Raw genomic sequence first — 57,357 nt, 5'->3', positions numbered from 1 at the left:
TGACCTGCTGCTGATCACGGTGCTCAAGGGCGCGGTGCTGTTCGTCACGGACCTCGCCCGGGCGATTCCGCTGCCCACCCAGTTCGAGTTCATGGCGGTCAGCTCCTACGGTTCGTCGACCTCGTCGTCGGGGGTGGTGCGCATCCTCAAGGACCTCGACCGCGACATCAGTGACCGCGACGTGTTGATCGTCGAGGACGTCGTCGACTCCGGTCTGACGCTGTCGTGGCTGCTGCGCAACCTGGCCACCCGGCGGCCCCGGTCCCTGCGGGTGTGCACCCTGCTGCGCAAACCCGACGCGCTGGGCGCCGGCGTCGACATCTCCTACGTGGGCTTCGACATCCCGAACGACTTCGTGGTCGGCTACGGCCTGGACTACGTGGAGCGTTACCGCGACCTGCCCTACATCGGCACCCTGGACCCGCGGGTCTATCAGAGCTGAGCCCCGCGGGGAGTGGCCAGCCAGGTCTAGTGGGCGACCTGGGCGCGTCGGCCGCGTGACAGGAACCGCGCCAGCCCGGCGATGCGCTTCACCGGACCTCCGGGAATCGCGGCATCCGCAGGGGTGCGGAGCCGTTCGTCCCGCAGCTCGGCATGGTAGCCGGCATCTTCGATGGCCGCGCACAGGTCGGCGACGGCCACGGTGGGGTCGGCGTCGATCGTGGCGGTCGCAGTCGGAAAGTCCACCGATGCTTGCACCCCAGTGATCGTGTTCAGTTTCAGGGCGATATGCGCCTCGCACATCCGGCACGTCATGCCGGTCACGTCGAGTTGGATCCGTCGAATGTCAGACAAGGCTTCTCCTTCTTCAGGTCCTCTGTGAGTGGTCGTCAGAAAGGGTCGTCCGGTTCCACTCCGCAACCGTGAGCCACCAGCTCGGCCAGCCGCGAAGAAGGGGCGGTCACTTCGGTGACCGCATCGACCTGCAGGTCGAAACTGGCGTGGCCGGCGAGGTATTGCGCGTAGGACCGCTCGCCCAGGCGCAACCCCAAGGTGAGCCAGGCGTCGATAACCGCCCACCGGCGTGGGTTGCGTCTGGCCCAGTCGCTGGCGTCCAAGTGCTGCTTCCACTGTTGGACTTCGTACTCGCGGGAACCGAAGTGAGCCAGAAATTTCGAGTACTCGACGGGTGTTCCGCGCAGCGCGGTCACGGTGCGTCCCAGCGGCGCCGACAACATGCCCAGAATCGCCGCCGCTGCCGACCGGTTGCTGGTGACCTCCTCGGTCAGGTGTACGGCGGGATAAGCGCGCAGCGCTGTGCAGGCATCGGCGAGTGCGACCAAAATATCGGCCGACGTCCGCAGCTGGTGGGGCTCGCCCAGCACCCGGGGTAGCCGTACTAGCGAGAAGGCGAGGTGACCTGCGCTGCGCGCGACTATCAGCTCGGCCAGCGCCTTGGACGCCGCGTAGGGGTAGGGCGCGGCACGCGGATCGACAACCTGCGGTGTTGCCGGTTGCGGGCTCACCACCGACGTCGACAAATGCACCAGCCGGGCGCCATGTGCGGTGCAGGCCGCAACGATGGCCGCTACCGCTTCCACATTGGCCGGCCGCAGCTCGCGATATGGCACCACCACATTGGTATTGCCGATGGCGTTGACCACGGTTCCAGCGTGAGTGCCGCGGATCAGTTCAGGGATCCGTTGCGGGGAAATGTGTTCTACCCGAACACCGTCGACCCCGGGCAGCTCTCGCCAGGGACCAACGTCGGGCAGTGTCGAGGTGGTGGCCAAGACCAGCTCCGAGTCGAATCCGTGGGTGCGCAGCTCGGCCGCCGCTCGGGCAAAGCCGGTGCCCAGGATTCCCGACGCGCCAAACACCACAACGGTGCCGGCGCGCTCGGAGCTCGGGCTTGGTGCTGGGTAGGGCAGCGACGGGGCCAGGTTGGCGAGATCGTCGTCGATCTCGGCGGCGGCGCCTTCGTGCATCCCCATCCCGTCGGAGCTTTCGATCAGCCGGCTGGCGCTGTCGGCGCTGATCACATCTAGCAACGACAGCTGTCGGCCGAGGTAGCGGCGGGTGGCAGGCAGGATGCGGATCAGGTCCAGCGAGCCGACACCCTCGGCCAGCAGCGACGAGTCCGGGCGCAGGTCACGGTCCAGATGCCGACTCCATAACTGAGCCAGGCCGTTTGCTTGGGCCGGCGCTGTGCCGGTGCCGTCGTGTTGAGCCTTGGGCAGACGATCGGAATCGACCTTGCCGCTGGGCTTACGCGGGATCTCCGAGACCGCCGAGATCGCAAATCCGGTGACCCGGGCGGCCCTCAGGACTGCGCGAATTCGTTCTTCGGCCGCGGGGTCGGCGGCTCCATCACGGGTGAGCAGGCTGGTGAACCAAACTTCAAGTCGGGTGTCGTCGGGCTCCATGGCAACATCGCAGATCGCGGGATCCTCGGCGATCAGCCGGATGATTTCGGCAGTGTCGACGCGCCTGCCGGCAAGCTTCACAACGGCGTCCTTGCGACCCGCAAGTACCGGGAAGCCCGCGCTGTCAAAGCTCACGCGGTCGGCGGTGGCAAACGCGTGCAGTGGCGAACCGTCGACGGCGAGTACGGTGCCAAAGTTGGGGCTGGCGATACCCACGTAGCCCGCAGACACCTGGTCGCCGAGCAAAACCACCTCACCGAATGCGATGAAAACGGTGTTTGGAGCCAGGGGTTTCCCTAGTCGCCGTTGGCAACTGGGCTCGGCCACAGTCTCCTCGTTCAGCGGCAGGTGCGTTACCACCACCGTCGCCTCGGTGGGGCCGTAGCTTGAAATCAGCGCGACGTCTGAAACACCGCTGAACGCATGCCACCGCTCGACGGCGCGAGGGCGAACTGCCTCTCCGCCGATCACGATTTGGCGCACGCGCGATGCTGCCAAGGCGGCAAGCATGTCGGGTTGGTCGCAGCACAGATTCCAGATGGCCGTAGGCAGGTCAAGGACCGTAGCTCGGTGGCGCGTCAGGTCTGCCCCCAGTTGCGTGAGATCTCCGGTCCGCGTTGCCGCCGAGCGAACCAGCGCGGCACCTGTTTGCGCGGCGCCGAAAATCTCCTCGACACTGATATCTGATGTCAGAGGCGCACATTGCAGGACCGTGTCGTGCTGCCCCCAGCCGTAGGCCTGGTGCGCTCCCCGGCAGAAGACCGCCAGTGCGCCGTGGGTGATCGGAACCAGCTTAGGGCTGCCGGTGGACCCAGAGGTCGGCATGATGTAGGCGATCCGTTCCGCCAAGTGATCGTCTTCGCGGACCTGTTGAAGGCGGTCCCGCACGCGCAGGGGTTGTCCCGGCAGGTCGGTATTGCCGATGTCGACCAATCGTGCTGACAGCCCGCATTCCGATTCGATGGCCGCTTTACGGCTTTCGATTTCGCCGTCGTGCTCGCAGACGCTGTAGCCGCAACCGGCCAGATGGCAGGCGACCAAGAGGTCGATGGTCTTATCGGTCTGATCGTCAGTGAATACCAACACCTCGCCGGGCTCGACGCCCGAACTCGCCAGCCAATCGATCCAAGGGTCGACATACCGACGGCGTTGTCGCCAGGCTTCGATGTCGGTGTTCGGGTCCAGAAACCATGCCGATGCGGTCGGCCCTGTCGGGCTGGGTGCGATGTCGGTGGCATGGCAGGTGCCGTCGGAGTGAACCTCGAACCACTGGCCCACAAGCATCGCGACCGGTTGATTCCACTGAGCCGGCATCTTCAGCAACACCCGGGCAGTCAGGGCTGCGACACCCGAGGGTTGGGGTCGGTCTCTTCGGTGATCGGCATCCCAAATCGACAGCGTCAGGGTGCGGTTCGGATCGTCTTGAATGGCCGCCACGGTCAGGCCTTCGACCGGCCCGATATCGGTGGTAGTCGGCATGCCGTCCAGGAACGGACGCAGCTCGGGTGCACAGGGGTCGGGAAGAAAGTTGAGCGCCAATGCGTCAGTTTGGGGAGTCCGGTTGATCGTCAGATGGATGCGGCGATACAACTCCTCTCGAAACCAGCGCCGCCGCACGGCTTTGACGTATCCGCGGTCCACATTGGCCACGAGATCTCGCACTGATGCGAATGCCGGGAAGCGAACGGACTGGGCAACCGAGTTGACGATGCAGGTGGCCACATCCAGAGCGGGCTCACCGAACCGATTGTCGATGGCGTGCACCACCAGGGCATCGGTACTGCTTCGACGTCCTGCATCGACAGCGACAGAGGCCGCCGTCACCAACACATGCAACGGTACTTGTGCCCGAGCAGCCAGCGTCGTGATCGCTTCGTAGTCGGGTCCGGTGATCTGGACTGACTCGTGCAGAACCCCGCGGTGAGCACTACCTGACGTCGGTGGCGATTGTGGATAGCCGCCGGTGCTTGCCTCACCTGCCACCTCCCGCTGCACTGATTCGGTCAACCGCTGCTGTGCGGCGTCAACGTGTTCGGCTTCCCGGCGGTGGGCTTCGGCCAGGCGCGCGAGGCCGGCGGCCATGTCGGGCGACTCGGAGCTTGAGGCCGACAGGTTGCGACCAAGGTCGGCTTCGATCAGACCGGTCGCACCACCGTCGAGCAGCAGATGATGTGCGTACATATCCAGACCCACGACGTCGCCGCTCGAATCAACATGCACGGTATAGCGCACCAACGGGCGGTATAGGATGCCCGAATCCCATTCCCGCACCAGTGGTTCAGCACAGTCGCCGGAGACTCCCACCAGGTCGTCCTCCCGCAGTCGCGGCACCAGGTGCGGATACCGCGCTTCGGTTCGTTCGAGAACACACAATTGCACCGGGTTGCGTTGTATGGCGGCTTTCAGCGCGCTCCGGAACCGGGGAAGCGATATGGGGAACAAGCGATATCGGCGGCCGATCAGATACAGCGAAGGATCGACATCCTGCAGCACGCCCCGGTAGATGTTCTGTTGGGAGATGGAAAGCGGGATGGTCACCGGGGGATGCGAATCAGGCATGTGAACCGGGATCTCCCAGTTCTGCAGCCCAGCCTGCGATCGACAGGTCACGCGCCAAGCGTGCCGGCAGTTCAGACTCGCGGTCCACTCCGAGGCGCTTCATCAACAAGACGAATCGAACCGAGTCCAGACCCAGATCGCGAAGGTCGGTGTCGTCGCCGTCGAAGAGGTCGTCTTCGTCGATGTACAGCACATCGCAGACCACAGCGAGGATCCGCTGCCGAACGCTCTCAACCATGTGCGCGAGCGCCGATCGCCGCGGCCAGCGACGTGCGCATGACCTTTCCGGACTGCGTTCGGGGAATGCTGCCGACTAAGACGATCCGCGACGGGCGGGCGGCGGATTCCACTTCGCTGCGGTAGCGGGCGGCGATAGCCTGCTTGAGGCGTCGCCCAGCGGCCTCGTTCAACTCGTCCGACGCGATCACCGCCAGGCCGACGAGAGCTCCGAACTCTGGGTCTGGGATCTCGTAGCACGCTGCCTCGCGGACCCCCGGGACGGATTCTGCGACGCGGTCAACCTCGTCGGGGGCGACATTGACTCCGCCGCAGATGATCATCTCCGAGGCCCGCCCCCGGATGTAGAAGTAGCCGTCGCTGCCTTCGTCGAGCAGGTCACCGGTGTTCACCCACCCGTCGCGCAGCACTTCGTGGGTCCGGTCTGGATTGCTCCAGTACCCCAGCATGTTTGCCGGCGATTTGATCCACAGAGTGCCCGATGCGGCCGGCGGACCGGCCGGCCCGCTACCGTCGCCGTCGAGGTGAACTTGCACCCCTGGATAGGGTCGTCCGACCGCCCCTGCCTCGATGGCGGCGATCGAGCCCGGCGCGGTGGGAAGACACATTGCGGTGCAACCAGTTTCGCTCAACCCATAGACCTGGGCGGTCCGTATACCCGCGGTCTCGACGAACTGCACGTCGGATGCGATAGCCCGCGATCCGCCGTAGCCGAGAAAACGCAGCGAAGGCGGCACCGGTGTGCCGGTCGCTTTCAGCTCGGCGACCAGACGTGAGAGCAGTGTCGGGACCAGGCAGACCGTAGCGACCTTGTTGGTCGTGAGTATCTCCAGCAGCGACGCTCCGTCTTCGCCGCCGGTAACGCACGTACCACCTTGCATCAGGCAGTTCAGAATCCACCACAGGCCACCGATGTGCGTGGCCGGCAACGGCGAGTACGCGACTTCGCCTTTCACCCAATCGATCCACGTCAAGCCCGTCGCCCGCAGAATGTCGGCGACGGCATAGAAGGTTCGATTGGCCAGCAGCACAGCCTTCGGTTCGCCGGTCGTACCGCTGGTGAAGATCATCGCCAGCGGGTGATCGGCAACGTCGTTCGGCCTGGGGTGCGCACCGACAGCGGCCAACGTGGGGCTGCGTTCGGCAACCGACATCGTCGGTACCGCGGCGAGGGACTCCGGCGGGTCCGACAGGGACAGTCGAGCACCCTCGGTACTCAGAATTGCGGCGGGTTGGGTGAGTTCGGCGAACCGTTCGACGGTGGCCATGGGCAGATTGCCGTCCGCCAGAACAGCAATGGCGCCCAGTCGGGCGCAGGCAAGCACCGCCAGGTATGTCTGTGGCCCGTTGTCGGAAATGATAAGTACGCGAGAACCCAGCGATACCCCACTAGCCTGGAGTACTGAAGCCAGGCGCTCCCACTCGGCAGCCAATTCGCCGTAGCGAAACAGACTGCCTCCATCGCAACGGCGTAACGCGATGGCATCGGGGCGCTGGCGCACATGTTCCAGAATGCGATCCAGTACGGACGTGGGGGCCGGTCCCGTCATATCTGCGTGCCTCTTCTGGGTTGTCAACCGGGGATGTTCAGAGCGGCGAGTTCGAACTCGCCGAACGCCGAGCCGCCGTGTTCGTCCCAGAACTCGATGGCGCAGGGCACGCGCAGATACCGCACCGTGCGTTGCACGATCTCGAAGTTTCGACATTCCAGCCGGGCACTGAACTTGTTGGCATCGATCGGCCTTTTGAACCGCGAAGACGATCTTCTGATGAACATGCTGGAGAGCTGGTGCTTGCAATAGTCCTCGAGCCCCCAGCCGCGGAAGGCCGGGATGATGCCATCGTCGATGGCCGGCGCAAAAGCGCTGTAAGCGAGCTGATTGAAGCACAGCACCAACTCGACCGCGTTGAAATGCCCAGTACTACGAATATAGGCAGATTCAGCGATCGCAAAGTTGCCTTGAGCCAGAACAGAATCAGTGCCCGCTTGCGACACCGCATCGACCAGATATCGGCAACCCTTGTAGGTATACGGCTCCAGTACGGTGGCTAGCACGTCCTCGTCGATCGGTGTTGCATCACTTAGCGCTGGAGGAGGTGAAGCGATGGCGCTCATGCTGCGTATCCCGGGGTCTCGTGGCCGTCGAGCATGGTCAGTCGATACGTGGTCAGCGTTCCTTCAGAGCTGCCGTGCTTGGCGCGATGCATCAGAACTCGGTTGTCCCACAAGATGATATCTCCGACCTCGTAGTGCTGGGTGTGGATAAAGGGATGCGTGAAATCCGGATCAAGTTGCCCGGTCGACTCCATGAGCTGTTGCAGGATCTGTGGGGCGAGCTCCCGACCATCCTGGCCTTCGATTCGAGTGGTCCCCGACGCGCAGATATACAGAATCTCCTCCCCGGTCTTCGGATGCCGGATCACGGTCGGCCATTTGATGGGCGGTGTGGTCCGGGTGATTTCGTCCCACACTTCCCCGATCGGCCGGTATATGTCATCGGGGCGGATCTTGATGTGCCGCCGGGGATCATGAGTGCTCAACGTCCCTCGGGCGGCGTCCTGTAGCGCGGCGGGCACCGAGGCCCAGGCCTGGTTGAGGTCGATGAAGTAGGTTCCCCGGTCAGGCCCGGGAACGGTCAGGGGTAACACCATCGAGAACGCGAACGGCTCGGGCATGAACATGTAATCGATGTGCCAGAACGCGCCGGTTCGCGGAACGCCTTGGTGTTCCTCCGTGGACGATACGAAGATCTCCGGAAACTCGTGATGGTGGTACATGGATTCGTAATACGGCACGATGTCGCCGACGATCCTGCCCAGCTGCAGGTACTGTTCCGGCGAGGGGTGGACGCCCTTGAGGATGACGAGCTTGTTGGCGTAAACGATCTCGCGAATCTCTTCCCGGGTGATGGTGCTCAGATCCTTGGGGTCGATCCCGGTGATCTGCGCTCCAAGTCCGGTGCCGGTGACGGTTAGCGTCATCCGATGTTGCTTTCCGTGCTCATTTATCTTTTCCTTCATTCATCGGTTGGGTCAATTGCTCTACCTGTTCGGAGGCGCGCCAACTGGCGGGCAACATCGGTACTCGCCGGATTTCGTCGGCATGGCCCGCGAGTCCAGCGGCGCGGGTGGAGGCGACCACTGCTGCGATGGCCCCGGGTCCTTCGGCGGGGACGACATCGGAGTCCGCGGCCATGACAGCGTCGTTGCCCGTGTGGAGGAACTCATAACGGTTGCCGTGCATGCGAACCCGGCCTCGGCTACGTCGGCTGCGTTGTCTGCGGGCATCGGCGGCGAAGACCCGCTGCGAGGTCGCGCGGTCCGAAGCCGCAGCGCTGTTGGACGCAGCCATGTTGTCTTTCGGGCCGGCCTCGACGCCGGGTGGTCCCCAGCCGGAGACGAGATAGGGGATCAGCGCGGCAACTCCATCAGCGCTCGGTGTGACCACGGGTGTGCTCGGTCCCGGCGCACCGGCGCTGCCGCCCAGGCCGGCGGAGGAGCCGGCCGCAGCGGGCGGTGCCACAATCGCCGCAGCGGGAACGTCCACGCTTCCGTGACCGGCTGACGGAGCGGCGATGTCCGGGCCTTGATCAGCCGGGATCTGTTGGCCGTTCAGCAGCGGTAGCAACCTCAAGGCGCTCAGCGCGCTGAGGGCGGGAGCGAAGAACGGCAACAGCAACAGGGCGTATGAGGCGTAGTAGGGGTACCACAATATGTCGTAGGCGATCAATGCGACCACCGCCAGGAAGGCAGCGACCGCCGGGTTGAAACCGAGGCCCTGGAAGAACTCATCGAAGATGCGCGACAGTTCTTCGACATTTCCGGCGTTATTGAGAAGTTCCGTGATGAGGCGTGTCAGTTCCGGTAGCCAGTTGCCGTCTCCAACGCTTTCTGGGGAGGTGGCCTCGGCGGGGTAGACGATGGGCGGCGCAGGGAGGAGCTGCGGGGTCGCGGCGACTGCCGCAGTGGCGGTGCCCTGGTATACGGACATGGTCTCGGCGGCCTGCACCCACATCCGCGTGTAGTCGGCCTCGTTGGCGGCAATCGGGACGGCGTTCACTCCGAAGAAGTTCGTGGCGAGCAGCACCGCGTGGACCGCGTGGTTGGCGGCCAGTTCTTCGAGACTGGGCATCGAGGCCACTGCGGCGCCATATGCGGAGGCAGCCGTCTGGTGCTGTGCGGCAGTCGCGGCAGCGTTGGCGGCCGCTTGTTCCAACCAGTTCAGGTATGGCGTGTGCGCGGACAGATAGGCCGTGGCGCTGGGGCCTTGCCAGTGGCCGGTTTGCACGGCGGCCAGCACCTGGGTCAGTTCAGCGGCGGTATCGTCGTAGATGCCGCTGAGCTGCTGCCATTGCGCAGCGGCTGCCAACATAGGGCCCGGCCCTGGGCCAGTTGCGAGCATGGCGGAGTGCGTCTCGGGAGGCATTGCCATCCAGATCGGGGCGGTCAGGATGGCACCTCCTCTGATGTCGTGGATTGCGCGGAACGCAAGGCGCGGGCCAGTTCCCGTCAACGAGGTGGTCGGAGATGGGAATCAAAAAGTTCCGGTCGATCGCGGTTAGATTTCTCGCAGCGACTCGCGGGGGCCCGGCGGGTACGGTCTGAAGGCGTGCCAGTCATTGACGCGCGTCATCTCGATGGGATATCCGAGACCGCGTTGCTCACGTTGTATCAGCGGGCTGCCGAGGCGAAGCGGCCCGACGGGCTGATCGTTGACCCGATGGCGATCGAGTTGCTCAACAGCCTTGATTACGATTACGCCGACTTCGGCAGGAGACACCAGGCCACCGCTATGCGGGCGTTAGCGTTCGACCAGGCCACGCGGGAGTACTTGGCGGTGCATCCGCGCGCGACGGTGGTCGCCCTTGCAGAGGGATTGCAAACCAGCTTCTGGCGGGTCGATAACGGCGAGTTGAGTTGGCTTTCGGTGGATTTGGAACCCATCGTTCGACTGCGTCAGCGGCTACTGCCGGTATCAGATCGGCTGCGGTACTGTGCCCAGTCGGCGCTTGACTACTCGTGGATGGATGAGGTCGGCGGTTGCGCTGAGGTGTTGATCACAGCAGAAGGGCTATTGCAGTACTTGGACCGCGAGGCGGTGTTCGAGCTGTTCGCCGCCTGCGCCGGGAGGTTTCCCGGCGGGCGGATGATCTTCGACAGTGTCCCGCGGTTGTTGAGTGCCTACTCGCGCTCGCGCCGTGGCTTCAAGCTCAGTGACAACTACACGGCGCCACCAATGCCGTTCTGGTTCACTGCGCACGACTACGACGAACTGCGTGCGGTGCCCGGGGTCAGGGCCGTCTCTGAACTCGGCATGCCGCGTGGACGAGGCAAGGTGCTTGGAGCGGTGGTCCCGCTGATCTACGGTATGCGTGGTCTGGCGAGGTTTCGTGCACCAACCACCCTGGTCGAGTTTGGCTGACGAGAAGTCAGACCTGACAGCAAGATTGAAAAAAATTCAGAATCTCTTCTCCGCTCAGGAACTTATCCTGCCTCCGGCTCGACAAACTAGGCATGAAATCGTCTCATCACGCTCACGACCTCGCATCGCAACTCGGCATCGGTGGCCTCATGGCCGGGGGGACCGCACTGGCCCTTACCGGAATAATCGCAGTAAGCCCGGTGGCGCCGGCGCTCGGTGGGGCCGTGCCGCCGTCTGTGCAACTGACCGCGTCACTCGACCTGTTCGGGCCATGGGCCGACGTTTTCAACACCACGCTGGCCAACGCCACCGACGTCTTCGACGCAATCAAGGAAGCTGACTTCGGTTTCCCCGGCTCGCTGCAAGAGGCTTTGGCCGCAATAACGTTCATCGGCGTCGACGTGGCAACGCCCGAGGGCTCGGACTTGGCGGCTCAAACTCTGGACTGGAGTCATCTCTGGGGCCTGCAGTATCTGGCCGGGATGGACATGGGTATGGGTGTCGTGCCGGTAGACGCTGCCGAGCCCGCGGCCACAATTCTGACGCTCTTGTCGTCACCGTTGAGCGGCGTCCTGATGGGGCTGATCGGCCCGCTGGTGAGTCCCGGGGTAGAGCTGATCAACAGCATCGGGTCGATCGTCGACAGTATCGGCGATGGCGACTTTGAGGCTGCGCTGCAAGGGCTTCTGGCCGCTCCGGCCAACGTTGTCGGTGCGTTCTTCAACGGCGCCACCTTGAACCTTGATGCGTTGGTTCCGTTACTGAATGATGCTTTGCAAGTTCCGGAAGGCAATGCGGTCCTCGGTGCCAGCTTCGATTTCGGCGGTCTTTTCACGCCCGGGGTAACAGATTCCGGCAGCATCGGTGGTTCGATCTACAACTCGCTCGGTCTCGACCTGCAGATGGTAGGGATGGGCATGCCGTACTCGGCCCCGGGTGAGGGTATTGGTCTCATCGCGTCGTTGGTCAATCTCTTGGATATGTTTGTGGCCGGGACGGACTGACGCGGAACTGCAGTGCGCTGAGGGAAGCGGGCGCTCGGACTCTCGTCGGGGCGTCCGCTTCGTCGCAACCGATGGTGGTCAGCTCCCGATCGATACCGTCGGTCTTGAGTGTTCTTCCAGGTCAACCAATTTCGCAACCAGCGAGTGGTCTGGGGTTGGACGTGTCCGAACCGCCTGCGGCCACCAGAACCACTTGCCCAGCAGCGCGGCGATCGATGGCGTGACAAACGAGCGAATAACCAAAGTGTCGAACAGCAGCCCGAGTGCGATGGTGGTGCCGATCTGTGCCACCACCATCAGATCACTGACCGCCATCGACAGCATCGTCAAGGCGAACACCACTCCGGCCGAGGTCACCACCGAACCTGTGCCGCCCATCGCTCGAATGATTCCGGTGTTCAGCCCGGCGTTGATCTCTTCTTTGAACCTGGCGACCAGCAGCAGGTTGTAGTCCGAGCCAACAGCCAGCAGGATGATCAGCGACATCGCCATCACCATAAAGTGCAGCTCCAAACCGATGATGTGCTGCCACAACAAGATCGACAAGCCAAACGACGCCCCCAGCGACGCCAGCACGGTGCCGACGATCACTGCGGCGGCGATCACGCTGCGGGTAATGATCAACATGATGATGAAGATCAGGCACAGCGCGGCTATACCGACTGCCAAGAGGTCGTAGTTGTTGCCCTCCTGCATGTCCTTGAACACCGACGCCGTACCGCCGACGTAGATCTTCGAACCTTCCAGCGGAGTGCCTTTGATGGCCTCCTTGGCGGCGTGCTTGATGCCGTCGACGTGTGTGATCCCTTCGGGGGTTAGGGGATCGCCGTCGTGCGTGACGATGAACCGAACGGCGTGGCCGTCCGGTGACAGAAACACCTTCAAGCCGCGTTTGAAGTCCTGGTTGCCGAAGACCTCAGGTGGCAGATAGAACGTGTCGTCGTTCTTCGAGTCGTTGAACGCCGTGCCCATTGCGGACTGGTTGTCCAGCATCGCCGCGGTCTGATCCAGCAGGCCGCTCTGGGCGGAATACATGGTGAGCATCGCCGTCTGAGCCGACGTCAGTGACTGGATCTGTGCGGGCAGTTGCCGGAGCATCTGTGGCATCAGGGCGTCGAGTCGATCGAGGTCGGGTAGCACCTGGTCGATGTCGCCGCTCACTACATCGGTGCCGTCGAGGGCATCGAAGACCGATCGCAGGGCCCAGCAGGTCGGGATGTCATAACAATGCGGATCCCAGTACAGGTAGCTGCGCAGCGGTCGCAGGAAGTCATCGAAGTCAGCCAGATGATTCCGCAATTCCGAAGTGTCAGAGGCTAGCCGATGTGTCTTGCCGACCATGCTGTGGGTGGTGGCGGCCATCTCGGTCATCAACAGCTGCATCTGCTCCATGGCGTCGATGCCGCGCTGCAGATCTTCGACACTGGCGCGGAGTTCCTTCATGCGGTCCTGCAGGTATCCCTGATTGAGTACCTGCACGGTGCCCTGCAGGCTGAGCTGAGCCGGCAGCGTGCTGAACGTCAATGGCGTCCCATCCGGGCGGGTGATCGTCTGGACCCGGCTTATCCCAGGTTGGCGCACGACCCTCTTGGCGATCTTGTCGATCACCAAGAAGTCTGCCGGATTGCGCAGATCCCGATCGGTCTCCACCAGCAAGACCTCGGGATTCATCCGCGCCGTGGAGAAGTGCTGTTCGGCTGCGGCATAGCCGGCGGTGGAAGGCAGATCCGAAGGAAGGTAGCGGCGTTCGTTGTAGCTGGTGCGATAGCCGGGCAGCGTCAGCAGCCCGATCAGGGTCAGCAAAGTACTGGCCACCAACACCGGAGCCGGCCATCGGACGATGACTGCACCGATTTTGCGCCAGCCGCGGATTCGCATGGCGCGCTTGGGTTCCAGGAGTCCTCGACGGCTGGTCACGGTGATGATCGCCGGGCCGAGCGTCAGCGCCACCAGCGTTGCGACGACCATTCCGGCGGCCAGCGGAATGCCGAGCGTCTGAAAGTAGGGGAGCCGGGTGAAGTGCAGACAGAACGTGGCACCTGCGATCGTCGAGCCCGACGCCAGGATCACGTGCGCCGTTCCGTCGAACATTGAGTGGTAGGCGGTTTCGCGGTCTTGACCGGCTGCCCTGGCTTCCTGATAACGGCCGACCAGAACGATCGCGTAGTCGGTCGCGGCGGCGATGGCCAAGGTGACCAGCAGGTTGGTTGCGAAGGTGGTCAGACCGATGAGATGGAAGTAGGCGAGCCAGGCCACCACGCCGCGCGCCGCTGCGAGGGCGAGAAACACCAACGCCAAGACAATCAAACCGGTGCTTATCGACCGGTATACCAACAGAATCATCGCAGTGATGACCAAGAACGTAAGACCCACGATGACTTGCGCGCTGTGGTCACCGGCTACCTGCTCGTCGGCGGCCAGAGCCGCGGGGCCGGTGACATGGGTGCGCGTTCCCGGAGGGGCTTCGACCGCGGTGACGATTCTGCGGACCGCCTCAAGCGACTCGTTCGCCAGTGTCTCGCCCTGATTTCCGGCCAGGTAGACCTGCACGTAGGCCGCTCGGCCGTCGTTGCTCTGCGCGCCGGCTGCAGTCAGCGGATCTGCCCAGAAATCCTGCACATGTTCGACATGAGCGGTATCGGCGTTGAGCCTGTTGACGAGGGCATCGTAGTAGCGGTGCGCATCGTCGCCGAGTGGTTGCTGGCCCTCGAGGAGGATCATCGCCGAGCTGTCGGAGGTGTATTCGCCGAAGACCTGGCCGACGCGCTTGATCGCGGTTACCGATGGTGCAAAGTCTGGGCTCATGGGCACCGAGCGCATCTGGCCGACGATCTCGAGCGGCGGCACCGCGGTGCTGAGGACGACGACGACTGCGAGCCATCCGAGGATGATCGGGACGGCGAGCCGCCGAATCCAGGTGGCGACGGCGGAGTGTTCTGCCCGGGGTAGCGGCGCCGGTGCAGGAGAGGTGATCTCAGGACCAGCAGCGGCTGTCATAGATGGCGCAAGCGTTGGGACAAGTCATCGCCCAATGAGTCGGACGAGGCACGTGGAAAGTTCCCACGCCCGCAGCTCGAACCCACGGGGCCGTTAGAAGGGCGGTGGGTCGTCGGGGTCGATGCCGGGGGCTACTTTCGGGAACCAGATGGCGTCGCGTGCGGTGCGTCGGGCTTGGCGGGCCTTGCGGTTGTGATTGCGTTCGGTGGCGATGCGGGCGGCGCGGTGCTGGGCGCGGGTGCGCCGTCGGCGGGGCATCATCGCGGTGCGGTCACCACAGCGGTCCTCGTCGCGCCGCTGGGGCGCCGGCAGTTCCCCGGTGGGTGCGCACAGGTGCGGGAACAGCAGGGAGCTGCCCGGGGTAGTGACGTAGGTCTGCCCTGCCGGTGAGGTCAGGATCACCGTGCCGTCGGGCAGTTGCTGATCGCGCCAGCCCCAGAACGTTTTCACCAGATGGTGGGTGCGGCAATAGCATTTGAGGTTCGAGGGATGGGTGAGGCCGCCGTCACCGCGGGGAATGGTGTGGTCGATGTCGCAGTCGAGTGCTGGCCGGTCACAGCCCGGCCAGCGACACGTCATGTCCCGGCACCGCACAAAATCCGCCAATGCTTTGGAGGGCACATACCCGGGCTCGGGTGGGGCGTCGGTGGGGTGCACCAACGACACCAGCCGGGCCGATTTGGCGAGTTCGGCGATCAACTCCGGCGGGATGAGTCCATCGGCCTCGACTATGGAGCCCGGCTGCTCACCGGTCCCGTCGACGGTGGTCTGCTCAGCGATCACATGAATCACCACCGGCGAGGCGCCCGGGCGCCCACCTGCCGCACAGTCGGACCGGCCGCAGCGGCATCCCAGCCGATCCGCCCGCGCCGCCAACGCCCCCATGGCATCGGCGCGCCGCTGCGCGCGAGTCCGTGGGTCGTGCTCACAGACCGTGGCCGCCAACGCATCCAAGGCCTTATCCACCGCACGCGCATCGACGCTGAACAGGCTGCCCTGGATCTCCGAGAGACCGCCTTCGACGTAGTCCCCGAACAGGATCTCGCGTTCGGCCTGCCGTTCCTTGCGGCGGCGCACCGCATCGGCGTCGGCTTTGGCCACGATCTTGTCGATCTTGCCCGCCAACCGGCTCATCGTCAGCGACGGCCAGCGCACCACCTGCACCGCCAACTGCCCATCCACGGCCGCCAACACCTCACGGTCGGTGATCAACCCGGTGCGATACACCATCGTCTGAAACAACCGCAGATCGATATCACCGGCCGCAAAGACCTGCGCCACCTGCGGCAGCTGCTCACGCATCGCCCGGGCATACCGCAGCCGACTGCCCGCCAGCCCTTGGCTGATCCGCAACGCCGCGGCGACCTCGGCGGCCACTGCCGCCTCGGTGTCGACCGCCCACTCCTCGGTCTCACCACAGCGACTCAACCGCAGCGCAAACAACTCCCCGATCGCCACCAAGTGCGCGGCTGCCGCCCGATTCTCCGCCCGCGCCGAGGCGCAAATCCGATCCACCAACGCCGCCGACTCCGGCGTCACCGACGGATACCGCCGCTCAAAGCGCTCAGACAGCCGCGCGATCGACTCCGCAGAGGGAAGCCTCGATGGCGATGACTCGAACATGTGTTCGATTATAGCGTGTTCCACTGACTCAAGCTTTTTGTCAGGGTCGCTAGTTGTGGATAACTGCGGCCACAGTTGGAAGGCTGTGGAGTGAGATCTGACTACGGATCAGAAGGTTGGGAGTCTTAGCTCAGCTCCCAGACCGCCGTCACCGTGAAGCTCACGGTCTGCTGGCCGGGCTCAACCGGGGGAGCCGCGGCCATCGCCCGGGGCATCGGCATCCCGACCGGCATCGGCGGCGGTGTCCCGCCGGCCACCTCGGAGATCGAGATCACCTGGCCGAGTCGCAGGCCCGACAGCTGGGCGTACTGCTCGGCGCGGTCCTTGGCGTCGTTGAAGGCCCGCTCCCGGGCGCCGCGCACCAGTGCCGAATCGTCCTCGATGGAGTAGCTCACCCCATTGATCCGGGTGGCGTCCCCGCCGGCCCGCACGATCACCGCCAGCACCTGGGAGGCGGAATCGCGCTCGACCTTGACCCGGATGGTGTTGCCGGCCCGGTAGCCGGTGATGGTCGCCGACCCGCTGGCGTCGGGATTGCCGTACTGCGGCTGCAGGCTGACCTGGGTGGTGCTGATGTCCTTGCGGTCCACGCCGGCGTCCACCAGCGCGTCGATCACCGCCTGCTGACGCTCGCTGGTCTGGTTCATCGCGCTGGTGACGTCTCCGGCGACGAACTCGATGCCCGCCTCGGTGGTCAGGGTGTCCGGAACCCCCTGGACCTCACCGGTGCCCACGACGGTCACCTGGCGTGGGATGTCCTGGCCGCCGCTCGGCGCGGCGTCGCAGCCGGCCATCGCGAGGGCGGCCACGCCGGCCAGCGCCAGCGTCATCGACCAGCGGAGAGCCATCCGGGCACTGTGTGTCGGCATGCTTGGCACCCTATCGGAGTCGATGCACGCGCCGGCGGAAAAGACCCGTGCGGCACACTGAGGCGATGACCTCCGCGCCGTCGCGAGCACTGTCCAACGCCATCGAGCCGTTCGCCGGCCAGGTGTACTTCTCCCCGGAGTGTCACCGCGGCTATGCGGCACTGGGCTTCGGTGCCAGCCCCGCCACAACCGGTGGGGTCGAAATGCCGGATGGGCCGGCGTACTTCTGTAGTCGCGGTTCCGCGCTGGGGCAGGCGCCCGGCGAGGTGATCGCCGCGACGTTCGCGGTGTTCAACCCCGCCGTAGTGGTTCCCGCGGTCGGCTACGGCTGGACGTTGACCGATGCGCCGACCATTCGCGCGGCCCGCACCGAAGGTGCGGTAGCGCAGCTGCGCCGGGTCTTGGGTGCGGCTCCCGATGGCGTCGGGCGTGCGGTGGAACTGCTGCGCCGCGCCGCTGATGGCCTCTCGGTGGCGGGCAAGCCGCTGTTCGCGGGGGTGGTGGCCGACGGACTGGCGGGCGAGCCGCTGACCGATGCCTGGCTGCTGGCTGACCGGCTTCGTGAATTCCGCGGCGACGCGCACGTGAACGCCTGGGTTGCAGCGGGATTCGACGCCGTTGAGATCGGCCTGATCACCGAGCTCTACCGCGGATTCCCGCCGCGTACCTACGTCCGCAGCAGGGCTTGGAGCGACGACGAGCTCACGGCCGGCGAGGCCCGGCTGGCGCAGCGGGATCTGGCGCGTGACGGTGTGCTCAGCGATGCCGGGCGTGCCGCTCGCGAGGCGATCGAGACGGCGACGGATGCGGCGTGCGCGCCGGTCGTCGCCAACCTCGGCGACGACCTGGGCGAGTTGGTTGAGCTGGTCGGCGGCTGGTCGAAACAGCTGCTCGACGCCGGTGCCTTTCCTAAGGCGTGACCAGCTCTAGGGCGTTACCAGGATCTTGCAGTGCCGGTCGGGGTCGGCCAGGTCATCGAATGCCGCACCCACCCGGTCGAGTCCGACCTCGCCGGTGATCAACGGCGCCACATCGATCTGCCCCTCGGCGATGGCCCGCAGTGACGCGGCGAACTCCGCCGGTTCGTAGGCCAACACGAACTGCACGCTGATCTCTTTGGCGATGCCGTAGAACGGGTGCACCGTGTCGGACTCCATGCACACCCCGGCGACCACCAGCCGGCTGCCGACCGGCGCTCGCCGCAGCACGTCGTCGATGATGCCGGGCACGCCGACCGCCTCGAAGATCACCTTCGGGGTGATGGTGTCGAACGGTGATCCCTGCGCCGGGTCGAGGGTGCGCTGCGCACCCATCGTCGTCGCCAGTTCTCGCCGGGCAGAGGAATAGTCAGCGGCCACAATGTCTTCCACACCCATGGTGCGTAAGGCGGCGATGATCGCCATCCCGATCGGTCCGCAGCCCAACACCAGCGCCGTCTCGCCCGGCGTGACGCCGGACTTGTTGACCGCGTGCAGGCCCACCGCCATCGGTTCGGTCAGTGCGGCGTGGCGGGGGTCCATCCCGTTCGGGATCGGCAGCAGCAGCGGAGCCGACAACAGCATCTTCTCGGCATAGCCGCCTACCGTGGTGTTGGAGTAGACGATCGGTTCAATACCCTTGGCGGCCAACAGAACTGGAATGGAGGTGACGGGCGTTCCGGCGGGAAAGGTGTCGGTGCCGGGACCGGCTTCGAGCACTTTCGCGCTGAACTCGTGACCCATGAAGATGTCGGCGCCCAGATCGACGGATGCCCGGGAGGACGGGCTGCCGGACATCGCGTGCGTCGCGGCCAGCACCTGCTCGCCGTGCGAGGCGAAATGCAGGTCGGATCCGCAGATGCCGCAGGCGGTCACCTCGACGAGTACCTGGCCCGGACCCGGCGTCGGCTCCGGCACGTCGTCGCGGTAGATCATCCGCCCGTCGCGCAGCACCGCAGCGCGCATCAGTGTGACCCGCCACCGGATTCGGTGACGTGCTCGACCACGGCGTTCTGGATCGCCTGGCCGGCCCGGCCGAACAACGTGTCCCGCATGCCCCGGGCCCATTCGTGTGATGCCCTGGGCGCGGTGAGTTGGCCTTTGAAGTGTGGAATCACCTTGCGGGCCAACAGCTCGTAACTGTGATAGGTGGCCTCCGGTGAGGCCCAGTCATGCCCGAGGAACAGCAGGGTGCCGAATCCTCCGGAGCGCTCCAGCAAGCCGGTGATGTGCTCGATCGCGTCGTCGGGGGTGCCGATACAGCAGCTTCCGGCCGCGGCGTAGGCCTCGACGAACTCGGTCGGTGTCTGCGGTGAACCTTCGACTTCGCTGGCCAGTGGTACGAACCCGGCTGCGCCGAAGTAGTTCGCGAAGTCCTGCAGCCCGTAGGTGCAGTCGGCCACCGCCTGTTCGCGGGTGTCGGCGATGTGCATGATGCTCAGCACCCGCCAGTCGTTGCGGTCGGGTTCGTCGCGGCCGGCTTTGGCGGCCTGATCGCGCACCACGTCCCAGGTGTTCTCCAGCGCGGCGAACCCGCCCGGCACCGACATCGACAGCGACAGCAATGAGGTGCCCAGCGCGCCGGCCAACCGCGGTCCGGACGGCGAAATCATCGCGGCTGCAGAGACTTCCGGATACGGCCAGGTGTAGGGGCGAATGTGCAGGGCGGCGTCGCGCAGGGTGAACCAGTCCGAACGCCGGGTGATCAATTCGCCCGGCTCAGCCCGGAACAGCGCCAGGATCGCCTCCAAGGACTCCTGCATCATCCGGCGCTGCTCGACGGGATCGATGCCCATCATGTAGGCGTCGGTGGGCAGAGCGCCCGGTCCGGCACCGAACATCACCCGCCCGCGCGTCAGGTGATCCAGCAGCACCCAACGGTCGGCCACCATCAACGGGTGGTGGTAGGGCAGCGAAACCACGCCGGTGCCCAGCCGGATGTGTTTGGTGCGTTCGGCAGCCGCCGCGATGAACACCTCGGGGCACGCGATCAGCTCGTAGCCACCCGAATGGTGCTCGCCGAACCAGGCTTCGTCGAAGCCCAGCCGATCCAGCGCGACGACGCGCTCCAGGTCGTATTCCAACGCGACTGTGGGGGATTGGCCCAGCGCGTGGAACGGGGTGATGAAGACCCCGAAGCGCAGGGGCCGGGCCGTCACGATGCCGCTCCGGTCGGCAGGCCCGCCAGGAATTCCAGCAGTACCGCGTTGACCTCATCGGGCCGCTCCTGTTGCAGCCAGTGGCCGGCGCCGTCGATGATCACCTCGCGGTAGGGACCGGTCACCAGCTCGGCTGCTCGGTCGCGGCGGGTGAAAGCCAGCACCGGATCGGCGGATCCGGCGATGAACAGGGTGGGCACGTCGATGGTGGCGGCGGCTGGATTGGTCATGATCTCCCAGTTCCTGTCGAGGTTGCGGTACCAGTTCAGCCCGCCGGTGAACCCGGTGCGGGTGAACTCGGCGATGTAGTGGTCCAGTTCGTCGGCGCTGATCCAACCCGGACGCGCCGCCGGCTCGGCGAGCCGATCGATGAAGCCCATTGGGCCGGGGGCCGTCATCAGTAATGCCGATTCGCGGTCGGTCGGGCTGAGGCTGCCCATCATCCGGCGCATGGTGCGCGCCGGGTCGGAATCCAATTCCGCGTCGGCGACCCCGGGCTCCTGGAAATAGAGCATGTAGAAAAAGTTCTCGCCGAAGATATTGCGGAACGCCTCCGTCGGAGGCACCTGCGGACGGGGCACGGGCGGCACGCTGAGCCCCACCACGCCGGCCACCCGGTCCGGGTGCAGCTGCGCGGCGCTCCACACCACCGGACCGCCCCAGTCGTGGCCGACCCAGATCGCACTCTGGGCGCCGACGTCGTCCAACAGGCCGACCAGATCTCCGGTGAGCGCTGCGATGTCGTAGGCCCCGACCTCGTCCGGTCGCGACGAGCCGCCGTAGCCGCGCTGGTCGGGGGCCAGCACGTGGAAGCCCGCGTCGGCCAGCGCCGGGATCTGATGTCGCCACGAGAAGGCCAATTCCGGGAATCCGTGCGCCAGCAGCACCACCGGGGCCCCGCGCTCGCCCGCTTCGGTGACTCGCAGGGTCACGCCGTTGGTGTCGACGAATCGTTGAGTTGCTCGTTCGATTGCGGGAGCCACCGTCACACCAAAGCACAACCGGGCCGGGATGGAACAGGGTTCCCGAGTCCGGCCAGGCCTGTTTGCCACCGGGGACGGTAGCCTGAACATGCCCAGCTGCATGTATTGGAAGGATTTGGCCGCGCCCGGCCGATGTCTGATGAATCGCAAAAACGTGATCCGCACCGTCACCGCGATAGCAGTGGTGTTGCTGCTCGGTTGGTCGTTCTTCTATTTCAGCGACGACACCCGCGGATACAAGCCGGTCGACACCTCGGTGGCGGTGGCCCAGATCCACAGCGGCAACGTCAAGAGCGCCCAGCTCGACGACCGCGAGCAACAGCTGCGTCTGGTGCTGAAGACCCCGCTCACCAGCGTCGAGGTCACCGACAAAGCCGGCCAGTCGGGCAAAGCCGAGAAGTCCGCCCGGGCCGAGCAGGTCGACAAGCTGATCACCAAGTACCCGACCGGGTACGCGGTGCCGCTCTACACCGCGTTGACCGCCAAGAAGGCCGAGATCAACACCGTGGTGAACCAGGGCAGCCTGCTGGGGTCACTGCTGATCTACATGTTGCCGATGTTGCTGCTGATCGGGTTGTTCGTGATGTTCTCCCGAATGCAGGGCGGCGCCCGGATGGGCTTCGGCTTCGGCAAATCGCGAGCCAAACAGCTGGGCAAGGACATGCCCAAGACCACCTTCGCCGACGTCGCCGGCGTGGATGAGGCGGTCGAGGAGCTCTACGAGATCAAGGACTTCCTGCAGAACCCGGGCCGCTACCAGGCGCTGGGCGCCAAGATCCCCAAAGGTGTCCTGCTCTACGGCCCGCCCGGCACCGGCAAGACGCTGCTGGCCCGCGCGGTCGCCGGTGAGGCGGGCGTGCCCTTCTTCACCATCTCCGGCTCGGACTTCGTGGAGATGTTCGTCGGAGTCGGCGCATCCCGGGTGCGGGACCTGTTCGAGCAGGCCAAACAGAACAGCCCGTGCATCGTGTTCGTCGACGAGATCGACGCGGTCGGTCGCCAGCGCGGCGCCGGGCTGGGTGGCGGGCACGACGAGCGTGAGCAGACGCTCAACCAGTTGCTGGTGGAGATGGACGGGTTCGGCGAGCGGGCCGGGGTCATCCTGATCGCGGCCACCAACCGGCCCGACATCCTCGACCCCGCACTGCTGCGCCCCGGCCGGTTCGACCGGCAGATCCCGGTGACCAACCCCGACATCGCGGGGCGGCGTGCGGTGCTGCGGGTGCACTCCAAGGGCAAGCCCATCGCACCCGACGCCGACCTGGACGGGTTGGCCAAGCGCACCGTCGGTATGTCCGGCGCCGACCTGGCCAACGTGATCAACGAGGCGGCGCTGCTGACCGCGCGCGAGAACGGCACCGTGATCACCGGCGCGGCACTGGAAGAAGCGGTGGACCGGGTGATCGGTGGTCCGCGCCGCAAGAGCCGGATCATCAGCGAGCACGAGAAGAAGATCACCGCCTACCACGAGGGCGGCCACACCCTGGCGGCGTGGGCGATGCCCGACATCGACCCCGTCTACAAGGTCACCATCCTGGCCCGCGGCCGTACCGGCGGGCACGCGGTGGCGGTGCCCGAAGAGGACAAGGGGCTGCGCACCCGCTCGGAGATGATCGCCCAGCTGGTGTTCGCCATGGGCGGGCGCGCCGCCGAGGAACTGGTGTTCCGTGAGCCGACCACCGGCGCGGTCTCCGACATCGAGAAGGCCACCGCGGTCGCGCGCGCCATGGTCACCGAGTACGGCATGAGCGCCAAGCTTGGCGCGGTCCGCTACGGCAGCGACCACGGCGACCCGTTCGTCGGGCGGGCGATGGGTAAGCAGCCCGACTACTCCCACGAAGTGGCCCGCGACATCGACGACGAAGTGCGCAAGCTGATCGAGGCCGCCCACACCGAGGCTTGGGAGATCCTGACCGAATACCGCGACGTCCTGGACGTGCTGGCCGGCGAGCTGCTGGAGAAGGAGACGCTGCACCGCGCCGACCTGGAGAAGATCTTCGGCGACGTGACCAAGCGGCCCCGGCTGACCGCGTTCGACGACTTCGGCGGGCGGGTCCCGTCGGACAAGCCGCCGATCAAGACCCCCGGTGAGCTGGCCATCGAGCGGGGCGAGCCGTGGCCGCAGCCGAAGCCGGAACCGGCGTTCAAGGCCGCCATCGCTCAGGCGTCTCGGGACGCGGCGGCCAGGGCGGGCGAATCCGGACCCAACGGCAGCAACGGCGTGCCCGCGGGCGACGCGCCGGGTACCCAACCCGACTATGGCGCCCCGGCGGGCTGGCACGCCCCCGGCTGGCCGCCCTCGCCGCAGCAGTCGCAGCCCCCGCAGCAGGGCGGCTACTGGTATCCGCCCCAGCACTGGCCGCCCAGCGGTTACCCGCCCGCCCACCCGCCCGCTCAGCACTACCCGCCCTATCAGCAGCCCTACCCCGGTGCGGGTCAGCCGCCGCCACCGTCCGGTGAGAGCGAGCAGCCGTCCGGTGACTGAGAAAGCGGGGTCGACGATGACGTCGGCAATTTTCGATCAGGCGCGCGCGGAGGCGGCCGTTCGCGAGCTGCTGTTCGCGGTGGGCGAAGACCCGGACCGGCCGGGTCTGATGGATACCCCGGCTCGGGTCGCGCGGGCCTATCACGAGATGTTCGCCGGGCTCTACACCGACCCGGACGCGGTGCTGGAGACCACCTTCGACGAGCAACACGAAGAGCTGGTGATCGTCAAGGAGATCCCGCTCTACTCGACCTGCGAGCACCACCTGGTGGCCTTTCACGGTGTCGCGCACGTCGGGTACATCCCCGGCTACGACGGCCGGATCACCGGTCTGTCCAAGCTGGCGCGGGTGGTCGACCTCTACGCGAAGCGGCCGCAGGTGCAGGAGCGACTGACCGCGCAGGTCGCCGACGCCCTGATGCGCAAACTCAACCCGCGCGGAGTCATCGTGGTGGTCGAGGCGGAGCACCTCTGCATGGCGATGCGGGGAGTGCGCAAGCCCGGTGCGATCACCACCACGTCGGCGGTCCGCGGGCAGTTCAAAACCGACAGCACGTCGCGCGCTGAGGCCCTGGAACTCATTCGGCGCAAGTGAGCCCGAGACGCGTGCAGGTCGTCGGGGTGGTCAACGTCACCGCCGATTCGTTCTCCGACGGCGGGCGCTACCTCAACGCCGACCGCGCCGTTGAGCACGGACTGGAGCTGGCCGGCCAGGGCGCGGCGATCATCGACGTCGGGGGCGAGTCGACCCGGCCCGGCGCGGTGCGAGCCGATCCGCGGGCAGAGGCGCAACGGGTCATTCCGGTGGTGAAAGAACTTGCCGGCCAAGGTATTACCGTCAGCATCGACACAATGAACGCCGCCGTCGCCGAAGCCGCGCTGAACGCCGGTGCCACGATCGTCAACGACGTGTCCGGGGGAGCGGCCGACCCCGCCATGGCGCCACTGTTGGCCTCATCGGGCGCCCGGTGGGTGCTGATGCACTGGCGGCCGGTCGACCCCGGCAACCCGCATCGGGTGCCGTGCTACCGCGACGTCGCCGCCGAGGTCCGCCAGGATCTGCTTGCCGCAGTCGACACGGCTGTGGCCGCCGGCGTGGACCCGGCGCAGTTGATCGTCGACCCCGGCCTGGGCTTCGCCAAAACCGCGCAACACAATTGGGCCCTGCTACATGGGTTGCCGCAATTGGTCGAGCTCGGCCTACCGGTTCTGGTCGGCGCCTCACGCAAGCGATTTCTCGGTACGCTGCTGGCCGGCGAGGACGGCACACCGCGACCGCCCGACGAGCGCGAAACGGCCACCGCGGTGATCTCGGCGTTGTCCGGCCTGCACGGCGCCTGGGGGGTGCGCGTGCACGACGTGCGGGCCTCGGTCGACGCGCTGCGGGTCCTGGAAGCCTGGAGCCAAGGAGGCGCGAGCAGTGACTGATCGGATCGAGTTGCGCGGCTTGAAGGTTCGCGGCAACCACGGTGTGTTCGCCCATGAGCGTGCCGACGGACAGGACTTCGTCGTCGACATCACGGTCTGGATGGACCTCGCCGTCGCGGCGGCCAGCGACAACCTGGCCGACACCTACGACTACGGAGTGCTCGCGCAGCGCGCCGCGACCATCGTCGCCGGTCCGGCTCGCGACCTCATCGAGACCGTCGCCGCCGAGATCGCCGACGAGGTGATCGGCGACGCGCGGGTGCAGGCCGTGGAGGTGACGCTGCACAAGCCGCACGCCCCGATCCCGCTCACCTTCGCCGACGTCGCGGTGGTGGCCCGGCGCTCACGCAGCGACCGGCGCGGCAAGGTGGTGCCGTTGTGACTCGTGCGGTGCTTTCCATCGGGTCCAACCTGGGGGACCGGTTGGCCCTACTGCAGTCGGCGGTCGACGGCCTGGGCTGCGCGGTGCGCGCGGCGTCGGGGGTGTACGAGACGCAGGCGTGGGGCGGAGTCGAGCAGGGGCCCTTCCTCAACGCGGTGCTGATCGTCGACGATCCGGCCGCCGACGGACACGGCTGGCTGCGCCGGGCGCACGAACTGGAGCAGGCGGCCGAGCGGGTGCGCGCGCAACGTTGGGGGCCGCGAACCCTCGATGTCGACGTGATCAGCTGCCACGACCCCGACGGGACGGAAGTGCTGTCCCACGACGACGAGCTGACCCTGCCCCATCCCCGGGCCCAGCTGCGGGCGTTCGTCCTGGTGCCCTGGCTGTCGGTGGACCCGGAGGCCCGATTGACCGTGGGTGACCGACCGCGTGCGGTGACGGAACTGCTCGACGAGCTGGATCCGGCAGAGCGCGCCGGGGTGTCGCTGACCGACCTGGTGCTGCAGCTCTGATGGGCCCGACTCGCAAACGCGACGTGACCGCCGCGGCCGCCGCCGTCGCAATCATCAGTTACCTGGCGGTCCCGTTGCTGTACCGGTGGTTCCCGCCGATCACCGTGTGGACCGGGATATCGCTGCTGGCGGTCGCGATCGCCGAGGTGGCCTGGGGCCGCTACGTCGGCGCGAAGATCGACGACGGCCAGATCGGTGCCGGCGCCGGCCGGCTGCATCCGATTGCGGTGGCCCGCACCGTGGTGGTCGCCAAGGCGTCGGCCTGGATGGGGTCGCTGGTGCTGGGCTTCTGGCTGGGTGTGCTCGGCTATCTGCTGCCGCGCCGGTCCACGCTGCAGGTCGCGGCCCAGGACACCGGCGGAGCGGTGGTCGCGGCGGCCAGCGCGCTGGCGCTGCTCATCGCCGCGCTGTGGCTGCAGAATCGCTGCAAGTCGCCGCACGATCCGGGCCCGCCCACCGAGCTGACCGGAAATCAACCCGGGTAAGAATCGCCGGAGCGGGGCGACACGCGGATTGTCCTCGTGCAGGTACAGTCGGGCAATGCGCGCCTGCAACGATGCGCCGCCGAGCGACGAGGTGGAGCGGCGCAGATGAATTCGGTCCTGTCCCGCGCCCCGGGTCGGCGTGGAGGTCGCAGGCCGGGCTGGACATTGATGACGGCGTTGCTGATCCTTGCGATCGCCGCGAGCTCGGCACTGGTGTTCACCAGCCGGGTGGAGCTGCTGAAGCTGGCGGTCATCATCGCGCTGTGGGCGGCGGTCGCGGCGGCTTTCGTGTCGGTGATCTATCGGCGGCAAAGCGATGTGGACCAGGCCCGGGCCCGGGACCTGAAATTGGTTTACGACCTGCAACTGGATCGGGAGATTTCCGCGCGGCGCGAGTACGAGCTGACGGTGGAGTCCCAGCTGCGCCGCGAGCTCGCCTCCGAACTGCGGGCGCAGGCCGCGGACGAGGTCGCGGCGTTGCGATCCGAGTTGGCCGCGTTGCGCACCAACCTGGAGATTCTCTTCGACGCCGACTTGAGTCACCGGCCGGCACTCGAGCCGGAGCGCGCCCCGGTCCGTGCCTACAGCGACTGGGCGCGCTCTGGCGGAGAATCCGCCACCGGCGCCACCCGGGTCGCGTCGTCGGCCACCCCGATCTACCCGCCGGACTCGGTCACCCAGACCGCGGAGAACCCGATCATCGACGTTCCGGAGGTGCGGATTCCCGCCGCCGGGAACCCCACGTCCCAGGCTCCGCAGACGCCGCGGGCGCCGCACGGGGAGGGCCGCCGCGGCTCGCATCGCCGCAGCGCCGACGAGTCACCGTGGCGGGCCCCCGACGAGACCCCGCCACCGCAACCGGCCGCTGCCCGTTGGTCGCAGCCGCCGCAGCCCTTCATCGCCCCCGAACCCCGCCGCGAGCCGGAACCGCCGCCGCCGCCGGCCCCGGCTCCTTCCCGGCCTACGACGCCGACCCCGTCGTGGAAACCCGTTGGCGCCGAAGGGGAATGGCTGCCGCCGGGCGCGCCCGGCAGCAACTGGTCCGCGGATGTTCCGGCGGACACCGGCCGCCATGGTGCGCCCGAGCGCAGCGCCGAAGCGCCGAGCCGGCACGGCCGCCACGCAGATTCCACCGAATCCGTCGCTGCTGCGGTGAACGGCGTCGAGCCGGCACGCCAGGAGGGCGAGGGGCGCCGCCGGGCACGCTCCCGGCATGCGGCGGAATCGGCCGGCAACCATGCCCGGCCGGCCCAGGCCGAACCCGCGCCCCCGGTGGCCGAGCCGCAGGCGGGCGAGCCGGCCGCCGCCGCCCACGCACCCTCGGCCCGCCATTCCGCCGGCGCCGACGGGAGCGAGCAGGGCCCCAGCACCGGCGGTCAGTCGGTGGCCGACCTGTTGGCCCGGCTGCAGCCCACCACCGGCGAAGGCCGCCGACGCCGACGCCGCGAGGACTGATCCGCGGTCAACTGCGACCAACGTCACTCGCAGCGCCGGGACCGATCGGGATAGACTCTCCCGCGACCGTCCGGTACCCGCAGCGCGGGACTGGAACGAATACCAAGAGAACCTGTGAGGTCGTCTGCATGGCGCAGTTCGACGGACTGCGGCCCGCCCGGCTCAAGGTCGGCGTCATTTCGGCTGGCCGCGTCGGCACCGCACTCGGTGTTGCGCTGGAGCGCGCCGAGCATGTCGTGGTGGCGTGCAGTGCGATCTCCGAGGAGTCGCGGCAGCGCGCCCAGCGTCTGCTGCCCGACAGCCTGGTGCTGCCGACGCCCGATGTCGCCGCCGACGCTGAATTGCTGCTGCTCGCCGTGCCCGACACCGAACTGGCCGGCATCGTGTCGGGTCTGGCCGCCACGGGCGCGGTGCGCGCCGGCACGATCGTGGTGCACACCTCCGGGGCCACCGGGATCAGCGTGCTGGCGCCGTTGACCGAGCAGGGTTGTCTGCCGCTGGCCATCCATCCCGCGATGACCTTCACCGGCTCGGATGAGGACATCGACCGGTTATCGGAGAGCTGCTTCGGTATCACCGCCGCCGATGAGATCGGCTATGCCGTCGCCGAGGCGCTGACGTGCGAGATCGGCGCCGCGCCGTTCCGGGTCGAGGAGTCCGCCCGCACCCTCTACCACGCCGCGCTCTGCCACGGCGGAAACCACGTGGTCACCGTGATCGATGACGCGCTGGCGGCGTTGCGGGCGGCGTTGCCGGGACGGGTCGGGTCGGCCGTGGCCGATGACCCCGACGGTATCGCCGAGCGGGTGCTCGGACCGCTGGTGCGCGCCGCGCTGGCCAATACCCTGCGTGACGGCCGGGCCGCGCTGACCGGGCCGGTGGCCCGCGGAGACTCGGACACCCTGGCCCGGCACCTGGGGGCGCTGGCCGACGTGGACCCAGACCTGGCCGAGGCCTATCGCACCAACGCACTGCGCACCGCGCACCGTGCCGGTGCCGCCAATGACGTGTTGGAGGTGCTGGCTCGATGAGCTCGAACACGGCCCGGGGTCCGCAGCCCACCTTCACGGCCGGTGCGCTCAACGTCTACGAGCGCCCGGACGATGTCGCGCGCGTCAGCCGCGCGCTGCGGTCGACCGGTCGCCGGGTGATGCTGGTGCCGACCATGGGTGCCCTGCACGAGGGTCACCTGTCGCTGGTTCGTGCGGCGCAGCGGGTGCCCGGTTCGGTGGTAGCGGTGTCGATCTTCGTCAACCCGCTGCAGTTCGGCGCCGGTGAAGACCTCGATGCCTATCCGCGCACTCTGGACGACGACCTGGCTGCGCTGCGTGCCGCAGGGGTCGACCTGGTTTTCACACCGACTGCCGCGGCGATGTACCCGCACGGCCCGCGGACCGCCGTGCACGCCGGTCCGCTGGGAGCCGAACTCGAGGGCGCCGCGCGCCCGACCCACTTCGCGGGCATGCTCACCGTGGTCGCCAAATTGTTGTCGATCGTGAGCCCCGACCGGGTGTTCTTGGGCGAGAAGGACTATCAGCAGTTGGTGTTGGTGCGCCAAATGGTCGCCGACCTCAACCTCGACGTCACCGTGGTGGGCGTGCCCACCGTGCGGGAATCCGACGGCCTGGCGATGTCGTCGCGCAACCGCTACCTCGACTCCGCGCAGCGCGAAGCCGCGACGGCCCTGTCGGCCGCCCTGGCCGCCGGTGAGCGCGCGGCCGCGGCCGGCGCGCAGGCGGCGCTGGACGCCGCCGCCGCGGTGCTGTCCGCGGCGCCCGCCGTCGATGTCGACTACCTGCAGGTGCGGGGTGTCGATCTCGGCCCGGCGCCCGCCGATGGGCCCGCGCGGCTGCTGATCGCCGCCCGCGTCGGTGCGACCCGACTGCTCGACAATGCCGCGATCACACTCGGACTTCCCATCGACGCCGACGTGGCTTTGGCCGGTTCGGAGGCCGGTTCAGACCGATATCACGCAACCCGGAGGAATTGATGTTTCGGACGATGCTCAAGTCGAAGATTCACCGTGCCACGGTCACTCACGCGGACCTGCACTATGTCGGCTCGGTGACCATCGACGCCGACCTGATGGAGGCCGCCGACCTGCTCGAAGGCGAGCAGGTCACGATCGTCGACATCGACAACGGTGCTCGGTTGGTGACCTACGCCATCACCGGGGAGCGGGGCAGCGGTGTCATCGGAATCAACGGTGCGGCAGCGCATCTGGTGCATCCCGGTGACCTGGTGATCCTGATCGCCTACGGCACCATGGACGACGCGGAGGCGCGGCGCTACCAGCCGCGGATCGTGTTCGTCGACTCCGAGAACAAGCAGGTGGACCTCGGCAACGACCCGGCCTTCGTGCCCGACGACGTATCCGACCTGCTCTCACCCCGAAGCGTGCGGTAGCCGTGCTGCTGGCGATCGACGTCCGCAACACCCACACCGTCATCGGCCTGATCGCGGGTTCCGGTGACAATGGAAACGTCGTGCAGCAGTGGCGGATTCGCACCGAAGCGGAGATCACCGCCGACGAGCTGGCGCTGACCCTGGACGGGCTCATCGGCGACGACGGCGAACAGCTCACCGGGGCCGCCGCACTGTCCACCGTGCCGTCGGTGCTGCACGAAGTCCGGCTGATGCTCGACCAGTACTGGCCCTCGGTGCCCGCGGTGCTCATCGAGCCGGGTGTGCGCACCGGGATACCACTGCTGGTGGACAACCCCAAGGAAGTGGGGGCCGACCGGATCGTCAATGGGCTGGCTGCGTTTCACAAGTTCAAGACGGCGGCGATCGTCGTCGACTTCGGTTCGTCGATCTGCGTCGACGTGGTTTCGGCCAAGGGAGAATTCCTGGGCGGCGCCATTGCGCCGGGCCTCCAGATCTCGTCGGACGCCGCCGCAGCTCGCTCCGCCGGCCTGCGCCGGGTCGAACTCACCCGGCCGCGCTCGGTGATCGGCAAGAACACCGTCGAATGCATGCAGGCCGGCGCGGTCTACGGGTTCGCCGGTCTGGTCGACGGCCTGGTTCGCCGGGTCCGCGAGGAGGCCGCGGGCGCCGGGGACGACGTCACCGTGGTGGCCACCGGGCACTCCGCACCGCTGTTGCTGGCCGATCTGGAGACGGTCGACCATCACGACGCCAACCTCACCCTGGACGGACTGCGGCTGGTGTTCGAACGCAACCGGGACAGCCAACGGGGCAGGCTTCGCCCGGCGCGCTGAGCGCCGCCGGCTTTTCGTTCTGCCGACCCTGTTCCTCTAAGCTGGCGGGTCGTGAGCTCCGCCGATGTATCCCCTGAGACGCAGGACGAATCCGACCTCCCCGAGCAGTTCCGGATCCGCCGCGACAAGCGGGCTCGATTGCTGGCCGAAGGCCGTGATCCCTACCCGGTGGCAGTGGACCGCACCCACACGCTTGCCCAGATCCGGGCCGATTACCCCGATCTGGTCGCCGACACCGCCACCGGCGACGTGGTGGGTGTCGCCGGCCGGGTGGTGTTCGCCCGCAACTCGGGCAAGCTGTGCTTCGCAACCCTGCAGGAGGGCGACGGCACCCAGCTTCAGGTGATGATCAGCCTGGCCAGTGTCGGCGAGCAGGAACTCGAGGCGTGGAAGGCCGACGTGGACCTCGGCGACATTGTCTCCGTCCACGGCGAGGTGATCAGCTCCCGCCGCGGCGAGCTGTCGGTGCTGGCCGACTCCTGGCGGATGGCCTCGAAGTCATTGCGGCCTCTTCCGGTCGCGCACAAGGAGATGAGCGAGGAGTCGCGGGTTCGGCAGCGCTATGTCGACCTGATCGTCCGACCGGAGGCGCGTACGGTGGCGCGTCAACGTATCGCGGTCATTCGCGCGGTGCGTAACGCCTTGGAGCGCCGCGGGTTCCTCGAGGTCGAAACGCCGATGTTGCAGACATTGGCCGGCGGAGCGGCCGCTCGGCCTTTCGTCACCCATTCGAACGCCCTCGACGCGGACCTTTTCCTGAGAATCGCACCAGAACTTTTCCTGAAACGGTGCGTTGTCGGTGGGTTCGACCGGGTCTTCGAACTGAATCGGGTGTTCCGGAATGAAGGCGCGGATTCCACACATTCGCCCGAGTTTTCGATGCTGGAGACCTACCAGGCCTACGGCACCTATGACGACTCGGCGGTGGCCACCCGCGAGATTATTCAAGAGGTCGCCGATGAGGTGATCGGTACCCGGCAACTGCCGCTGCCCGACGGTAGCATCTACGACATTGACGGCGAATGGGCGACGGTCGAAATGTACCCGTCGTTGTCGGCCGCACTCGGCGAGGACATCACACCGGCGACAGCGGTGGCCGACCTGTGGGCGATCGCGGATCGCCTCGGCGTCGAGATACCCAAAGACCGTGGCTTTGGTCACGGCAAACTGGTCGAGGAACTGTGGGAACATGCCGTCGGCCACGCCCTGAGTGCGCCGACTTTCGTCCGGGATTTCCCGGTCGAGACGACGCCGCTGACCCGCCAGCACCGCAGCATTGAGGGCGTCACCGAGAAGTGGGATCTCTATATGCGCGGTGTCGAACTGGCCACCGGCTATTCCGAACTCATCGACCCAGTGGTGCAGCGTGACCGTTTCGCCGCTCAGGCGCGCGCGGCGGCCGCCGGAGATGACGAGGCGATGGCGCTCGACGAGGACTTCCTGGCAGCGATGGAACATGCGATGCCGCCGTGCACAGGTACCGGAATGGGTATCGACCGCCTGTTGATGGTCTTGACGGGTCTATCAATTAGAGACACCGTTTTGTTTCCGATTGTTCGTCGTCACGGCAACTGAACTGCACCGAGGCCTGTTGTGTTGAAGCAGGCGTATTTTTATGGCAGATTAGTCGGCGAGGTCGAATACGGCTTTGCGCACCGATTGCGCGCAGGAAAGCTAACCAAGGGGTACCAATGGCGAAAAAAGTGACCGTCACCTTGATCGATGATTTCGATGGTGAGGGTGCCGCCGACGAAACGGTCGAATTCGGCCTGGACGGGGTGACCTACGAGATCGACCTTTCGAGCAAGAATGCTACGAAACTGCGCGCTGAACTGAAGAAGTGGGCCGACGCGGGCCGTCGGGTGGGAGGCCGTCGGCGTGGACGGTCCGGTGGCGGTCGCCGCGGCACCATCGACCGTGAGCAGAGCGCCGCGATCCGCGAATGGGCCCGCCGTAACGGGCACAATGTGTCCACCCGCGGGCGTATCCCGGCCGACATCATCGACGCATTTCACGCCGCGACCTAAACCCGGCGGTTTAGCGAGCCTCGACGAAGGTTTCGCTTCTGGCGAACCGGATGATCCCTGGGAAACGCATTCGGGGGTTTAGGCGTTGTGCCCTTGCATCCGGTGCCAGGTCCTTCGGGGCCGGCCACCGGGTGGTCGATTCAGTACGCACTGCAAGGCAGGTCACAGCGCGCTGCGTCGCCCACTAGAGTGGACAGCAGGCACGCCGGCCGAGCCGAGGCCGATCAAGTGCCGATCGCGAGGGAGAGCAGGTAGCCACCGATGTTCGAGAGATTTACCGACCGCGCCCGCAGGGTTGTCGTCCTGGCCCAAGAAGAGGCCCGGATGCTCAACCACAACTACATCGGGACCGAGCACATCCTGCTGGGCCTGATCCACGAGGGTGAAGGCGTAGCCGCCAAGTCGCTGGAGTCGCTGGGCATCTCTTTGGAAGGGGTGCGCAGCCAGGTCGAGGAGATCATCGGCCAGGGCCAGCAGGCGCCGTCCGGGCACATCCCGTTCACCCCGCGCGCCAAGAAGGTGCTTGAGCTGAGCCTGCGTGAGGCGCTGCAGCTCGGCCACAACTACATCGGCACCGAGCACATTCTGCTCGGCCTGATCCGTGAGGGTGAGGGCGTCGCCGCCCAGGTGCTGGTCAAGCTGGGTGCTGACCTGACCCGGGTGCGTCAGCAGGTGATTCAGCTGCTGAGCGGCTACCAGGGCAAGGAGACCGCGGAGGCCGGCACCGGCGGACGCGGCGGCGAGTCCGGCTCACCGTCCACCTCGCTGGTGCTCGACCAGTTCGGCCGCAACCTGACCGCGGCCGCCATGGAGGGCAAGCTCGACCCGGTGATCGGCCGGGAGAAGGAAATCGAGCGGGTCATGCAGGTGCTGAGCCGCCGCACCAAGAACAACCCGGTGCTGATCGGTGAGCCCGGCGTCGGCAAGACCGCTGTGGTGGAGGGCCTGGCCCAGGCCATCGTGGCCGGGGAGGTCCCCGAGACGCTGAAGGACAAGCAGCTCTACACCCTGGACCTGGGGTCGCTGGTGGCCGGCAGCCGTTACCGCGGTGACTTCGAGGAGCGCCTGAAGAAGGTCCTCAAGGAGATCAACACCCGCGGCGACATCATCCTGTTCATCGACGAGCTGCACACCCTGGTGGGTGCCGGTGCGGCCGAGGGCGCTATCGACGCGGCCTCGATCCTCAAGCCGAAGCTGGCCCGCGGGGAGCTGCAGACCATCGGCGCCACCACCCTCGACGAGTACCGCAAGTACATCGAGAAGGACGCCGCGCTGGAGCGCCGGTTCCAGCCGGTGCAGGTCGGTGAGCCCACCGTCGAGCACACCATCGAGATCCTCAAGGGCCTGCGGGACCGCTACGAAGCCCACCACCGGGTCTCGATCAGCGACTCGGCGATCGTGGCGGCGGCCACCCTGGCCGACCGCTACATCAACGACCGGTTCCTGCCGGACAAGGCGATCGACCTGATCGACGAGGCCGGTGCCCGGATGCGGATCCGCCGGATGACCGCGCCGCCGGACCTGCGTGAGTTCGACGAGAAGATCGCCGACGCACGTCGCGAGAAGGAGTCCGCGATCGACGCGCAGGACTTCGAGAAGGCGGCCAGCCTGCGGGACCGGGAGAAGCAACTCGTCGCGCAGCGCGCCGAGCGCGAAAAGCAGTGGCGTTCCGGTGATCTGGATGTCGTGGCCGAGGTCGACGACGAGCAGATCGCCGAGGTGCTGGGCAACTGGACCGGCATCCCGGTGTTCAAGCTGACCGAGGCCGAGACCACCCGCCTGCTGCGCATGGAAGACGAGCTGCACAAGCGGATCATCGGCCAGGAGGACGCGGTCAAGGCGGTCAGCAAGGCCATCCGGCGCACCCGCGCCGGGCTGAAGGACCCGAAGCGGCCGTCGGGCTCGTTCATCTTCGCCGGCCCGTCCGGTGTAGGTAAGACCGAGCTGTCCAAGGCGCTGGCCGAGTTCCTGTTCGGCGACGACGACGCGCTCATCCAGATCGACATGGGTGAGTTCCACGACCGGTTCACCGCGTCGCGGCTGTTCGGTGCCCCTCCGGGCTACGTCGGCTACGAAGAGGGTGGTCAGCTGACCGAGAAGGTGCGGCGCAAGCCGTTCTCGGTGGTGCTGTTCGACGAGATCGAGAAGGCCCACGCCGAGATCTACAACAGCCTGTTGCAGGTCCTCGAGGACGGTCGGCTCACCGACGGGCAGGGCCGCACGGTGGACTTCAAGAACTGCGTGTTGATCTTCACCTCCAACCTGGGCACGTCCGACATCTCCAAGGCGGTCGGACTGGGCTTCACCCAGGGCGGCGGGGAGAACAACTACGAGCGGATGAAGCTCAAGGTCAACGACGAGCTCAAGAAGCACTTCCGCCCGGAGTTCCTGAACCGTATCGATGACATCATCGTCTTCCACCAGCTCACCAAGGAAGAGATCATCGAGATGGTCGATCTGATGATCGGCCGGGTGGCCAAGCAGCTCAAGGCCAAGGACATGGACATCGCGTTGACCGACAAGGCCAAGTCGCTGCTGGCCAAGCGCGGCTTCGACCCGGTGTTGGGTGCGCGTCCGCTGCGGCGCACCATCCAGCGCGAGATCGAGGACCAGCTCTCGGAGAAGATCCTGTTCGAAGAGCTGGGTCCTGGTCAGCTGGTCACCGTCGACGTCGACAACTGGGACGGCGAGGGTGCGCACGAGAACGCGGTGTTCACCTTTGCCGGTAGCCCGAAGCCGACGGCGGAGGCTTCCGACCTGGCTAAGGCCGGCGCGGAGTAACTGCTACTGACGCGAAACGGGCGGCACACCTTCACGGGTGCCGCCCGTTTCGCGTCCAGCAGGGCCGTCAGCTGAGACCTCGGCGCCAGAAGAAGTGATGCACCATCCCGCTGGGGCTTGGGATCTGCTCAAGATGGAACCGGTCCACCAGTTCGTCGGGGCTCGTCCACAACCTTTCCCCGCGGCCGAGTTCGGTCGGTGCCACCGCGACATGCATCGTGTCGATGAGATCGGCGTCGAGGAACTCCCGAACCGTGGCCACGCCGCCGCCGATGCGTACGTCCTTGCCGTCAGCTGCAGACAGTGCTCGCGCCAGTGCGTCCTCGGGGGAGGCGTCGAGGAAATGGAATGTGGTGTCGCCCAGTGTGAATGATGGCCGCACGTGGTGGGTGAGGACGAACACCGGTGTGCGAAACGGCGGCTCGTCGCCCCACCACCCTTGCCAATCATAGTCTTCCCACGGCCCGCGCTGCGGGCCGAATTTGTTGCGCCCCATGATCTCTGCGCCGATATTGTTGGCCCAGTCGCGGGTGATGTAGTCATCGAGTCCGAAGCTGCCGCCGGGATCGGTCCGGTTGACCCAGTGCGCGGTGGCGCCTGCCCAGGACATGAAGTCCGCCGGATCGGCGTGACCGAACGGACGCTCGAGGCTTTGCCCTTCTCCGGCGCCGTACCCGTCGCTGGAAATGCTGAAGTTCTGCACACGGACCAGTTGTCGCATGGGGTCCCTTCCTGGGCTAGCGCTGGACGGGTAACAGGCCGAACGCCTGCTTGGCGACCTGCAGCATCCAGCTGCCGACGCTCTTGCCGTGGTCACGCGGCCAATTGAGCTGGAAGCTGACCACCCACGGCTGACCGCCCCGGTCGACGGCGTACCAGCTGAAGGTCAGGTCGCCGGGCAGGCCGCCCGCTTTGGCGCCGATGTAGGGCCAGTCGGTGCGCGGCAGGTCGATGCCGCGAACCGCGGACAGGATCTCGCGGACCGGTGCGGCCTTGTCCACCGCGGCGGCCTGCAGCGCGACGTGCACCCGGCAGATGTCCTCGGCGCTGCCGTACCACTCGGCGCCGTAGGCGGATGCCGGGATGTGCGCTCGGATCGGGTCCGGCTCATACGGCCGGGAGTCGGCCTGCCGCAGCAACTTCGCTCGCTCCTGCGGTGAGCCGTGCTGCCACTGCTCGCGCAGGTCGGGCTTACCCCAGCCCACCGAGAACAGTTCATACATGGTGGGAAACGGAGTCATGCTGGCCGGGTCGTGGTGGCCGGCCGCGGCCAGTGCGCGCTCGACCGCGCGCGTGCCCACCCGGCCGATGAGCAGATCGGTCGCCATGTTGTCGCTGGTTGCGATCATCTTCTCGGCGGCCCTGCGCACCGAGACATGGGCGCCGTCGGGCAGTTCCTCCAGCCCGGATGAGCCGACCGCCTTGGCCCGGTCGGTGATGGTCAGCGGGTCGTCCCAGGACACCGTCCCGGCCTTCACCTCGTTGGCCACTGCCAGCAGCACATACAACTTGAAGATCGATGCCAGCGGCAGGGACTGGGTGGTGTTGGCGCCGGCCACCGGCTTGCAGGCGCCGTGCTCGACGCGCGACGCCTGGTAGGAGTACCGGGCACCGGTCTTGTTCAGCACCGAATCGAGGTCGTGCCAGGAGCGGATGTCCGGTGCCTCGGTGGTCGGTTTGAACAGGTCCACCATGCCGTTGTCGTCAGTGCGGATCCGGATGTCCTGACGAGCACCGAAGGAGGTGGTCAGGTGCAGGGTGGCCGCGCCGGCGCGAATGTCGACGCTGTCGAGGTGGAACGGTCGGTCCCACCACAGCGACTCCATGGTCGCGACCACCTGCTCGACCTTGTCCGGCGCGGCCAGGGTCGCCACCCCGATCGGACCGATCGGCCAATCGGAGTTCAGCATGTCCATGGTCTGCTTGGCGCGCAGACCGGGCGGCGTCTTCGTCGAGATCGTCACGCCGCCCTCGGAACCGGGGTCGCCGGGAGATGCCGGCGAGGGTGCGCAGCCGGCGGCTGCGGCTGCCAGCGTCGCCGTCACTACCCAGGCGGCCAGCGGTCGCCTCATCGGGCTAGCCCTGTGCGGCGGTTCCGGCGACGTCAAGCACGACCTCGAACTCCAGCAACGATGCCCCGGTCGCCACCGGCTTGGCGCGCTGGCCGGCGTGGGCTTCGACGGCGGGTCCCTGCGCCCAGGCCTGGAACGCTTCGTCGGACTCCCAGTGCGTCACCACGAAGTAGCGGTCGTCGCCCTTGACCGGGCGCAGCAGCTGGAAGCCAAGAAAACCGGGCTGATTCTCCACCGCGTGCGCGCGATTTGCGAACCGTTTCTCCAGTTCGGGCCCGGCATCGGCGGGCACCTCGATTGCATTGATCTTCACCACTGACATGGGCCTAGGCTACCGTGCCCCGGGTGGGGATCGCGTCGACCGAGCTGCTGACCTACCGCGGCGGGCATGGGGCGCCACTGGTGCTGGTTCACGGACTGATGGGCCGTGGCACCACCTGGCCGCGCCAACTGCCATGGCTGACCAGGCTGGGTGCGGTCTACACCTACGACGCCCCCTGGCACCGTGGCCGTGAGGTCGCCGACCCCCACCCGATCTCCACCGAACGCTTCGTCGCCGACCTGGCCACCGCCGTGGAGCAGTTGCCGGGCCCGGTGCGGCTGATCGGGCACTCGATGGGCGGCTTGCACTCGTGGTGCCTGGCGGCCCGTCACCCCGAGCTGATCTCCGCGCTGGTGGTCGAAGACATGGCGCCGGACTTCACCGCTTTCACCACTGGGGCGTGGGAGCCGTGGGCGCATGCCCTTCCCGTCGAGTTCCCCAGTGCCGAACAGGTGATCGCCGAATTCGGCGAGATCGCCGGGCGGTATTTCCTGGAAGCCTTCGACCGCACCGAGACCGGCTGGCGACTGCACGGCCGCCCCGAGTGGTGGTTGCAGATCGCCGCCGAGTGGGGCACCCGCGACTACTGGGAGCAGTGGCGCGCGGTGCGTGTGCCGGTGCTGCTCATCGAGGCCGGCAACTCGGTGACCCCGCCGGGGCAGATGCGCGAAATGCACCGCATCGCAGTCGACAGCAGCTATCTGCACGTCCCCGATGCGGGGCACCTGGTGCACGACGAGGCGCCGCAGATCTACCGCGAGGCTGTCGAGTCGTTCCTGTCCTGACCGGGCAGCGCGAAGCGGCCGTCGGCGAGCTGTTCCACCAAGCCGTCACCCAGCAGCGAGGTCAGGGCGCGTTCGCGTTGCACCGCGTCCACCGGCCAGGCCAGGTCAAGGTCGGCACGTGTCACCGCAACGGCGTTGTCCCGCAACACATCCAGTAGTCGTCCGCGGACCTGACGGTCGGTGCCGGCATAGCGTTGGACGGGACGCTTGGGCCCGGTGCCCGGCGGCGAACCGGCAAGCCGCCAGCTGCAGCTGTGGCGCAGCGGGCAGCCGTCGCAGCGCGGCGACCGCGCGGTGCACACGATCGCGCCCAGCTCCATCAGCGCCGCGGAGAACCGGGCGGCCCGGTCGGCCTCGGGCAGGAGGGACTCGACGTCGGCGTGGTCGCGCTTGGCCGACGGGGCACCGGCGTCGGCCTGTCCGTGCACCGCCCGGGCCACCACCCGGCGCACGTTGGTGTCCACCACCGGAACCGGTCGGCGGTAGGCGAAGCTGGCCACCGCTCTGGCGGTGTAGCTGCCGATCCCGGGCAGCTGCTGCAGGACATCGACGTCGTCGGGCACCACGTCGCCGAAGTCCTGGGCGATCACAGTCGCGCATTCGTGGAGCCGTTTGGCGCGGCGGGGATAGCCGAGCTTCCCCCATGCCCGCAGTACGTCGGCCTGGCTTGCGGCCGCCGTCGCCGACGGCGTCGGCCAGCGCGCCACCCAATCCGGCCAGATCGGCAGCACCCGGGCGACCGGAGTCTGCTGCAGCATGAACTCGCTCACCAGGATCTGCCACGGCGTGACATCGCCCGCCCGCCAGGGCAGATCGCGCTCGGCCACGGCGAACCAGCTGAGCAGATCGTCGGCTTCGACGCTCACCGAGCGCCCGGACCTGATCCCGTGCACAATGTCGGGCATGCCCAATTCAAACCCGATATCAGCGTGGAAAGCACTCAAGGAGGGTAACGAGCGCTTCGTCGCCGGCGAGCCCAGCCATCCCAGCCAGGATGTCGCGCGCCGCGCCGCGCTGGCCGCCGGTCAGAAGCCGACCGCGGTGGTGTTCGGCTGCGGGGACAGTCGGGTGGCCGCCGAGCTGATCTTCGACCAGGGTCTGGGCGACATGTTCGTGGTCCGCACCGCCGGTCACGTCATCGACTCGGCGGTGCTGGGCTCGATCGAGTTCGCGGTGGAGGTGCTCAACGTTCCGTTGATCGTGGTGCTCGGCCACGACAGCTGCGGGGCGATCGCGGCGACTCTGGCTGCGTTGGACGGCGGGGCGGTGCCCGGCGGTTATCTGCGGGACATCGTCGAACGGGTGACGCCGTCGATTCTGCTCGGCCGTCGCGACGGGCTCAGTGCCGTCGACGAGTTCGAGGCCCGGCACGTCACCGAGACGGTGGCGCAGCTGGCGAGCCGCTCCAAAGCGATCGCAGATCGTATCGAGGCCGGTTCGCTGGCGGTTGTCGGCGCCACGTACCACCTGGCCGACGGCCGGGTATCGGCGCGCAACCACTTGGGCGACATCGGAGATTACGGCGTCGAATAGTCGTCGAAGGTCACAACGCGGCTACGACACGCCGCGAAGGGTCGGACAACTCGCGGTGAGGTCGTCCTACCGTGAGAACGTGCTCGATTTGGAACCGCAGGGTCCGCTGCCTTCGCAGATCTATTGGCGACGACGTGGCCTCGCGCTGGGCATTGTGCTCATCGTGATTGCAGTCGTGTCGGCCATCATCTTCGGCATCGTCCATGGCAGCGCCGGTGCCGACAATGCCGACGGGAAGAAGGCCGCCGCCGCGCAGCACGCCAAGCCGCAGAACTCCTCGCCCGAAGAGGTCAAGACCCCCGTGGTGGCTCCCGCCGAGCAGGCCCCACCGCAAGCACCGACCCCGACCGCCGCGGTGACCCCGCCCCCGGTGCTCAAGGAGGGCGACGACTGCCCCGACTCGACGCTGGCGGTCAAGGGATTGACCGGCCCGCAGTACACGGTGGGTGAACAGCCCCAATTCACCATGGTTGTCACCAACATCGGGCTGGTCGCCTGCAAGCGGGACGTGGGTGCCGCGGTGCTGGCCGCCTACGTCTACTCGCTGGACAACCAGCGGTTGTGGTCGAACCTGGACTGCGCGCCGTCCAACGAGACCCTGGTGAAGACCTTCGACCCCGGCGAGCAGGTGACCACCACGGTGACCTGGACCGGAATGGGTTCGGCGCCGCAGTGCCCACTGCCGCGGCAGCCGATCGGACCCGGCACCTACAACCTCGTCGTCCAACTCGGCAATCTGCGATCCGCGACGGTGCCGTTCATGCTTACTGAGCCGTCGCCGGACATGCCGCCGCCGGGCCAGGACGTGCCCCCGCCGGACGCTCCGCCGCCGGGCAACTGATCCCCCCGGGTTGGCGCTAGCTTCGATCCAGTAGCTGCGGCGGGGCCAGATGGCCGCCGCGCCGGTCAGCGATCTCGACCAGGTGGTGCAGCGCGGCAACGATGTTGGCGGCCGGCACGGTACGCAGGCCGCCGACGGTGGCCGGGGCGCCCGGGGGAGTGAGCGCGGTGGTGAATCCGAGCCGGGCCGCCTCGGCGAGCCGGCGGTCCATCCCGCTGATCGGCCGCAGGTCACCGGCCAGGCCGACTTCGCCCACCACCACGGTGGTCGCCGGCAGCGGCAGATCCGAATACGCCGAGGCCAGCGCGATGGCGACGGCCAGGTCCGTGGACGGGTCAGTCAACCGCATACCGCCGACCGTGGACAGGTAGATGTCGCCGGCCGCGATCGGCAGCTCGGCGTGCTTGTCGAGCACCGCGGTGATCATGGCGGCCCGGGCGTGGTCGATACCGCTGACCGCACGCCGCGGCGAGCCGCCCGCCGGTTTGGCCAGCAGCGCCTGGACTTCGCCGATCAGCGGGCGCTTGCCATCCAGGGCGACGGTGATCGCGGTGCCCGGCACCGGCTCGCTGCGCTGCTCCAGGAAGAGACCGGACGGGTCGGCGATCCCCTCGATGCCGTCGTCGCGGAGCAGGAAGCAGCCCACCTCGTCGGTGGCGCCGAACCGATTCTTGACCGCCCGCACCATCCGCAGCACCGAGTTGCGGTCGCCCTCGAAGTGCAGCACCACATCGACGAGGTGCTCCAGGGAACGCGGGCCGGCGATCGCGCCGTCCTTTGTCACGTGTCCGACCAGGACCAACGCCACATCGGCACTCTTGGCGGCCGCGGTCAGGGCGGCCGTGACGGCCCGCACCTGGGTGACCCCGCCGGCCACACCGTCGGTGTCGGCGGCCGCGACGGTCTGCACCGAATCGACTACCACCAGGGTGGGCCGCACCGCCTCGATGTGGCCCAATACGGTCTGCAGGTCCGATTCGGAGGCCAGGTAGATCTCGTCGTGGCTGCAACCGGTGCGCTCGGCGCGCAGCCGGATCTGCCCCGCGGACTCCTCTCCGGACACGTACAGCGCCCGGCGCCCGGCCAGCGCCCAGCGGTGGGCGACCTCGAGCAGCAGCGTGGATTTGCCGACGCCGGGATCGCCGGCCAGCAGCGTGACCGAGCCGGGGACCACACCGCCGCCCAACACCCGGTCGAGTTCGGTGACACCGGTCGGCGCCGGTCGTGCGCGACCCGCCTCGATGGAGCTGATCGGCACCGCGGGCCGTGCCGGTGTCGCCGGCCGCAGCCCGCCCGCCGGTGCGGCTGCTTCGCCTACCGGGTCGATACCGCCCCAGCTACCGCACTCCGGGCAGCGGCCCAACCACTTCGCGGTGGTGTTCCCGCATTCCGAACAGCGAAAGAGCGAACGTGCCTTGGCCACTCGGCGACCGTATCGGCTAGGTCCGACAGTGTCGGCGGTGACGCGCTCGCGTCAGTGGTGTGAAACCGGGCCGGCCGAGATCGGCACGTCCACGCGCACGTCGCCGGCCTTCTTGAAGGTGAAGGTGAAGTCGTAGGTGAGCCCGTTGCGGATCGCCTTGTCCAGGGTCACCGTCGCCGAGGCGGTGTTGGCGTTGGCGACCTCGGGCAGCGCCTTGGCGGCGGGAGCGGTCGGCAGGTCGGGACCGGCCGGGGCGCTGAAGACCAGGACGCCGCCGACGGGCACGGTCTTGCTGCCGGTCGGTGACACCTTGCCGATCGAGGTCTTGATGTCGGTCAGCTCGTCGTCGGAGTCGGTCGACTGATTGCTGACCGCGAACACCAGGTCGACGGTCTCGCCGGGCTCCAACGCGTCGCCGGTCTGCGTCGCCTGGATGCGCACGTCGCGCAGGGCCAGGTTGCCGACGGTGGCCGAGGCGCCATTGACCGCGGATGCCTGGTCAGCGGTCTGAGAGATCTGTCCGGTACCGCAGCCGGCCAGCGCCGCCGCAGCAACCAGCGCGATCGCAGCCTTGTTGAAGGCCCTGCTGAACGAGTTCACGTATGGTCTCCTGCTCGGCCGTCGCGACTTGTGACTATGCACTGTAGTAGCAACCATCTCATGGCGGTAGCGCAGGGTTGCGGGTCGTCCGCGACCCCCGTCGACCAGCCCTGATCAGGCTCCGATCAGGATTGACCCAGCACGCTTCTGTCGTGCTGTCAACCCCCCTTCTGGGGCTGCGGTGCCCCTGACCTGCACCGTTGGTGGTCGCGTGTTGTGGCGGCGTGTTAGCATGGGGTAGCGAAAGGGGCTCAAATCAGATGATCTTTAAGGTCGGAGACACCGTCGTATATCCACACCACGGTGCAGCGTTGATCGAGGCGATTGAAACCCGGACCATCAAAGGCGAGCAAAAGGACTATCTGGTCCTCAAGGTGGCGCAGGGCGACCTCACCGTTCGAGTTCCCGCTGAAAATGCCGAATATGTCGGTGTGCGTGACGTTGTCGGCCAAGAAGGCCTGGACAAGGTCTTCCAGGTGTTGCGTGCCCCGCACACCGAGGAACCGACCAACTGGTCGCGTCGCTACAAGGCCAACCTGGAGAAGCTCGCCTCCGGCGACGTGCACAAGGTAGCCGAGGTTGTTCGTGACCTGTGGCGGCGTGACCAGGAGCGCGGCCTGTCCGCCGGCGAGAAGCGGATGCTGGCCAAGGCGCGTCAGATCCTGGTCGGTGAGCTGGCCCTGGCCGAGAACACCGATGACGCCAAGGCGGAGACCATCCTCGACGAGGTGCTGGCCGCGGCGTCCTGAGCTGCCGGGAAATAGGTGGCAACCACAGTAGCCGTGGTGCCGGCCGCCGGTTCGGGTGTGCGGCTCGGTGCCGGCGTACCGAAAGCATTCTTTCTGCTGGGCGGCGTGACGCTGGTCGAGCGCGCCGTGGCGGGGCTGCGGGAATCCGGGGTGGTCGACCAGGTTGTGGTCGCGGTGCCACCCGATCGCACCGATGAGGCCAAGCTGATCCTGGGCGGGACGGCCACCGTGGTGGCCGGGGGTGCGCATCGTGTCGACTCGGTGCGGCTGGCGCTGGAGAGTGCCGGGGATCCCGAATTCGTGCTGGTCCATGACGCGGCGCGACCCCTGACCCCACCGTCGCTGGTGGCCCGGGTGGTCGAGGCCTTGCATGCCGGGTACCGCGCCGTCGTTCCGGCGCTCCCGGTCGCCGACACCATCAAGGCGGTCGACGCGAACGGCACGGTCCTGGGCACGCCCGAGCGGGCCGGCCTGCGGGCCGTGCAGACACCGCAGGGCTTCGCCGCCGACCTGCTGTTGCGGGCCTACCAGCAGGCCGGAGCGGGCACGCAGTTCACCGACGACGCCTCGATGGTTGAACACGTCGGCGGCCAGGTCCAGACCGTCGAAGGCGATCCGCTGGCCTTCAAGATCACCACCGCGCTGGATGCGGTGCTGGCCGAGGCCGTGGTCAACCGGTGAGCGCGCTGCCGCGGGTCGGCTTGGGCACCGACGTGCATCCGATCGAGCCGGGACGGCCCTGCTGGCTGTTGGGGTTGCTGTTTCCCGACGCCGACGGCTGCGCGGGGCACTCCGACGGCGATGTGGCCGCACACGCCCTGTGTGACGCGCTGCTGTCGGCGGCAGGGTTGGGGGACCTGGGGACGGTGTTCGGCGTCGACGAGCCCCGCTGGGCACGAGTAACCGGTGCTGTGATGCTCGGCCACGTGCGCGAACTGCTCGCCGAGAGCGGGTTCGTGATCGGGAACGCCGCGGTGCAGGTCATAGGCAACCGGCCGAAGGTGGGGCCCCGCCGTGCCGAAGCGCAGCAGCTGCTGTCGGAATTGCTGGGCGCACCGGTTTCGGTGTCGGCAACCACCACCGACGGCCTGGGACTCACCGGTCGAGGCGAGGGACTGGCCGCGGTGGCTACCGCGTTGGTGGTGCCTGCTTAGTTCGGCAGTCCGGTCAGCAGACGCCGAAGATAGCGCCGAGGACGCCACAAGTGATTTCGGTGGCCGCCGCCGTGCCGATGTCGGCACCTACGCCAGCGGTGTCCGCAGCAAGGGCTGCGGCAAGGTCGGCAGCGCCTGCACCCGCGTTGGCAGCAGCATCAGCTCCCGCGGCGGCTGCGGCATCGGCGGCGGCTGCGGCAGCTGCCGATGCGGCGTCCGCTCCTGCGCCGGTTGCGGCGTCCGCTCCAACGCCGGCAAGGTCAGCCCCGGCGCCACTCAAGAGGTCCGCGCCCCCCGCAAAAAGGTCAGGGGAGAGGTCGAGGCTCGGGGTCAGGTCCGCACCCAGATTGAAGGGCAGCGATGCCGCGGCCGAGCCGACTTCCGGGGCTCCCAAGTTCAAAGCGTCGGTAGCCGCGGCCGAACCGGCGGCGGCGGCGTCGTTCGAGGAGTTGGCTACGGTGGAGGCCGCTGAGCTGGTAAAGAGGCTCATCGCCGGCGTGGCCAGCATCGGCGCGTACATCGCCAACATCGGGGCCATCATCGCCATCTGCATGCCGATCTGGGGACCCATCGCAGCCATACTGGCGGTGCTGGCGCCGGCGCCGGCGGTGGTGGCGGTCTGACCCATCTGGTCGGCCTGCTGCTCCGCCTGCTGCCGCTGCTGCTCGGCCTGGGCGTCCTGCACCATCTCCTGCTGGCCCGGCGCGATCGCCTGCTCGGCGGGCGTGATCTCCTGCTCGGCCGGTGCTGCCTGCTGGACCGGCGCAGACACCAGTTCGGCGGGCTGAGGCTGCTGCTGCTGGTTGTTGTTCGGCTCATCGGCGTATGCCGTCGCGCTACCTGCGAATGCGACCGCAGCCAAGAGTGCACCCGAGACTGCCACCAGACGTTTACTCACTGCCGCAATATATGCCACGTCACACCACCTGTCCACCGATGCGGCAGTTGGTAGCCGTTCCTGGCAATCCCCTGGTAGCGGCGCGCGTGGCGGTCGAAGACCCGGCGCCCGGTAAGCTGGCCCGTCGTGACCGATCGCCCCAGCCTGCGGCTGCACGACACGGCAACCGGCGCCGTGCGTGAATTTATCCCGCTGCGGCCCGGTCATGTGTCTATTTATCTATGCGGTGCCACCGTGCAGGCGCCGCCGCATATCGGCCATGTCCGCAGCGGCGTGGCGTTCGACGTATTGCGCCGGTGGCTCACCGCCCGTGGCTACGACGTCGCCTTCGTGCGCAACGTGACCGACATCGACGACAAGATCCTCACCAAGGCCGCCGCGGCGGGCCGGCCCTGGTGGGAGTGGGCCGCCACCTACGAACGTGAGTTCACCGCCGCCTATGACGCGCTGGGGGTGCTGCCGCCGTCGGCCGAACCGCGCGCCACCGGACACATCACCCAGATGGTCGAGCTGATCCAGCGCCTGATCGACTCCGGACACGCCTACACCGGCGGCGGCGACGTGTACTTCGACGTGCTCAGCTACCCCGACTACGGCCAGCTGTCCGGTCATCGGATCGACGACGTGCACCAGGGCGAGGGGGTCGCCACCGGCAAGCGCGATCCGCGCGACTTCACGCTGTGGAAAGGCGCCAAGCCCGGTGAGCCCAGCTGGCCCACGCCGTGGGGACCGGGCCGTCCGGGCTGGCACCTGGAGTGTTCGGCGATGGCCCGGACCTACCTCGGCGCCGAATTCGACATCCACTGCGGTGGGATGGATCTGGTCTTCCCGCACCATGAGAACGAGATCGCCCAGAGTCGCGCCGCCGGGGACGGATTCGCGAACTATTGGCTGCACAACGGCTGGGTCACCCTGGGCGGCGAGAAGATGAGCAAGTCGCTGGGCAATGTGCTGTCGATGTCGGCGGTGCTGCAGCGGGTTCGGCCCGCCGAACTGCGGTACTACCTGGGCAGCGCGCACTACCGGTCGATGCTCGAGTTCTCCGAGACCGCGCTGCGCGACGCCGTCAACGCCTACGTCGGCATCGAGGACTTCTTGCACCGGGTGCGCAGCCGGGTGGGTGCGGTGAATCTGGGCACCTGGACACCGCGGTTCGCCGCCGCGCTCGACGACGACCTGTCGGTGCCGATCGCCCTGGCCGAGGTGCACCGGACACGCGCGGAGGGCAACCGGGCGCTGGACTCCGGCGACCACGAGGGCGCGCTGGCCGCGGCTGGTGCGATCCGGGCGATGATGGACGTGCTGGGCTGCGACCCGCTCAACGAGCGCTGGGAGTCGCGCGATGAGACCTCCGCGGCGCTGGCTGCGGTCGACGTCCTGGTTCGCGCCGAGCTGGAACGCCGGGAAACCGCTCGCGCGGAACGGGATTGGCAACTGGCCGACGAGATCCGCTGCCGACTCAAGGACGCCGGCATCGAGGTCACCGACACCGGGGATGGTCCGCAATGGTCACTGCTGGTGGAGGGGTCTGAGTAGATGGCCGGAAATTCCAAGCGCAAGGGTGCGGTGCGCAAGCCCGGCACCAAGAAGGGCCCGACGGTCGGCTCCGGCGGCCAGCGGCGACGCGGGCTCGAAGGCCGCGGCGCCACGCCGCCGGCCCACAAGCGCGAATACCACCCGGCGGCCAAAGCGGCCAAACGCGCGGCCAAACAGCGCGCCTACCGGACCGCCAAGCGCACCGACGAGAACGAGACCGTGCTGGGCCGCAACCCGGTCCTGGAGTGCCTGCGTGCCGGAATCCCGGCCACCGCGCTGTATGTGGCGCTGGGGGCCGAGGCCGATGAGCGCCTGACCGAATCGGTCACCCGGGCAGCCGATTCCGGATTGCCGATCCTGGAGGTTCCGCGGTCCGACCTGGACAAGATGACCACCAATGGTCTGCACCAGGGCATCGCGCTGCAGGTTCCGCCGTACGCCTATGCCCACCCCGACGATCTGCTGGCCGCCGCCCGGCAGGATGCCGCGCCTGCGCTGCTGGTCGCGCTGGACAACATCTCCGATCCACGCAACCTGGGAGCCATCGTGCGCTCGGTGGCGGCGTTCGGCGGACACGGCGTGGTGATCCCGCAGCGTCGCTCGGCGTCGGTGACCGCGGTGGCGTGGCGCACCAGTGCCGGTGCGGCAGCGCGCATTCCGGTGGCACGGGCGGCAAACCTGAACCAAACCCTGAAAGCGTGGGCGGACCGCGGCCTGCAGATCGTCGGGCTGGACGCCGGCGGCGACACCATGGTCGACGACCTCGACGGCGCCGGCCCGATGGTGCTGGTCGTCGGTTCCGAGGGCAAGGGGCTGTCCCGACTGGTCCGGCAGAACTGCGACGCCATCGTGTCGATTCCGATGTCCGGACCCACCGAGTCGCTCAACGCATCGGTGGCCGCCGGGGTGGTACTGGCCGAGATCGCCCGCCAGCGACGGTGATTCGCCGCGCTTTCCTCGCGGCGGCGCTGGTCGCCGCGGTGGTGAGTCCGTCGTCAACGGCCGCCGCGCAACCGCCGACGTTCGATCTGCAGGCGCATCGCGGCGGCCGGGGCGAGACCACCGAGGAGTCGCTGCGGGCCTTCGCCAAGTCGCTCGAGCTGGGGGTCAGCACGCTGGAGTTGGACATCGTGTTGACTCGCGATGCCCAGCCGCTGGTGTGGCACGACCCGGTGATCGAACCGGCGAAGTGCGCCGACACCGGCCCGGCCTTCGTCGGCGACCCCGACTACCCGTACGTGGGCAAGCGGGTAGCCGATCTCACCCTCGCCCAGATCCACACCCTGGACTGCGGACAGCTACTGCCGGAGTTCCCTGACGCGGAAGTGTTGCGGCACAACGTGATCGCGACTTTGCCGGAGGTCTTCGCGCTCGCCGGCCACACGGGCATCCGCTACAACATCGAGACCAAGGTCGACGCGCACAACCCGCAGCAGATCGTCGACGTGACCCTGGCTGCGGTGCGCGCCGCCGGCAAGCTGGACGCCGTCGACATCCAGAGCTTCGACTGGCGCACCCTGGCGTTGGTGCGCGCCGCCGAACCGGCCATTCCGCTGGTCGCGCTCTGGGAGGAGGGGCCCGACCCGATCTCCGGCGCGGTGGCGGCCGGCGCCGACGTCGTGTCGCCGGACTACTCGGTGGTGGATCGAGCATTCGTGCAACGCGCACATGCGGCTGGGCTGCGGGTGATCCCGTGGACGGTCAACGACGCCGACGCCATGCGCCGGCAGATCGCCGCAGGAGTCGACGGAATCATCACCGACTATCCGGCGCGGGCGCGTGCCGTCATGGCCGAGCTCGGTATGCCGTTGCCGCCCGCCTACCGGGTCGGTTAGACACCGAGCAGCCGAGCACCGGCCCACAGGGCCAGCACTGCCACTCCCAGCGTGGCCGGAACCGTGCACAGCCCCAGGCGGGTGTATTCGCCGACTCCGGCCGCAACGCCATAGCGGCGCAACACCCGGCGCCACAGCAGGTTCGACAGCGAGCCGGTGTAGCTGAGGTTGGGGCCGATGTTGACCCCGATCAACACCGCCAGCACCGCGAGTGGGCCGCTCGGTGCCACCAAGGGCACCAGCACCAGCGTCGCCGGCAGATTGTTGACCACGTTGGCCAGCACTGCGGCCACCGCCGCGATGCCCAGCAGCGCCGGCAGACCCGATCCCGCCGGCAGCACCGTGGTCATCTGTGCGCCCAGCCCGTTGTCGACGACGGCGCGCACCACCACGCCGAGGGCCAGCACGAACACCAGGAAGCCGGGGTTGGCGGCCCGCAGAATGCCGGCCGGGGTGCTGCGCCGCTGTGCCAGCCCTCGGGCGGCCAACACGGCCGCACCCGCGACGGCCGCCCACGCCGCCGGTACGCCGAATGTCTCGGCGACCACGAAACCGGCGAGCGTCAGCCCCAGCACCACCAGCACGAACACCGGAACCGGGGGCGGCGGGCCGGCGTGCTGATGCACCGGTGAGGCCCGCAGATCGGCCCGGAAAAACCAGCGGAAGATCAGGTAGACGACCGCGGTGGTGGCCAGCCACGGCGCCGTCATCAGCGCGGTGAACCTCACGAACGACAAGCCGGCTTGGTTGAACGCCAGCAGATTGGTCAGGTTCGACACCGGCAGCAGCAGCGACGCCGTGTTGGCCAGGTGCGCGGTCGCGTAAGCGTGTTGGCGCATCGGGGCGTGGCGGCGGCGGGCCATCATCAGCACCACTGGCGTCAGCAGCACCACCGTCGCGTCCAGGCTCAGCACCGCGGTCAGACCCGCGGCGATCACGAAGACGCGGCGCAGCAGATGGTGCGGCGGGCCGACGTCGGCACGTGCCATCGCCGCGCCGGCCGCCTCGAACAGGCCCTCGTCGTCACAGAGCTGCGCCAGCACCAGCACCGCGCCCAGGAACGCGACGACGTGCAGCAGCGTGGCCGCTTCGGCGACTGCGTCGTGCATCGAGATCGCGCCGGTGGCAACCAGGATGACCGCGGCCGGCACTGCCGCGAACATCTCCGGCCAGCCCCGCGGGCGGGCCACCGCGAACCCCAGCACCACGGCAAGCAGCAGCAGTGCGAGAGCCAGGTTCAGGCCCACGGATCCTCACGACGCCACACCGTGGGCAGGTGTAGCCCGACCCCGTCGGCCTCGGCGAGCTCGCTGAGAACCCGCATCGTGACGTCGAGGTCGTCGCCGGCGTAGGGCAAGGCGCGCAACGGTTTCGACAGCGGCCAGAAGAAGTCGTCCCAGTGGATCGCCACCACCGTCTTGGCTCCGACCGCGCGCACCGTTTCCGACCAGTAGTCCACCAGGTATTGCCGGGGCTGCAAGCCGAGCTGGCCCACGCCCAGGTACGCGACCTCGGCGCGGTGCCCGGCCAGTGCCCCGGGGATGAACCCGGCGCTGCCGACGATCAACAGGCGTCGGCCGGACGGGCGGTGGGCCACCAGCACCGACCATGCCTCACCGCACCGGTACGCCGCGGTCGGCACCGGTGGTATGACCGGTTCGGTGATCAGTCCGGGAAACCGATCCGGTGGGCAATGATGCGACTCGACCAGGGTGACGTCGTAGGAGCCCAACGTGATCGGTTCGGCCGGGGCGGCGACGACGAGTCGATCCTCGGACAGACCGTGCCCGCGTCCGACATTGGCGGTCGACTCGCCGCCCACCAAGACCGCCCCGGTGCGCTCGGCGACCACCGCCGAGTCCATCACATGGTCGAAGTGGGTGTGCACCGCGATGATCCCCGCCAGCTCCTGCACCCCGGCGCGGGACAGGCAGCCGTCGATGCGGGCCGGTGACGGTGACAGCTTGCCGAACGCCGCCCGCAGCAGGCCGGGCCGGGAGAAGAAGCCGTCGGTCATCAGCGCCGACGACCCGTCGTCAACCAGCAGTGTGGAGACCCCGAGCCAGGTCATCGACAGCGGCGCGCCCGGCGCCGCGGAGGGTACGTCGAACCGGTCGGTGTACCGGCCGATGTCGGGGCGGCCGAGCTTGAGACGCATCCGCTCAGGCTAACGGGGCGGCGGTGGCGCCCCTGATCCTGGCTGTCTCGGGCATCGCGGTCAGGTAGAGCACGAAACCCGCGCCGGCCACCGCTGCCAGGGCGATGAACGCCGTGTCGTAGCCGGCGGCCGAGACGATATGGCCGGCGATGAAGTTCGACAAAGCGGCGCCGACACCGCAGGCCGCGGTGATGGCCCCCAGGCTGACGTTGAAGCGGCCGGTGCCGTGCGTGACATCCTGCACCACCAGCGGGAACAGTGCACCGAAGATCCCCGCTCCCACCCCGTCGAGCAACTGCACCCCGACCAGCCAGTAGGAGTTGTCCCAGACCGGGTAGAGCAGCCCCCGGAAGGTCAGCACCGCGAACCCCACCAGGAAGATCGGTTTGCGACCCCAGACATCGGCTTTGGAGCCGGTCAGATAGGCCACCGGCACCATCACCAGCTGGGCGGCCACGATGCACGCCGCCATCAGAGCGGTGCCGACCTCGGTGTTGACCAGAGCCAGTTCCTGGCCGACCAACGGCAGCATCGCCGCGTTGGCGAAGTGGAACATCACCACGGTCGCGCCGAACACCAGCAGTTGCCGGTTGCGCAGCAGCACCGCGAATCCCGATGGCTGCGGATGGGGCTCGCCGGCCAGATGATCCATGCCCCGGGCGACGTCGTGATCGATCGCGGAGTCGGGGACGCGCAGCGTCGCCACCACGCTCAGCGCGGCCATGGCGGCCAGCATCCAGAACACCACGACCGGGCCGTAGAAGTAGGCCAGGCCCCCGGTGGCGGCCGCGGTCGCGGCATTGCCGGCGTGGTTGAACGATTCGTTGCGGCCGAGCCGTTTTGCGAACATACGTGGACCGACCACACCGAGGGTGATCGCGGCCAGCGCCGGAGCGAACACCGAAGCCGCGATTCCGGTCAGCAACTGCAACGCCGCGACGCTGTAGAAGCCGGGGAACAGCGGCATGGCCAATGCCGCCGCCGTGACCGCCAGCGCACCGACAACGAGCAGTGCGCGCTTGGCGGTGGTTCGGTCGACCAAGGCACCCACCGGGGTCTGCGCCACGACCGCGGCGATCCCGCCGATCGCCATCACGAGGCCGATCGACGCCTGGTCCCAATGGTGGGTCACCAGCAGGTAGACCGACAGATAGGGGCCCAGCCCGTCGCGCACGTCGGCCAGGGTGAAGTTCAACAGGTCCAGCGCGTGCGCCAGCCGGCGCGGAATCGGATCCGCCACCGGTTCTGAATCTGGTGAACCGGTGCGCATCTTCTTCGAAACTGGGACTAGACCTTGGGACTGTCGTCGTCGCCGATCAGCAACCGGACCGCCAGGTCCAGGCGGGTGCTGAAATCGGTGGCCGACGCCCGCCGGGTCAGCCAGGCGAGCAGGTTGGACAGCCACACATCCGAGATCACCCGGGAGATGTGGTACTGCTCCTCGGTGGGCTCGCCGTCGCTCATGGCCCCGGCGAACATCGAGTCGATCAATTTCTGGACATGGTCGACTTCGCCGGCCGCCGAGGCGTCGGCGAAGACATAGGCCCGGGTCATGGCCTCGGTGAGCAGCGGGTTGCGCTGCATCGCGCGGTTGAGTTTGTTGACCACCAGGTTGAGCCGCTGGTGGCGAGTGGTGGCGGCGAACGTCGCCGGATCGGTCTTGGTGTCCACCCGCGCGATCTCCCGGCCCATCGCCGAGACCAGTAGGTGAACCTTCGAAGGGAAGTAGCGGTACAGGGTGCCGACGGCCACGTCCGCACGGTCGGCGACCGCACGCATCTGCACCGCGTCGTAGCCTCCCTTGGAGGCGATCGCCAGCGTCGCGTCGAGGATGCGCTTGCGGCGTTCGCGTTGCGCTTCGGAGCCCAGGTCGGATTCAGTCAGCACAGCGACGTTGACCACCTCGCGCGGTTGGCTGGCCGATCCGCGGCCCGCGGTGCCCTCAGCTGGTGACGTCATGTGCTGCGCGGCTCCCTCCGTCGATCTGCTGGCCCATAACGATACGCACCGCGGTGTCGAGTTTCCGTACTCCCGACGCCGGCCGGACCCAACGTGTCCAGCCACAACGGTTCGACTTGACGCTCGGACGCTGGCACTATTAGAACACGTTCTAGTGGTTGGTGGGGGCGTTCGTGACCCGCCTCTCCCAAGCCCGTTTCGACCCGGAGGAGCCCAGCGTGTCCGTGAGTACCACCGACGAACAGCTCGCTGCCCGCGAGCTGGTCCGCGACTGGGCCGCCGCCGCGGGCACCACCGAGGCGATTCGTGCCGCGGAATTGGGCGAAACCGATTCCTGGCGAGCCGTTTTCGCGCGCCTGGCCGAGCTGGGCCTGTTCGGGGTGGCGGTGCCCGAGGAGTCCGGCGGGGCCGGCGGGCGTCTCGAGGATCTCTGCGCGATGGTCGACGAGGCCGCGAAGGCCCTGGTCCCCGGGCCGGTGGCGACCACCGCGCTGGCCACCCTGGTGGTCACCGATCCGGCGCTGGCCGAAGCCCTGGCCGCCGGCGAACGGGTGGCCGGGGTGGTGACCGACCCGTCCGCGGCGACGGTGAGTTTCGATGCCGCGGCCGGCCAGGCCACCGGCACCGCGGATCGGGTGCTCGGCGCCACCACCGACGGGCTGCTGCTGCTACCAGCCGGCCAGGACGGCCAGGCCTGGATCCTGGTGGACGCCCGCGCGGACGGGGTGGTGGTCGAGCCGCTGGCTGCCACCGACTTCTCCCGGCCACTGGCCAAGGTGACGCTGTCGGCAGCCCCGGCCGTGCCGCTGGAGGCCGGCAGCCGGGTGGAGAACCTGGTGGTCACGGTGCTGGCCGCCGAGGCCGCCGGGGTGGCCCGCTGGGCGTTGGACACCGCCGTCGAATACGCCAAGGTGCGTGAACAGTTCGGCAAGCCGATCGGCAGCTTCCAGGCCGTCAAGCACCTGTGTGCGGAGATGCTGTGCCGGGCCGACCAGGCCGCCGTGGCCGCCAGCGATGTGGCGCGCGCCGCAGCCGACCCCGATGACCAGCAGTTCGCGATTGCGGCCGCGGTGGCCGCCGCCATCTGCATCGACGCCGCCAAGGCCAATGCCAAGGACTGCATCCAGGTCCTCGGCGGCATCGGCATCACCTGGGAGCACGACGCGCACCTGTACCTGCGCCGGGCATACGGCATCGGGCAGGCACTGGGCGGGCCCGAGCGCTGGCTGCGCCGCACCGCCGCACTGACCCGCGACGGCCTGCGCCGCCGGCTGGAGGTCGACCTCGGCTCGGACGATGTGGCCACCGACGTCCGGCCCGAGATCGCTGCGGAGGTGGCCCGCATTGCGGCGTTGCCGACCGATCAGCGTCAGGTGGCGCTGGCCGAATCGGGCCTGCTGGCACCGCACTGGCCAGCGCCCTACGGACGCGCGGCCGGCCCCGCCGAGCAGCTGGTGATCGACCAGGAACTCGCCGCGGCCGGCGTCGGACGTCCCGACCTGGTGGTCGGCTGGTGGGCGGCTCCGACGATTCTCGAGCACGGCACGCCCGAGCAGATCGAGCGCTTCATCCCGGCCACTCTGACCGGTGAGGTGTTCTGGTGCCAGTTGTTCTCCGAGCCGGGCGCCGGCTCAGACCTGGCGGCGCTGCGCACCAAGGCGGTGAAGGTCGACGGCGGCTGGCGGTTGACCGGTCAGAAGGTCTGGACGTCGCGAGCCCACGACTCGCAGTGGGGCGTCTGCCTGGCCAGAACCGATCCCGACGCGCCCAAACATAAGGGCATCACCTACTTCCTGGTCGATATGGCCGCCGAGGGCATCGACATCCGGCCGCTGCGGGAGATCACCGGCGAGGCCCTGTTCAACGAGGTCTTCCTCGACGACGTATTCGTCCCCGACGAGCAGGTGGTCGGCGGCGTCAATGACGGCTGGCGGCTGGCCCGCACCACCCTGGCCAACGAGCGCGTCGCGATCGCCGGCGGCACCGCGTTGGGCAACCCGATGGAGGAGCTGCTGAAGACCCTGGCGGATCGGGAGCCCGACACCGCCACCGCCGAGCGGCTGGCCCGGCTGATCATCGCCGCGCAGGCGGGTTCGCTGCTGGATCAACGCATCGCCCAGCTTGCGGTCGGCGGCCAAGACCCCGGCTCGGAGTCCTCGGTGCGCAAGCTGATCGGGGTGCGCTATCGCCAGGAGCTGGCCGAGTTCCGGATGGACGTGGCCGACGGGGCCGGCGCGGTGGCCGGGCGCGAGGTGCACGACTTCCTCAACACTCGGTGCCTGTCGATCGCCGGGGGCACCGAGCAGATCCTGTTGACGCTGGCCGCCGAGCGGCTGCTGGGGCTGCCGCGCGGGTAGCTCACCGCTGTCGCGCTGGCCGTCGGTCGCGTAGCTTTCCGTCACCGCGGGTACCCACTGTCGGAATCGCAGCCGACGAACGGAGTACTGGGTGCCGGGCCGAATCGAGGTCGATGGCGTTACGCCGGTTGTGTCCTGCCGCAGGCACCCCGCCCCGCAGCAACTGCGCACGCTGCGATTCCACTCGATCGACAACGACGCGCTGTTGGCCTACAGCAAATTTGATCCGGCCAGCGGTGACACGGTGCTGGGCATGGCGCCCTACGAGCGGTTCTGGGTGCGTGACGAGAGCGGGGAGGAGTACCAATGGGGGCAGGACAATTACGTGCGACTCGACCCGGTGATGAGCGCGCAAGCGCGAACCGAGCAACTGCATCGGAGGTGAAGACCCGATGACACGAAGCAAACACCAGGCCGGTGGGCTGGCCGTGAACCTCGAAGATGTCGACCGGCTGATGTCCGGCGTGCACTACGACCCGCACGCGATCCTCGGCGCCCACGACGACGGTGAACACACCGTGATCCGAACTCTGCGCCCCGGTGCGCACGCGGTGGCGGTCTTGGTCGGCGGTAGCCGGATCCCGATGCAACACCTGGGCGAGGGGCTGTTCGCCGCAACGCTGCCGTTCGCCGACCTGATCGACTATCGGCTGCAGATCGACTATCCGGGCGCCGCCGAACCGCTGGTGGTGGCGGACGGGTATCGCTTTCTGCCGACGCTGGGCGAGATCGACCTGCACCTGTTCGCCGAGGGGCGACACGAACGGCTTTGGGAGGTGCTTGGCGCCCATCCCCGCACGTTCACCACCCCGGACGGGACGGTGACCGGGGTGTCGTTCGCGGTATGGGCGCCCAACGCCAAGGGAATCGGCTTGATCAGTGACATCACCGGTTGGGACGGTATCGGAGCGCCCATGCGGGCGCTCGGTTCTTCCGGTGTGTGGGAACTGTTCTGGCCGGACTTTCCGGTCGGCGGGCTGTACAAGTTTCGGGTTCACGGCGCAGACGATGTCGTCACCGAGCGGGCCGACCCGATGGCGTTCGCCGCCGAAACCCCGCCGCACACCGCGTCGCGCGTGACTACCAGTCGCTACACCTGGAGCGACAGCGACTGGATGAGCCGGCGAGCCACCGCCAACCCGGCGTTCGAGGCGATGAGC

At 67.8% G+C, this 57,357-nt stretch carries 53 protein-coding genes and 1 pseudogene (2 of these 54 running past the window's edge); 30 read left to right on the top strand and 24 right to left on the bottom strand.

Annotated elements, in window-relative coordinates:
* Window positions 1-442: the 3' portion of a hypoxanthine phosphoribosyltransferase gene (gene hpt / locus K3U94_RS21345; RefSeq protein WP_434084884.1), read on the top strand. Its footprint begins 185 nt before the window's first position; the window shows 442 of its 627 coding nt (coding positions 186-627); its start codon lies beyond the left edge, outside the window; the stop codon is at window positions 440-442.
* 26 nt (window positions 443-468) lie between these two features.
* Here the strand turns inward: hpt and K3U94_RS21340 are convergent, their stop codons facing one another.
* Genes K3U94_RS21340 through K3U94_RS21310 form a run of 7 tightly spaced genes read right to left on the bottom strand, consistent with a single transcriptional unit; the run spans window position 469 to window position 9,588 of the window.
* Window positions 469-795 carry a heavy-metal-associated domain-containing protein gene (locus K3U94_RS21340; RefSeq protein ID WP_230987272.1) on the bottom strand — a complete coding sequence of 109 codons (327 nt, stop codon included), beginning with the start codon at window positions 793-795 and terminating at the stop codon, window positions 469-471.
* Window positions 796-830: 35 nt separating this feature from the next.
* Window positions 831-4,925: an AMP-binding protein gene (locus K3U94_RS21335; protein ID WP_220694940.1), complete on the bottom strand. Its 4,095-nt coding sequence runs from the start codon at window positions 4,923-4,925 to the stop codon at window positions 831-833.
* Window positions 4,918-5,163 carry a phosphopantetheine-binding protein gene (locus K3U94_RS21330; RefSeq protein ID WP_220694939.1) on the bottom strand — a complete coding sequence of 82 codons (246 nt, stop codon included), beginning with the start codon at window positions 5,161-5,163 and terminating at the stop codon, window positions 4,918-4,920. Before K3U94_RS21330 ends, K3U94_RS21335 begins: the two co-directional genes overlap by 8 nt.
* The gene (gene fadD10, locus K3U94_RS21325) at window positions 5,156-6,712 is read right to left on the bottom strand and encodes a fatty acid--CoA ligase FadD10 (protein WP_220694938.1); all 1,557 of its coding nucleotides are present in this window, start codon (window positions 6,710-6,712) and stop codon (window positions 5,156-5,158) included. Before fadD10 ends, K3U94_RS21330 begins: the two co-directional genes overlap by 8 nt.
* A 23-nt stretch (window positions 6,713-6,735) precedes the next feature.
* Window positions 6,736-7,278 (bottom strand): FcoT family thioesterase, encoded by a 543-nt coding sequence (locus K3U94_RS21320; protein WP_220694937.1) that lies wholly within the window; start codon window positions 7,276-7,278, stop codon window positions 6,736-6,738.
* A complete protein-coding gene (gene scoE, locus K3U94_RS21315; protein WP_220694936.1) occupies window positions 7,275-8,144 on the bottom strand; it encodes a (3R)-3-[(carboxymethyl)amino]fatty acid oxygenase/decarboxylase in 870 nt (289 codons plus the stop codon). The genes K3U94_RS21320 and scoE overlap by 4 nt, the downstream gene beginning before the upstream one ends.
* 19 nt (window positions 8,145-8,163) lie before the next feature.
* Window positions 8,164-9,588 (bottom strand): PPE family protein, encoded by a 1,425-nt coding sequence (locus K3U94_RS21310; RefSeq protein WP_267878331.1) that lies wholly within the window; start codon window positions 9,586-9,588, stop codon window positions 8,164-8,166.
* A 183-nt stretch (window positions 9,589-9,771) separates the two neighbouring features.
* Here K3U94_RS21310 and K3U94_RS21305 point away from each other — a divergent pair, with 183 nt between their 5' ends.
* Entirely contained in the window at window positions 9,772-10,584 is an 813-nt protein-coding gene (locus K3U94_RS21305; protein ID WP_220694935.1) for a class I SAM-dependent methyltransferase, read from the top strand.
* Between the two features lie 92 nt (window positions 10,585-10,676).
* A complete protein-coding gene (gene gjpA, locus K3U94_RS21300) occupies window positions 10,677-11,588 on the top strand; it encodes an outer membrane porin GjpA (RefSeq protein ID WP_220694934.1) in 912 nt (303 codons plus the stop codon).
* A 78-nt stretch (window positions 11,589-11,666) separates the two neighbouring features.
* Here the strand turns inward: gjpA and K3U94_RS21295 are convergent, their stop codons facing one another.
* The 3 genes from K3U94_RS21295 to K3U94_RS21285 form a co-directional block, all read right to left on the bottom strand.
* The gene (locus K3U94_RS21295; protein ID WP_220694933.1) at window positions 11,667-14,585 is read right to left on the bottom strand and encodes an MMPL/RND family transporter; all 2,919 of its coding nucleotides are present in this window, start codon (window positions 14,583-14,585) and stop codon (window positions 11,667-11,669) included.
* A gap of 93 nt (window positions 14,586-14,678) precedes the next feature.
* On the bottom strand, window positions 14,679-16,208 hold the full coding sequence (locus tag K3U94_RS21290) for an HNH endonuclease signature motif containing protein (protein WP_220694932.1): 1,530 nt from the start codon (window positions 16,206-16,208) through the stop codon (window positions 14,679-14,681).
* A gap of 125 nt (window positions 16,209-16,333) precedes the next feature.
* A complete protein-coding gene (locus K3U94_RS21285) occupies window positions 16,334-17,077 on the bottom strand; it encodes an SIMPL domain-containing protein (protein WP_047319861.1) in 744 nt (247 codons plus the stop codon).
* Window positions 17,078-17,142: 65 nt separating this feature from the next.
* Here K3U94_RS21285 and K3U94_RS21280 point away from each other — a divergent pair, with 65 nt between their 5' ends.
* The gene (locus K3U94_RS21280) at window positions 17,143-17,997 is read left to right on the top strand and encodes an SCO6745 family protein (protein ID WP_220694931.1); all 855 of its coding nucleotides are present in this window, start codon (window positions 17,143-17,145) and stop codon (window positions 17,995-17,997) included.
* A gap of 6 nt (window positions 17,998-18,003) precedes the next feature.
* Here K3U94_RS21280 and K3U94_RS21275 read toward each other — a convergent pair whose 3' ends face one another.
* The 3 genes from K3U94_RS21275 to K3U94_RS21265 are packed head-to-tail and all read right to left on the bottom strand — an operon-like array spanning window position 18,004 to window position 21,184.
* Window positions 18,004-19,020 (bottom strand): zinc-binding dehydrogenase, encoded by a 1,017-nt coding sequence (locus K3U94_RS21275; protein WP_220694930.1) that lies wholly within the window; start codon window positions 19,018-19,020, stop codon window positions 18,004-18,006.
* The gene (locus tag K3U94_RS21270) at window positions 19,020-20,213 is read right to left on the bottom strand and encodes an LLM class flavin-dependent oxidoreductase (RefSeq protein ID WP_047319864.1); all 1,194 of its coding nucleotides are present in this window, start codon (window positions 20,211-20,213) and stop codon (window positions 19,020-19,022) included. Before K3U94_RS21270 ends, K3U94_RS21275 begins: the two co-directional genes overlap by 1 nt.
* Window positions 20,210-21,184: an alpha/beta fold hydrolase gene (locus K3U94_RS21265; protein WP_220696898.1), complete on the bottom strand. Its 975-nt coding sequence runs from the start codon at window positions 21,182-21,184 to the stop codon at window positions 20,210-20,212. The genes K3U94_RS21270 and K3U94_RS21265 overlap by 4 nt, the downstream gene beginning before the upstream one ends.
* Window positions 21,185-21,335: 151 nt before the next feature.
* Between K3U94_RS21265 and ftsH the strand changes: the two genes are divergently transcribed.
* The 14 genes from ftsH to clpC1 all read left to right on the top strand — a co-directional run bounded on the left by ftsH (window position 21,336) and on the right by clpC1 (window position 35,975).
* Window positions 21,336-23,681 (top strand): ATP-dependent zinc metalloprotease FtsH, encoded by a 2,346-nt coding sequence (gene ftsH / locus K3U94_RS21260; RefSeq protein WP_220694929.1) that lies wholly within the window; start codon window positions 21,336-21,338, stop codon window positions 23,679-23,681.
* A 16-nt stretch (window positions 23,682-23,697) separates the two neighbouring features.
* Window positions 23,698-24,276 (top strand): GTP cyclohydrolase I FolE, encoded by a 579-nt coding sequence (gene folE, locus K3U94_RS21255; RefSeq protein WP_047321625.1) that lies wholly within the window; start codon window positions 23,698-23,700, stop codon window positions 24,274-24,276.
* On the top strand, window positions 24,273-25,109 hold the full coding sequence (folP, locus tag K3U94_RS21250; RefSeq protein ID WP_220694928.1) for a dihydropteroate synthase: 837 nt from the start codon (window positions 24,273-24,275) through the stop codon (window positions 25,107-25,109). Before folE ends, folP begins: the two co-directional genes overlap by 4 nt.
* The gene (folB, locus tag K3U94_RS21245; RefSeq protein WP_047321627.1) at window positions 25,102-25,491 is read left to right on the top strand and encodes a dihydroneopterin aldolase; all 390 of its coding nucleotides are present in this window, start codon (window positions 25,102-25,104) and stop codon (window positions 25,489-25,491) included. Before folP ends, folB begins: the two co-directional genes overlap by 8 nt.
* Complete coding sequence (folK, locus tag K3U94_RS21240; protein ID WP_047321628.1) at window positions 25,488-26,006, top strand: 2-amino-4-hydroxy-6-hydroxymethyldihydropteridine diphosphokinase; 519 nt, start codon at window positions 25,488-25,490, stop codon at window positions 26,004-26,006. Before folB ends, folK begins: the two co-directional genes overlap by 4 nt.
* On the top strand, window positions 26,006-26,491 hold the full coding sequence (locus K3U94_RS21235; protein WP_220694927.1) for a DUF3180 domain-containing protein: 486 nt from the start codon (window positions 26,006-26,008) through the stop codon (window positions 26,489-26,491). Before folK ends, K3U94_RS21235 begins: the two co-directional genes overlap by 1 nt.
* A 105-nt stretch (window positions 26,492-26,596) precedes the next feature.
* A complete protein-coding gene (locus K3U94_RS21230; RefSeq protein ID WP_220694926.1) occupies window positions 26,597-27,946 on the top strand; it encodes a DUF6779 domain-containing protein in 1,350 nt (449 codons plus the stop codon).
* Window positions 27,947-28,074: 128 nt separating this feature from the next.
* Window positions 28,075-28,977 carry a Rossmann-like and DUF2520 domain-containing protein gene (locus tag K3U94_RS21225; RefSeq protein ID WP_220694925.1) on the top strand — a complete coding sequence of 301 codons (903 nt, stop codon included), beginning with the start codon at window positions 28,075-28,077 and terminating at the stop codon, window positions 28,975-28,977.
* Window positions 28,974-29,936 carry a pantoate--beta-alanine ligase gene (gene panC / locus K3U94_RS21220; protein WP_220694924.1) on the top strand — a complete coding sequence of 321 codons (963 nt, stop codon included), beginning with the start codon at window positions 28,974-28,976 and terminating at the stop codon, window positions 29,934-29,936. The genes K3U94_RS21225 and panC overlap by 4 nt, the downstream gene beginning before the upstream one ends.
* The gene (panD, locus tag K3U94_RS21215; protein WP_047320663.1) at window positions 29,936-30,352 is read left to right on the top strand and encodes an aspartate 1-decarboxylase; all 417 of its coding nucleotides are present in this window, start codon (window positions 29,936-29,938) and stop codon (window positions 30,350-30,352) included. Before panC ends, panD begins: the two co-directional genes overlap by 1 nt.
* A 2-nt stretch (window positions 30,353-30,354) precedes the next feature.
* Window positions 30,355-31,167 (top strand): type III pantothenate kinase, encoded by an 813-nt coding sequence (locus K3U94_RS21210; protein WP_220694923.1) that lies wholly within the window; start codon window positions 30,355-30,357, stop codon window positions 31,165-31,167.
* A gap of 51 nt (window positions 31,168-31,218) precedes the next feature.
* The gene (gene lysS / locus K3U94_RS21205; protein WP_220694922.1) at window positions 31,219-32,742 is read left to right on the top strand and encodes a lysine--tRNA ligase; all 1,524 of its coding nucleotides are present in this window, start codon (window positions 31,219-31,221) and stop codon (window positions 32,740-32,742) included.
* 116 nt (window positions 32,743-32,858) lie between these two features.
* A complete protein-coding gene (lsr2, locus tag K3U94_RS21200; protein ID WP_024442366.1) occupies window positions 32,859-33,194 on the top strand; it encodes a histone-like nucleoid-structuring protein Lsr2 in 336 nt (111 codons plus the stop codon).
* A 261-nt stretch (window positions 33,195-33,455) separates the two neighbouring features.
* The gene (clpC1, locus tag K3U94_RS21195) at window positions 33,456-35,975 is read left to right on the top strand and encodes an ATP-dependent protease ATP-binding subunit ClpC (protein WP_047320666.1); all 2,520 of its coding nucleotides are present in this window, start codon (window positions 33,456-33,458) and stop codon (window positions 35,973-35,975) included.
* A gap of 67 nt (window positions 35,976-36,042) precedes the next feature.
* Here clpC1 and K3U94_RS21190 read toward each other — a convergent pair whose 3' ends face one another.
* Genes K3U94_RS21190 through mhuD form a run of 3 tightly spaced genes read right to left on the bottom strand, consistent with a single transcriptional unit; the run spans window position 36,043 to window position 38,369 of the window.
* Entirely contained in the window at window positions 36,043-36,696 is a 654-nt protein-coding gene (locus tag K3U94_RS21190) for a dihydrofolate reductase family protein (protein WP_220694921.1), read from the bottom strand.
* Window positions 36,697-36,712: 16 nt separating this feature from the next.
* Complete coding sequence (locus K3U94_RS21185) at window positions 36,713-38,047, bottom strand: serine hydrolase (protein ID WP_220694920.1); 1,335 nt, start codon at window positions 38,045-38,047, stop codon at window positions 36,713-36,715.
* Window positions 38,048-38,051: 4 nt separating this feature from the next.
* A complete protein-coding gene (gene mhuD, locus K3U94_RS21180) occupies window positions 38,052-38,369 on the bottom strand; it encodes a mycobilin-forming heme oxygenase MhuD (RefSeq protein ID WP_047320669.1) in 318 nt (105 codons plus the stop codon).
* Window positions 38,370-38,392: 23 nt separating this feature from the next.
* Here mhuD and K3U94_RS21175 point away from each other — a divergent pair, with 23 nt between their 5' ends.
* Window positions 38,393-39,154: an alpha/beta fold hydrolase gene (locus K3U94_RS21175; protein ID WP_267878330.1), complete on the top strand. Its 762-nt coding sequence runs from the start codon at window positions 38,393-38,395 to the stop codon at window positions 39,152-39,154.
* Here the strand turns inward: K3U94_RS21175 and K3U94_RS21170 are convergent.
* A complete protein-coding gene (locus K3U94_RS21170) occupies window positions 39,121-40,059 on the bottom strand; it encodes an iron-sulfur binding domain-containing protein (RefSeq protein ID WP_275564533.1) in 939 nt (312 codons plus the stop codon). The genes K3U94_RS21175 and K3U94_RS21170 overlap by 34 nt on opposite strands.
* Between K3U94_RS21170 and K3U94_RS21165 the strand changes: the two genes are divergently transcribed.
* A complete protein-coding gene (locus K3U94_RS21165) occupies window positions 40,058-40,687 on the top strand; it encodes a carbonic anhydrase (protein WP_220694919.1) in 630 nt (209 codons plus the stop codon). The genes K3U94_RS21170 and K3U94_RS21165 overlap by 2 nt on opposite strands.
* A gap of 79 nt (window positions 40,688-40,766) precedes the next feature.
* Window positions 40,767-41,528, top strand: coding sequence for a hypothetical protein (locus K3U94_RS21160; protein ID WP_220694918.1), 762 nt, complete (start codon window positions 40,767-40,769; stop codon window positions 41,526-41,528).
* Between the two features lie 16 nt (window positions 41,529-41,544).
* Here K3U94_RS21160 and radA read toward each other — a convergent pair whose 3' ends face one another.
* Complete coding sequence (gene radA, locus K3U94_RS21155; protein WP_220694917.1) at window positions 41,545-42,951, bottom strand: DNA repair protein RadA; 1,407 nt, start codon at window positions 42,949-42,951, stop codon at window positions 41,545-41,547.
* A gap of 51 nt (window positions 42,952-43,002) precedes the next feature.
* Complete coding sequence (locus K3U94_RS21150) at window positions 43,003-43,551, bottom strand: copper chaperone PCu(A)C domain-containing protein (protein ID WP_230987267.1); 549 nt, start codon at window positions 43,549-43,551, stop codon at window positions 43,003-43,005.
* A 260-nt stretch (window positions 43,552-43,811) separates the two neighbouring features.
* Here K3U94_RS21150 and carD point away from each other — a divergent pair, with 260 nt between their 5' ends.
* From carD to ispF, 3 genes are read left to right on the top strand one after another with little or no spacing between them, the layout of a single operon-like run.
* Window positions 43,812-44,300 (top strand): RNA polymerase-binding transcription factor CarD, encoded by a 489-nt coding sequence (gene carD, locus K3U94_RS21145; RefSeq protein WP_013830798.1) that lies wholly within the window; start codon window positions 43,812-43,814, stop codon window positions 44,298-44,300.
* 15 nt (window positions 44,301-44,315) lie between these two features.
* A complete protein-coding gene (gene ispD / locus K3U94_RS21140; protein WP_220694916.1) occupies window positions 44,316-44,981 on the top strand; it encodes a 2-C-methyl-D-erythritol 4-phosphate cytidylyltransferase in 666 nt (221 codons plus the stop codon).
* Window positions 44,978-45,454, top strand: coding sequence for a 2-C-methyl-D-erythritol 2,4-cyclodiphosphate synthase (gene ispF / locus K3U94_RS21135; protein ID WP_220694915.1), 477 nt, complete (start codon window positions 44,978-44,980; stop codon window positions 45,452-45,454). Before ispD ends, ispF begins: the two co-directional genes overlap by 4 nt.
* 13 nt (window positions 45,455-45,467) lie before the next feature.
* On the opposite strand, the gene K3U94_RS21130 is transcribed toward ispF, so the two are convergent.
* Window positions 45,468-46,352, bottom strand: coding sequence for a hypothetical protein (locus tag K3U94_RS21130; RefSeq protein ID WP_220694914.1), 885 nt, complete (start codon window positions 46,350-46,352; stop codon window positions 45,468-45,470).
* A gap of 126 nt (window positions 46,353-46,478) precedes the next feature.
* On the opposite strand from K3U94_RS21130, the gene cysS reads away from it, so the two are divergent.
* Genes cysS through K3U94_RS21115 form a run of 3 tightly spaced genes read left to right on the top strand, consistent with a single transcriptional unit; the run spans window position 46,479 to window position 49,723 of the window.
* Complete coding sequence (gene cysS, locus K3U94_RS21125) at window positions 46,479-47,888, top strand: cysteine--tRNA ligase (protein ID WP_047320679.1); 1,410 nt, start codon at window positions 46,479-46,481, stop codon at window positions 47,886-47,888.
* Entirely contained in the window at window positions 47,889-48,830 is a 942-nt protein-coding gene (gene rlmB / locus K3U94_RS21120; protein ID WP_047320680.1) for a 23S rRNA (guanosine(2251)-2'-O)-methyltransferase RlmB, read from the top strand. It begins immediately after the preceding gene.
* Window positions 48,827-49,723, top strand: a complete 897-nt coding sequence (locus K3U94_RS21115) for a glycerophosphodiester phosphodiesterase family protein (RefSeq protein WP_434084883.1) — start codon at window positions 48,827-48,829, stop codon at window positions 49,721-49,723. Before rlmB ends, K3U94_RS21115 begins: the two co-directional genes overlap by 4 nt.
* Here the strand turns inward: K3U94_RS21115 and K3U94_RS21110 are convergent.
* From K3U94_RS21110 to kstR, 4 genes are read right to left on the bottom strand one after another with little or no spacing between them, the layout of a single operon-like run.
* Complete coding sequence (locus tag K3U94_RS21110) at window positions 49,720-50,964, bottom strand: SLC13 family permease (RefSeq protein WP_220696893.1); 1,245 nt, start codon at window positions 50,962-50,964, stop codon at window positions 49,720-49,722. The genes K3U94_RS21115 and K3U94_RS21110 overlap by 4 nt on opposite strands.
* Window positions 50,961-51,881, bottom strand: a complete 921-nt coding sequence (locus tag K3U94_RS21105) for an MBL fold metallo-hydrolase (RefSeq protein ID WP_220694913.1) — start codon at window positions 51,879-51,881, stop codon at window positions 50,961-50,963. Before K3U94_RS21105 ends, K3U94_RS21110 begins: the two co-directional genes overlap by 4 nt.
* 4 nt (window positions 51,882-51,885) lie before the next feature.
* Window positions 51,886-53,121: an MFS transporter gene (locus tag K3U94_RS21100; protein ID WP_230987266.1), complete on the bottom strand. Its 1,236-nt coding sequence runs from the start codon at window positions 53,119-53,121 to the stop codon at window positions 51,886-51,888.
* A gap of 47 nt (window positions 53,122-53,168) precedes the next feature.
* Window positions 53,169-53,840 (bottom strand): cholesterol catabolism transcriptional regulator KstR, encoded by a 672-nt coding sequence (kstR, locus tag K3U94_RS21095; protein ID WP_047320684.1) that lies wholly within the window; start codon window positions 53,838-53,840, stop codon window positions 53,169-53,171.
* 218 nt (window positions 53,841-54,058) lie between these two features.
* Between kstR and K3U94_RS21090 the strand changes: the two genes are divergently transcribed.
* The 3 genes and pseudogenes from K3U94_RS21090 to glgB all read left to right on the top strand — a co-directional run.
* Window positions 54,059-56,197, top strand: coding sequence for an acyl-CoA dehydrogenase family protein (locus tag K3U94_RS21090; RefSeq protein ID WP_220694911.1), 2,139 nt, complete (start codon window positions 54,059-54,061; stop codon window positions 56,195-56,197).
* A 139-nt stretch (window positions 56,198-56,336) separates the two neighbouring features.
* Window positions 56,337-56,582: pseudogene (locus tag K3U94_RS21085) on the top strand (alpha-1,4-glucan--maltose-1-phosphate maltosyltransferase); the annotation flags it as partial.
* A 7-nt stretch (window positions 56,583-56,589) separates the two neighbouring features.
* Window positions 56,590-57,357, top strand: partial view of a 1,4-alpha-glucan branching protein GlgB gene (gene glgB, locus K3U94_RS21080; RefSeq protein ID WP_220694910.1) — the beginning only. Its footprint extends 1,443 nt past the window's final position; 768 of the gene's 2,211 nt are visible here — the first part of the coding sequence; its start codon is at window positions 56,590-56,592; the stop codon falls past the right edge of the window.

This window comes from Mycolicibacter heraklionensis (genome assembly GCF_019645815.1).
GTDB lineage: Bacteria > Actinomycetota > Actinomycetes > Mycobacteriales > Mycobacteriaceae > Mycobacterium > Mycobacterium heraklionense.
Note: the sequence above shows the minus strand (reverse complement) of the source record. Positions and strands in the feature narration are given on the sequence as shown.

Excerpts from the sequence above, each read along its gene's own strand:
- K3U94_RS21335 (WP_220694940.1), bottom strand. The coding sequence starts at position 4,925 with ATGCCTGATTCGCATCCCCCGGTGACCATCCCGCTTTCCATCTCCCAA.
- K3U94_RS21330 (WP_220694939.1), bottom strand. The coding sequence starts at position 5,163 with ATGGTTGAGAGCGTTCGGCAGCGGATCCTCGCTGTGGTCTGCGATGTG.
- fadD10 (WP_220694938.1), bottom strand. The coding sequence starts at position 6,712 with ATGACGGGACCGGCCCCCACGTCCGTACTGGATCGCATTCTGGAACAT.
- K3U94_RS21320 (WP_220694937.1), bottom strand. The coding sequence starts at position 7,278 with ATGAGCGCCATCGCTTCACCTCCTCCAGCGCTAAGTGATGCAACACCG.
- scoE (WP_220694936.1), bottom strand. The coding sequence starts at position 8,144 with ATGACGCTAACCGTCACCGGCACCGGACTTGGAGCGCAGATCACCGGG.
- K3U94_RS21310 (WP_267878331.1), bottom strand. The coding sequence starts at position 9,588 with ATGCCTCCCGAGACGCACTCCGCCATGCTCGCAACTGGCCCAGGGCCG.
- gjpA (WP_220694934.1), top strand. The coding sequence starts at position 10,677 with ATGAAATCGTCTCATCACGCTCACGACCTCGCATCGCAACTCGGCATC.
- K3U94_RS21295 (WP_220694933.1), bottom strand. The coding sequence starts at position 14,585 with ATGACAGCCGCTGCTGGTCCTGAGATCACCTCTCCTGCACCGGCGCCG.
- K3U94_RS21290 (WP_220694932.1), bottom strand. The coding sequence starts at position 16,208 with ATGTTCGAGTCATCGCCATCGAGGCTTCCCTCTGCGGAGTCGATCGCG.
- K3U94_RS21285 (WP_047319861.1), bottom strand. The coding sequence starts at position 17,077 with ATGCCGACACACAGTGCCCGGATGGCTCTCCGCTGGTCGATGACGCTG.
- K3U94_RS21280 (WP_220694931.1), top strand. The coding sequence starts at position 17,143 with ATGACCTCCGCGCCGTCGCGAGCACTGTCCAACGCCATCGAGCCGTTC.
- K3U94_RS21275 (WP_220694930.1), bottom strand. The coding sequence starts at position 19,020 with ATGCGCGCTGCGGTGCTGCGCGACGGGCGGATGATCTACCGCGACGAC.
- ftsH (WP_220694929.1), top strand. The coding sequence starts at position 21,336 with ATGAATCGCAAAAACGTGATCCGCACCGTCACCGCGATAGCAGTGGTG.
- folE (WP_047321625.1), top strand. The coding sequence starts at position 23,698 with ATGACGTCGGCAATTTTCGATCAGGCGCGCGCGGAGGCGGCCGTTCGC.
- K3U94_RS21235 (WP_220694927.1), top strand. The coding sequence starts at position 26,006 with ATGGGCCCGACTCGCAAACGCGACGTGACCGCCGCGGCCGCCGCCGTC.
- K3U94_RS21230 (WP_220694926.1), top strand. The coding sequence starts at position 26,597 with ATGAATTCGGTCCTGTCCCGCGCCCCGGGTCGGCGTGGAGGTCGCAGG.
- K3U94_RS21225 (WP_220694925.1), top strand. The coding sequence starts at position 28,075 with ATGGCGCAGTTCGACGGACTGCGGCCCGCCCGGCTCAAGGTCGGCGTC.
- panC (WP_220694924.1), top strand. The coding sequence starts at position 28,974 with ATGAGCTCGAACACGGCCCGGGGTCCGCAGCCCACCTTCACGGCCGGT.
- panD (WP_047320663.1), top strand. The coding sequence starts at position 29,936 with ATGTTTCGGACGATGCTCAAGTCGAAGATTCACCGTGCCACGGTCACT.
- lsr2 (WP_024442366.1), top strand. The coding sequence starts at position 32,859 with ATGGCGAAAAAAGTGACCGTCACCTTGATCGATGATTTCGATGGTGAG.
- clpC1 (WP_047320666.1), top strand. The coding sequence starts at position 33,456 with ATGTTCGAGAGATTTACCGACCGCGCCCGCAGGGTTGTCGTCCTGGCC.
- K3U94_RS21190 (WP_220694921.1), bottom strand. The coding sequence starts at position 36,696 with ATGCGACAACTGGTCCGTGTGCAGAACTTCAGCATTTCCAGCGACGGG.
- K3U94_RS21185 (WP_220694920.1), bottom strand. The coding sequence starts at position 38,047 with ATGAGGCGACCGCTGGCCGCCTGGGTAGTGACGGCGACGCTGGCAGCC.
- mhuD (WP_047320669.1), bottom strand. The coding sequence starts at position 38,369 with ATGTCAGTGGTGAAGATCAATGCAATCGAGGTGCCCGCCGATGCCGGG.
- K3U94_RS21165 (WP_220694919.1), top strand. The coding sequence starts at position 40,058 with ATGCCCAATTCAAACCCGATATCAGCGTGGAAAGCACTCAAGGAGGGT.
- K3U94_RS21170 (WP_275564533.1), bottom strand. The coding sequence starts at position 40,059 with ATGCCCGACATTGTGCACGGGATCAGGTCCGGGCGCTCGGTGAGCGTC.
- carD (WP_013830798.1), top strand. The coding sequence starts at position 43,812 with ATGATCTTTAAGGTCGGAGACACCGTCGTATATCCACACCACGGTGCA.
- rlmB (WP_047320680.1), top strand. The coding sequence starts at position 47,889 with ATGGCCGGAAATTCCAAGCGCAAGGGTGCGGTGCGCAAGCCCGGCACC.
- K3U94_RS21105 (WP_220694913.1), bottom strand. The coding sequence starts at position 51,881 with ATGCGTCTCAAGCTCGGCCGCCCCGACATCGGCCGGTACACCGACCGG.
- kstR (WP_047320684.1), bottom strand. The coding sequence starts at position 53,840 with ATGACGTCACCAGCTGAGGGCACCGCGGGCCGCGGATCGGCCAGCCAA.